This is a genomic window from Janthinobacterium sp. GW821-FHT03C08, assembly GCF_059420905.1.
Genome location: NZ_JBWKUP010000004.1, coordinates 1 through 54,360, shown reverse-complemented (window position 1 = coordinate 54,360; position 54,360 = coordinate 1). Strand labels below are relative to the sequence as shown.

General features: G+C 64.2%; 59 protein-coding genes (1 of these 59 only partly in view). 12 read left to right on the top strand and 47 right to left on the bottom strand.

Features of this window, described 5'->3' with window-relative positions; all coding sequences use genetic code 11:
- The 11 genes from secG to rpsO form a co-directional block, all read right to left on the bottom strand.
- Window positions 1-375: the 5' portion of a preprotein translocase subunit SecG gene (gene secG, locus AC07VL_RS06530; protein WP_035820525.1), read on the bottom strand. Its footprint begins 27 nt before the window's first position; only the first 375 of its 402 coding nucleotides appear in the window; it begins with the start codon at window positions 373-375; the stop codon falls past the left edge of the window.
- 28 nt (window positions 376-403) lie between these two features.
- Entirely contained in the window at window positions 404-1,153 is a 750-nt protein-coding gene (gene tpiA / locus AC07VL_RS06525; RefSeq protein ID WP_494805116.1) for a triose-phosphate isomerase, read from the bottom strand.
- Between the two features lie 72 nt (window positions 1,154-1,225).
- Window positions 1,226-2,206, bottom strand: a complete 981-nt coding sequence (locus tag AC07VL_RS06520; RefSeq protein WP_494805115.1) for an NAD(P)H-quinone oxidoreductase — start codon at window positions 2,204-2,206, stop codon at window positions 1,226-1,228.
- A gap of 70 nt (window positions 2,207-2,276) precedes the next feature.
- On the bottom strand, window positions 2,277-2,885 hold the full coding sequence (locus tag AC07VL_RS06515; protein WP_290605569.1) for a tetratricopeptide repeat protein: 609 nt from the start codon (window positions 2,883-2,885) through the stop codon (window positions 2,277-2,279).
- Between the two features lie 65 nt (window positions 2,886-2,950).
- Window positions 2,951-3,712: a GIN domain-containing protein gene (locus AC07VL_RS06510; RefSeq protein ID WP_494805114.1), complete on the bottom strand. Its 762-nt coding sequence runs from the start codon at window positions 3,710-3,712 to the stop codon at window positions 2,951-2,953.
- 109 nt (window positions 3,713-3,821) lie between these two features.
- Window positions 3,822-4,037 (bottom strand): hypothetical protein, encoded by a 216-nt coding sequence (locus AC07VL_RS06505; RefSeq protein WP_494805113.1) that lies wholly within the window; start codon window positions 4,035-4,037, stop codon window positions 3,822-3,824.
- A 154-nt stretch (window positions 4,038-4,191) separates the two neighbouring features.
- Window positions 4,192-6,138 carry a methyl-accepting chemotaxis protein gene (locus AC07VL_RS06500; RefSeq protein WP_494805112.1) on the bottom strand — a complete coding sequence of 649 codons (1,947 nt, stop codon included), beginning with the start codon at window positions 6,136-6,138 and terminating at the stop codon, window positions 4,192-4,194.
- Between the two features lie 118 nt (window positions 6,139-6,256).
- Window positions 6,257-6,556: a hypothetical protein gene (locus AC07VL_RS06495; protein WP_494805111.1), complete on the bottom strand. Its 300-nt coding sequence runs from the start codon at window positions 6,554-6,556 to the stop codon at window positions 6,257-6,259.
- Window positions 6,557-6,564: 8 nt separating this feature from the next.
- Window positions 6,565-7,260 carry a hypothetical protein gene (locus tag AC07VL_RS06490; protein ID WP_494805110.1) on the bottom strand — a complete coding sequence of 232 codons (696 nt, stop codon included), beginning with the start codon at window positions 7,258-7,260 and terminating at the stop codon, window positions 6,565-6,567.
- 214 nt (window positions 7,261-7,474) lie between these two features.
- A complete protein-coding gene (gene pnp, locus AC07VL_RS06485) occupies window positions 7,475-9,592 on the bottom strand; it encodes a polyribonucleotide nucleotidyltransferase (protein WP_076567059.1) in 2,118 nt (705 codons plus the stop codon).
- A gap of 245 nt (window positions 9,593-9,837) precedes the next feature.
- The gene (gene rpsO / locus AC07VL_RS06480; RefSeq protein WP_010399743.1) at window positions 9,838-10,107 is read right to left on the bottom strand and encodes a 30S ribosomal protein S15; all 270 of its coding nucleotides are present in this window, start codon (window positions 10,105-10,107) and stop codon (window positions 9,838-9,840) included.
- Window positions 10,108-10,291: 184 nt separating this feature from the next.
- Here rpsO and bamE point away from each other — a divergent pair, with 184 nt between their 5' ends.
- Window positions 10,292-10,789, top strand: a complete 498-nt coding sequence (bamE, locus tag AC07VL_RS06475; protein WP_494805109.1) for an outer membrane protein assembly factor BamE domain-containing protein — start codon at window positions 10,292-10,294, stop codon at window positions 10,787-10,789.
- A 142-nt stretch (window positions 10,790-10,931) separates the two neighbouring features.
- On the opposite strand, the gene AC07VL_RS06470 is transcribed toward bamE, so the two are convergent.
- The 9 genes from AC07VL_RS06470 to AC07VL_RS06430 form a co-directional block, all read right to left on the bottom strand.
- On the bottom strand, window positions 10,932-12,476 hold the full coding sequence (locus tag AC07VL_RS06470) for a 2-isopropylmalate synthase (RefSeq protein WP_494805108.1): 1,545 nt from the start codon (window positions 12,474-12,476) through the stop codon (window positions 10,932-10,934).
- A gap of 47 nt (window positions 12,477-12,523) precedes the next feature.
- Window positions 12,524-13,375: a CDP-diacylglycerol--serine O-phosphatidyltransferase gene (gene pssA / locus AC07VL_RS06465; protein ID WP_494805107.1), complete on the bottom strand. Its 852-nt coding sequence runs from the start codon at window positions 13,373-13,375 to the stop codon at window positions 12,524-12,526.
- Window positions 13,376-13,532: 157 nt separating this feature from the next.
- Complete coding sequence (locus AC07VL_RS06460; protein ID WP_494805106.1) at window positions 13,533-14,288, bottom strand: SIMPL domain-containing protein; 756 nt, start codon at window positions 14,286-14,288, stop codon at window positions 13,533-13,535.
- Between the two features lie 160 nt (window positions 14,289-14,448).
- The gene (locus AC07VL_RS06455; RefSeq protein WP_494805105.1) at window positions 14,449-15,204 is read right to left on the bottom strand and encodes an SIMPL domain-containing protein; all 756 of its coding nucleotides are present in this window, start codon (window positions 15,202-15,204) and stop codon (window positions 14,449-14,451) included.
- Between the two features lie 207 nt (window positions 15,205-15,411).
- Window positions 15,412-16,638, bottom strand: a complete 1,227-nt coding sequence (locus tag AC07VL_RS06450; RefSeq protein WP_494805104.1) for an MFS transporter — start codon at window positions 16,636-16,638, stop codon at window positions 15,412-15,414.
- Window positions 16,639-16,815: 177 nt separating this feature from the next.
- Complete coding sequence (locus AC07VL_RS06445) at window positions 16,816-17,226, bottom strand: hypothetical protein (protein ID WP_494805103.1); 411 nt, start codon at window positions 17,224-17,226, stop codon at window positions 16,816-16,818.
- Window positions 17,227-17,375: 149 nt separating this feature from the next.
- Window positions 17,376-18,392, bottom strand: a complete 1,017-nt coding sequence (gene ilvC, locus AC07VL_RS06440; protein WP_086136408.1) for a ketol-acid reductoisomerase — start codon at window positions 18,390-18,392, stop codon at window positions 17,376-17,378.
- A 72-nt stretch (window positions 18,393-18,464) separates the two neighbouring features.
- The gene (gene ilvN, locus AC07VL_RS06435; RefSeq protein WP_010399754.1) at window positions 18,465-18,956 is read right to left on the bottom strand and encodes an acetolactate synthase small subunit; all 492 of its coding nucleotides are present in this window, start codon (window positions 18,954-18,956) and stop codon (window positions 18,465-18,467) included.
- Between the two features lie 2 nt (window positions 18,957-18,958).
- Window positions 18,959-20,710: an acetolactate synthase 3 catalytic subunit gene (locus AC07VL_RS06430; protein ID WP_494805102.1), complete on the bottom strand. Its 1,752-nt coding sequence runs from the start codon at window positions 20,708-20,710 to the stop codon at window positions 18,959-18,961.
- A gap of 496 nt (window positions 20,711-21,206) precedes the next feature.
- On the opposite strand from AC07VL_RS06430, the gene AC07VL_RS06425 reads away from it, so the two are divergent.
- The 5 genes from AC07VL_RS06425 to AC07VL_RS06405 all read left to right on the top strand — a co-directional run bounded on the left by AC07VL_RS06425 (window position 21,207) and on the right by AC07VL_RS06405 (window position 23,971).
- Window positions 21,207-21,776 carry an RNA polymerase sigma factor gene (locus AC07VL_RS06425; protein ID WP_290605561.1) on the top strand — a complete coding sequence of 190 codons (570 nt, stop codon included), beginning with the start codon at window positions 21,207-21,209 and terminating at the stop codon, window positions 21,774-21,776.
- Window positions 21,773-22,177 carry a DUF3619 family protein gene (locus tag AC07VL_RS06420; RefSeq protein ID WP_494805101.1) on the top strand — a complete coding sequence of 135 codons (405 nt, stop codon included), beginning with the start codon at window positions 21,773-21,775 and terminating at the stop codon, window positions 22,175-22,177. The genes AC07VL_RS06425 and AC07VL_RS06420 overlap by 4 nt, the downstream gene beginning before the upstream one ends.
- A gap of 2 nt (window positions 22,178-22,179) precedes the next feature.
- Window positions 22,180-22,959, top strand: coding sequence for a DUF3106 domain-containing protein (locus AC07VL_RS06415; RefSeq protein ID WP_494805100.1), 780 nt, complete (start codon window positions 22,180-22,182; stop codon window positions 22,957-22,959).
- Window positions 22,949-23,485, top strand: coding sequence for an RDD family protein (locus AC07VL_RS06410; RefSeq protein WP_494805099.1), 537 nt, complete (start codon window positions 22,949-22,951; stop codon window positions 23,483-23,485). The genes AC07VL_RS06415 and AC07VL_RS06410 overlap by 11 nt, the downstream gene beginning before the upstream one ends.
- Window positions 23,486-23,548: 63 nt before the next feature.
- A complete protein-coding gene (locus AC07VL_RS06405) occupies window positions 23,549-23,971 on the top strand; it encodes a group III truncated hemoglobin (RefSeq protein WP_494805098.1) in 423 nt (140 codons plus the stop codon).
- Here AC07VL_RS06405 and AC07VL_RS06400 read toward each other — a convergent pair.
- From AC07VL_RS06400 to AC07VL_RS06330, 15 genes are all read right to left on the bottom strand, one after another.
- A complete protein-coding gene (locus AC07VL_RS06400) occupies window positions 23,968-24,726 on the bottom strand; it encodes an rRNA pseudouridine synthase (RefSeq protein WP_494805097.1) in 759 nt (252 codons plus the stop codon). The two genes, AC07VL_RS06405 and AC07VL_RS06400, sit on opposite strands and share 4 nt — an antisense overlap.
- Window positions 24,727-24,808: 82 nt before the next feature.
- Window positions 24,809-25,726, bottom strand: coding sequence for a class I SAM-dependent methyltransferase (locus tag AC07VL_RS06395; protein WP_494805096.1), 918 nt, complete (start codon window positions 25,724-25,726; stop codon window positions 24,809-24,811).
- The gene (iscX, locus tag AC07VL_RS06390; protein WP_071076333.1) at window positions 25,713-25,907 is read right to left on the bottom strand and encodes a Fe-S cluster assembly protein IscX; all 195 of its coding nucleotides are present in this window, start codon (window positions 25,905-25,907) and stop codon (window positions 25,713-25,715) included. The genes AC07VL_RS06395 and iscX overlap by 14 nt, the downstream gene beginning before the upstream one ends.
- Window positions 25,908-25,920: 13 nt before the next feature.
- Window positions 25,921-26,262 (bottom strand): ISC system 2Fe-2S type ferredoxin, encoded by a 342-nt coding sequence (gene fdx, locus AC07VL_RS06385; RefSeq protein WP_034750070.1) that lies wholly within the window; start codon window positions 26,260-26,262, stop codon window positions 25,921-25,923.
- Between the two features lie 71 nt (window positions 26,263-26,333).
- Window positions 26,334-28,214 (bottom strand): Fe-S protein assembly chaperone HscA, encoded by a 1,881-nt coding sequence (gene hscA / locus AC07VL_RS06380; RefSeq protein ID WP_494805095.1) that lies wholly within the window; start codon window positions 28,212-28,214, stop codon window positions 26,334-26,336.
- Between the two features lie 88 nt (window positions 28,215-28,302).
- Complete coding sequence (gene hscB, locus AC07VL_RS06375) at window positions 28,303-28,818, bottom strand: Fe-S protein assembly co-chaperone HscB (RefSeq protein ID WP_494805094.1); 516 nt, start codon at window positions 28,816-28,818, stop codon at window positions 28,303-28,305.
- 66 nt (window positions 28,819-28,884) lie between these two features.
- The gene (gene iscA / locus AC07VL_RS06370) at window positions 28,885-29,205 is read right to left on the bottom strand and encodes an iron-sulfur cluster assembly protein IscA (protein WP_463449746.1); all 321 of its coding nucleotides are present in this window, start codon (window positions 29,203-29,205) and stop codon (window positions 28,885-28,887) included.
- Between the two features lie 52 nt (window positions 29,206-29,257).
- On the bottom strand, window positions 29,258-29,647 hold the full coding sequence (gene iscU, locus AC07VL_RS06365) for a Fe-S cluster assembly scaffold IscU (protein WP_076567031.1): 390 nt from the start codon (window positions 29,645-29,647) through the stop codon (window positions 29,258-29,260).
- A 175-nt stretch (window positions 29,648-29,822) separates the two neighbouring features.
- Entirely contained in the window at window positions 29,823-31,079 is a 1,257-nt protein-coding gene (locus tag AC07VL_RS06360; protein ID WP_076567030.1) for an IscS subfamily cysteine desulfurase, read from the bottom strand.
- A gap of 40 nt (window positions 31,080-31,119) precedes the next feature.
- A complete protein-coding gene (iscR, locus tag AC07VL_RS06355) occupies window positions 31,120-31,596 on the bottom strand; it encodes a Fe-S cluster assembly transcriptional regulator IscR (protein WP_034779566.1) in 477 nt (158 codons plus the stop codon).
- A 226-nt stretch (window positions 31,597-31,822) separates the two neighbouring features.
- Window positions 31,823-32,374, bottom strand: a complete 552-nt coding sequence (gene ybiA / locus AC07VL_RS06350) for a riboflavin biosynthesis intermediates N-glycosidase (protein ID WP_494805093.1) — start codon at window positions 32,372-32,374, stop codon at window positions 31,823-31,825.
- Between the two features lie 38 nt (window positions 32,375-32,412).
- Entirely contained in the window at window positions 32,413-33,192 is a 780-nt protein-coding gene (locus AC07VL_RS06345) for a uracil-DNA glycosylase family protein (RefSeq protein ID WP_494805092.1), read from the bottom strand.
- A gap of 146 nt (window positions 33,193-33,338) precedes the next feature.
- Window positions 33,339-33,989: a maleylacetoacetate isomerase gene (gene maiA, locus AC07VL_RS06340; RefSeq protein WP_494805091.1), complete on the bottom strand. Its 651-nt coding sequence runs from the start codon at window positions 33,987-33,989 to the stop codon at window positions 33,339-33,341.
- Between the two features lie 12 nt (window positions 33,990-34,001).
- Window positions 34,002-35,030, bottom strand: coding sequence for a fumarylacetoacetate hydrolase family protein (locus AC07VL_RS06335; protein WP_494805090.1), 1,029 nt, complete (start codon window positions 35,028-35,030; stop codon window positions 34,002-34,004).
- Window positions 35,031-35,089: 59 nt separating this feature from the next.
- Window positions 35,090-35,623: a VOC family protein gene (locus tag AC07VL_RS06330; protein ID WP_494805089.1), complete on the bottom strand. Its 534-nt coding sequence runs from the start codon at window positions 35,621-35,623 to the stop codon at window positions 35,090-35,092.
- 118 nt (window positions 35,624-35,741) lie between these two features.
- Here AC07VL_RS06330 and AC07VL_RS06325 point away from each other — a divergent pair, with 118 nt between their 5' ends.
- From AC07VL_RS06325 to AC07VL_RS06315, 3 genes are all read left to right on the top strand, one after another.
- Window positions 35,742-36,707, top strand: a complete 966-nt coding sequence (locus AC07VL_RS06325; RefSeq protein ID WP_494805088.1) for a LysR family transcriptional regulator — start codon at window positions 35,742-35,744, stop codon at window positions 36,705-36,707.
- 62 nt (window positions 36,708-36,769) lie between these two features.
- Window positions 36,770-37,372, top strand: a complete 603-nt coding sequence (locus tag AC07VL_RS06320; RefSeq protein ID WP_494805352.1) for a gamma-glutamylcyclotransferase — start codon at window positions 36,770-36,772, stop codon at window positions 37,370-37,372.
- A gap of 203 nt (window positions 37,373-37,575) precedes the next feature.
- On the top strand, window positions 37,576-38,475 hold the full coding sequence (locus tag AC07VL_RS06315; protein WP_494805087.1) for a LysR family transcriptional regulator: 900 nt from the start codon (window positions 37,576-37,578) through the stop codon (window positions 38,473-38,475).
- Here AC07VL_RS06315 and AC07VL_RS06310 read toward each other — a convergent pair.
- The 12 genes from AC07VL_RS06310 to AC07VL_RS06255 all read right to left on the bottom strand — a co-directional run bounded on the left by AC07VL_RS06310 (window position 38,472) and on the right by AC07VL_RS06255 (window position 51,284).
- Window positions 38,472-39,662 carry a PA0069 family radical SAM protein gene (locus AC07VL_RS06310; RefSeq protein WP_494805086.1) on the bottom strand — a complete coding sequence of 397 codons (1,191 nt, stop codon included), beginning with the start codon at window positions 39,660-39,662 and terminating at the stop codon, window positions 38,472-38,474. The genes AC07VL_RS06315 and AC07VL_RS06310 overlap by 4 nt on opposite strands.
- 80 nt (window positions 39,663-39,742) lie before the next feature.
- Entirely contained in the window at window positions 39,743-40,414 is a 672-nt protein-coding gene (locus tag AC07VL_RS06305; RefSeq protein ID WP_494805085.1) for a tRNA-uridine aminocarboxypropyltransferase, read from the bottom strand.
- An 85-nt stretch (window positions 40,415-40,499) separates the two neighbouring features.
- Entirely contained in the window at window positions 40,500-42,254 is a 1,755-nt protein-coding gene (locus AC07VL_RS06300) for a methyl-accepting chemotaxis protein (protein ID WP_494805084.1), read from the bottom strand.
- A 262-nt stretch (window positions 42,255-42,516) separates the two neighbouring features.
- Entirely contained in the window at window positions 42,517-43,032 is a 516-nt protein-coding gene (locus AC07VL_RS06295; protein ID WP_494805083.1) for a lipocalin family protein, read from the bottom strand.
- 19 nt (window positions 43,033-43,051) lie between these two features.
- Window positions 43,052-43,861, bottom strand: a complete 810-nt coding sequence (locus AC07VL_RS06290; protein WP_494805082.1) for a substrate-binding periplasmic protein — start codon at window positions 43,859-43,861, stop codon at window positions 43,052-43,054.
- A 33-nt stretch (window positions 43,862-43,894) separates the two neighbouring features.
- Complete coding sequence (tssA, locus tag AC07VL_RS06285) at window positions 43,895-44,920, bottom strand: type VI secretion system protein TssA (protein ID WP_494805081.1); 1,026 nt, start codon at window positions 44,918-44,920, stop codon at window positions 43,895-43,897.
- A gap of 19 nt (window positions 44,921-44,939) precedes the next feature.
- Window positions 44,940-47,582 (bottom strand): type VI secretion system ATPase TssH, encoded by a 2,643-nt coding sequence (gene tssH, locus AC07VL_RS06280; RefSeq protein ID WP_494805080.1) that lies wholly within the window; start codon window positions 47,580-47,582, stop codon window positions 44,940-44,942.
- Complete coding sequence (gene tssE / locus AC07VL_RS06275; protein WP_494805079.1) at window positions 47,579-48,037, bottom strand: type VI secretion system baseplate subunit TssE; 459 nt, start codon at window positions 48,035-48,037, stop codon at window positions 47,579-47,581. The genes tssH and tssE overlap by 4 nt, the downstream gene beginning before the upstream one ends.
- A 61-nt stretch (window positions 48,038-48,098) precedes the next feature.
- Window positions 48,099-48,590: an Hcp family type VI secretion system effector gene (locus tag AC07VL_RS06270; RefSeq protein WP_034750126.1), complete on the bottom strand. Its 492-nt coding sequence runs from the start codon at window positions 48,588-48,590 to the stop codon at window positions 48,099-48,101.
- A 31-nt stretch (window positions 48,591-48,621) separates the two neighbouring features.
- The gene (gene tssC, locus AC07VL_RS06265; RefSeq protein WP_494805078.1) at window positions 48,622-50,115 is read right to left on the bottom strand and encodes a type VI secretion system contractile sheath large subunit; all 1,494 of its coding nucleotides are present in this window, start codon (window positions 50,113-50,115) and stop codon (window positions 48,622-48,624) included.
- A gap of 1 nt (window position 50,116) precedes the next feature.
- Window positions 50,117-50,626 (bottom strand): type VI secretion system contractile sheath small subunit, encoded by a 510-nt coding sequence (gene tssB / locus AC07VL_RS06260; RefSeq protein WP_290607343.1) that lies wholly within the window; start codon window positions 50,624-50,626, stop codon window positions 50,117-50,119.
- A gap of 61 nt (window positions 50,627-50,687) precedes the next feature.
- Window positions 50,688-51,284, bottom strand: coding sequence for a hypothetical protein (locus tag AC07VL_RS06255; protein ID WP_494805077.1), 597 nt, complete (start codon window positions 51,282-51,284; stop codon window positions 50,688-50,690).
- A 280-nt stretch (window positions 51,285-51,564) separates the two neighbouring features.
- On the opposite strand from AC07VL_RS06255, the gene tssJ reads away from it, so the two are divergent.
- The 3 genes from tssJ to icmH form a co-directional block, all read left to right on the top strand.
- Entirely contained in the window at window positions 51,565-52,167 is a 603-nt protein-coding gene (gene tssJ / locus AC07VL_RS06250) for a type VI secretion system lipoprotein TssJ (protein WP_494805076.1), read from the top strand.
- 34 nt (window positions 52,168-52,201) lie between these two features.
- Complete coding sequence (gene tssK / locus AC07VL_RS06245; protein ID WP_494805075.1) at window positions 52,202-53,584, top strand: type VI secretion system baseplate subunit TssK; 1,383 nt, start codon at window positions 52,202-52,204, stop codon at window positions 53,582-53,584.
- Window positions 53,581-54,360, top strand: a 780-nt coding sequence (icmH, locus tag AC07VL_RS06240; protein WP_494805074.1) for a type IVB secretion system protein IcmH/DotU, incomplete at its 3' end; no start/stop codon positions are given. The genes tssK and icmH, both read left to right, overlap by 4 nt.

Here is a 54,360-nt window from a genome sequence, read left to right as displayed (position 1 = left end):
GCTGGCAACGGGTGCGGCAGCAGCCGGAGCGCTGGCAGCCGGGGCCGCAGGCACCGTCGTCGGGATCGCGCCCGCGCCGGTCACTGGCACCGGCTTGACAACCTTGTCCATCACGCCGCCACCCACCGTGGTGGCGCGCTGGTTCGCCATCAGCGACAGCGCCAGGGTGGCACCGAAGAAGATCGCGGCGGCAACGCCCGTCGACTTGGACATGAAGTTCGACGAACCCGTCGCACCGAACAGGCTGCCCGAGGCGCCCGAACCGAAGGCGGCGCCCATGTCGGCGCCCTTGCCGTGCTGCAGCAACACCAGCGCGATAATCGACAATGCCGAAATAACCTGTACCACCACTACCAGATTGAACATCATGTTCATTGCAATTCCATTCTCAGTTTAAATTAATTCAATCGGCGGCGTGAATAATCGCCAGGAAATCCGCCGCCTTCAATGCTGCCCCACCGATCAGACCGCCATCGATATCCGGCATCGCCATCAATTCTTTTGCGTTCTCCGGCTTCATGCTGCCGCCGTACAGGATCTGCACGCCGGCGGCCGCTACCGCATTCTTTGCCGCCAGCTGGCTGCGCAATACCTGATGCACGTCCTGCGCCATCTGCGGCGTGGCCGTCTTGCCCGTGCCGATGGCCCAGACCGGCTCATAGGCCAGCACCAGTTTCGCCACGTCGTCGGCGGCAATGGCCGCCAGCACGACGCCCAGCTGCTGCGCCACGACGGCGTCGGTCTGGCCCGCTTCGCGCTGCGCCAGCGTCTCGCCGATGCAGACGATAGGCGTGATGCCTGCCGCCAGCGCGGCAACCGTCTTGGCCGCCACTTGCGCATCGCTCTCGCCGTGGTAGGCGCGGCGCTCGGAATGCCCGATCACCACATAGCTGCAGCCGAAATCCTGCAGCATGGCGGTCGAGATTTCTCCCGTGTACGCGCCGCCCGCATGGGCCGACACGTCCTGCGCGCCCCAGGCCAGGGCCGAGCCTGCCAATTGCGCCTGGCACTGCGCCAGGTACGGCGCGGGCACACAGACGGCGCTGGCGGCGCCCGAGGCAGCCAGACCAGCAACTATTTCAGACAATAACACCGCGTTCGAGGTGCGACTGCCGTTCATTTTCCAATTTCCGACGACGAGTTTGCGACGCATAGTAGCCTAAATTCTAATAACCCGTCATTCTAACCCCGGCACCGATGCCGGTCAAACAGGCAGTGCCCCGTTTCAGGCAACTTGCAACATGATCTTGCCCACGTGCGTGCTCGCCTCCATCAGCGCATGCGCCTCGTTGGCTTTTTCCAAGGGGAAAGTTTTGTAGATGACGGGCTTGATCTTGCCCGCTTCGATCAGGGGCCAGACGGTCGCGCGCAACTGCTGCGCGATGGCGGCCTTGAAGGCCACGGAACGGGGACGCAAGGTGGAACCGGTCACCGTCAGGCGGCGGCGCAGCAAGGTACCCAGGTCCAGTTCCGCCTTGGTGCCGCCCTGCACGGCGATGAGGCCGATGCGGCCATCGTCGGCCAGACAGGCAATCTCGCGCGGCAGGTAGTCGCCGCCCACCATGTCGAGGATGACGTCGACGCCCTTGCCATTGGTCAACTCCTTGACGACAGCAACGAAATCTTCCGTGCGGTAATTGATGCCCCGTTCGGCGCCCAGCGCCTCGCAGGCGCGCGCCTTCTCGTCGCTGCCCGCCGTGGCGAAGACGCGGTGGCCGAGGGCCGCCGCCAGCTGGATGGCCGTCACGCCGATGCCCGACGTGCCGCCCTGCACCAGCAGGGTTTCGCCGTCGGCCAGCGCGCAGCGGTCGAAGACATTGCTCCAGACGGTAAAGAAGTTTTCCGGCAGGGACGCGCCTTCCAGCGCCGTCAAGCCCTGGGGCAAGGGCAGGCACTGGCCGGCGGGCGCGGCGCAGTATTCGGCATAGCCGCCGCCCTGCACCAGCGCGCAGACCAGGTCGCCCTTCCTGAATGCGGTGTTGGTAAAGTCGCCATCGACGATTTCGCCCGCCACTTCCAGGCCCGGCAAGTCCGATGCGCCGGCCGGCGGCGCATACTTGCCCAGGCGCTGCAGCACGTCGGGACGGTTGATGCCGGCCGCGTGCACCTTGATCAGCAGTTCACCCGCCTTGAAGGCGGGGACGGGACATTCGGTGACCTGCAGAACGTCGGCGGGACCGGGCTGGCTGATGGCAACTGCACGCATGGCGGGACTCTTTCAAGGGGGAAAACGGCGATTGTACGCCAAGCCGCCTGCCCTTGCAGACCACCGCCCGTCAGCCGCCGCCCGTTTTCGATTGGCGCGGCAAGGGGGTGCCCGGCTTCCACTTGGCGGACAGGGCCTGCCCCTCCTCGACCTGCTCATGCGTCATCTTGCGCACGACGGCGGCGCGCTGGTCGGCCGCATTCGCATTGCCGTTCGCCGCCGCCAGGTTCCACAGCATGTAGGCGATGACGTTATCCTGCTGCACGCCGCCCATGTGGTAGCGGTACATCAGGCCCAGCACCTGCTGCGCTTCCGCATGGTTCTGCTCGGCCGCCTTGCGAAACCAGCCCACGGCCTGCTTGTGGTCCTGCAGCACGGCGTTACCCGTGTAATACATAGCGCCCACCACGTACTGGGCGTCGGCCTTGCCCTGCTCGGCCGCCTTGCGGTGCCAGAACATGGCTTGCTTGTAATCCTGCGGCAAGCCACGTCCCATGTAATACATCAAGCCCAGCAAGTGCTGGGCATCGGCATTGCCGGCCTTGGCCAAGGGCAAGATTTCCTTGTAGGCCAGGGCGTAGTTCTTGTTGTTGTAGGCACTGGCACCTTCGACGAAGCCGGCCCGCGCGGGTAGCTGTATGACACACAGCATGCATAATGTAATGATCAGTTTTTTCATCGGAATGGGATGTAGTCTCACTGCTTTTTCTTATCCAGCCTGAAGATACCCAGGCTTGGCCGCGCTTACTTCCAGCTGACCTTGCCCAGGCCCTCGACGCTGACATCGCGGTTGGCCGGCTTGCCGTACACCACCACCGAACCGAGTCCGCTCAGGTTCAGCTTGGCATTCGTGTGGGCGTTGACCGTGGCATTGCCCAGTCCGCTCAATTCCAGGTTGACGGCATCGGCTTCGAATTGCTTCGCGTTCAGGCTGCCCAGGCCGCCCAGGCTGGCTTTCAGCACGCGCCCGCGGCCACCGAGCACGACGGAGCCGGCGCCCTGCAGGTCCAGGTCCGCCTTCTCATTGTTGCCGACCCAGATCTGCATGCTGCCCACGCCGCCCAGGCTGGCATTGAGCTTGCGGTAGTCGCCGACGACCTTGATGCTGCCTGCCCCTTCCAGCGACAAGGTCAGTTCCTCGCCCGTGAAGCCCGTAATGTCCGTGCTGCCGAAGCCTTCGGAGCTCAGTTCGCGCAGGTTCGGCAAGACCAGTTCCGCGCGGATCGACGCAGGATTGAGCTTGAAGCCGCGCACTTCCGTTTCGATGTGCAGGGTGTCGCCGCTTTGCGCCGTGCTGACGTCGGCGATGTAGCGCTTGTCGGCCGTGATGCTCAGCGAGGGCACATTGCCCTGGCGGATGCGCACTTCCATCACGCCATCGAGCTTGACGCGCACCACGCGGGCATCGATGGTGCGCATTTCCAGCAGGCGGGTCTCGGCGGCCGCGCCGCGCGCCAGGCCCAGTGTCGCCAGCAACAGCAGCGCCAGTTGCAGTGTCTTTTTCATGTAGTGCATCCTCGGTATCTTGTTTTTATGTGTCGCGGCGCCCTCCCGGGGCACCTGCGCATTGCCACTGGCTGCCACTGTAGCAGCGCTGAAAATTGCTGACAATCAATTAAGCGAAACGGGCTTTTTCGGCGGCGCTCAGGCGCTTGGCCTTGACTTGCACCACGTGCATGGACGTGGCGGTCTTGCCGGCCGGGGCAGCCTGAGTGACCGTGGCGCTGGCCACTTGCAGGGCCGGCGCGGCTGGAGCGATGGCGTAGCAGCTGGCGCTGACCAGGATGGCGGCGGCAACGGCAATGATTTCCATGTTTTTAGCGACGTTCATGTTGTTCTCCTCGGGTGTCTGGCGATGGGCTTGCGGTATGGTGTCACTATAGCCATACCGCCCCCGGCGGGCACGCCGATTGCGACGAACTGCGCTTTTGGCAGGCTGGCCTGACAAAAACGCGGATAAACGCGCAGATCGCTACGCTTGCAGCTTAAAACTCTTCCCACTCGTCGGCGCCGGACCTGGCCGCCTTGACGGGCTTGACCGGCGACAGTGCACGGGCCAGCGCGCGTGGCGCCGGCGCGGCCGGCTTCGCCTTGAGGCGCGTCACCGGCGCCGGTGCCGCAGCAGGGCCCGCATCGCCCAGGCGGAACATGCCGACAGCCTGCGCCAGGTCCACGGCCTGCTCCTGCAGGCTCTCCGCGGCGGCTGCCGCTTGCTCGACGAGGGCCGCGTTCTGCTGGGTCATGGTATCCATGTGCGTGACGGCCGTATTGATCTCGCCGATGCCGGCGCTCTGTTCGCGGCTGGCCACCGTGATCTCGCTCATGATGGCGGTCAATTGCTGCACCGACGCCACCACCTGGTCCATGGTCTGGCCCGCCTCGTCGACGAGGCGCCCGCCCGCATCGACCTTCTCCACCGAGTCGCCGATCAGCTCCTTGATTTCCTTCGCCGCACCGGCGGAGCGTTGCGCCAGGTTGCGCACTTCGGACGCGACCACGGCAAAGCCCCTGCCCTGCTCGCCCGCGCGCGCCGCCTCGACGGCCGCGTTCAGGGCCAGGATATTCGTCTGGAAGGCGATGCCATCGATCACGCCGATGATGTCGACGATCTTGCGCGAGCTTTCCTGGATGCCCGCCATGGTGCCCACCACCTGCTGCACCACGCGGCCGCCCTTGGCCGCCACTTGCGAGGCGGACACGGCCAGCTCGTTGGCCGCATGCGCGTTTTCCGCATTCTGCTTCACGGTCGAGGTCAGCTCATCCATCGAACTGGCCGTCTCTTCCAGCGCGCCCGCCTGCGCTTCCGTGCGCGAGGACAGGTCGGCATTGCCGGCGGCAATATCGGCCGATTCGCTGCGCACCAGGGTGCTGATGCTGCGGATCTGCACCAGCACGGTGGCGATCTTTTCCACGAACAAATTAAAGGCCTTGGCGATCTGCGCCAGCTCGTCCGAACCTTGCGCGTCCAGGCGGCTGGTCAGGTCGCCGTCGCCCGTGGCGATGGCTTCCATGGCGTCGCGCACGAGGCCCAGGCGGCGCAGGGCGCGCGCCACCAGCGCGCTCAATACCGTGGCGGCCAGGACCAGCACCAGCAGGGCCGTCAGGGCCGAGGCGCGCAGCATGGAACTCAGGGCCTGCGTCGCTTCCGCGCGGTCGAGCACGGTAGCCAGCAGCCAGTCGCTGCCCGGCACCTTACTCACGTGCAAAATCCCATCGCGCCCGTCCAGGCGGATGGCCGCGCCATCGCCGCTCTTTTCGATATCGGCCAGCGCCTGCGCGCTCAGGCCGGGATCGAGTTCGGCCAGCGGCTTGAGGGTCAGCTTGGCATCCGGGTGGGCGATGATCTTGCCGCCGCCGTCGACGAGAAAGCCGTAGCTGGCGGGCGTCGGCTTGATCGAGGCGACGTTTTGCACCACCGCATCCATCATCACGTCGGCCGCCAGCACGCCCGCCACGCTGCCCTTGCCGCCCAGCGGCTCGGCAAACGTCACCACCAGCTTGCCCGTGCTGGCGCCGATGTACGGCGGCGTGATGACGGGACCGCCCGCCGCGGCCGCCTGCTTGTACCAGGGCCGCGCCGTGGGATCGTAGTCGGCCGCGCGCTGGCGTTCCTGCGAAAACACGGCATGCTTGTCGGCAAAGCCGACATACGCCATGTCGAAGGTGCCCGCCTGCTCGGCCGCCTTCAGGGCAGGCAAGGGGTCGGCCGCCGTGGCGCCCTGCTTGAGCGAGCCCACGACGGCCTGCTTGGAACGCAGCCATTCGGCGATGGCCGTGGCGTGGCTGTGCGACAGCTGCAGCATCTGCGTGTCGAGCGCGGCCAGGGTACTGGAGCGCGTGGTGAAGAAATTGGCGATGGCGACGGCCAGCATGGCCAGCACGACGATGGAAACGGCGATGGCGATCAGCCGCGCCTTAAGGGAGGACAACATGGTGCATCCAATAAAAAAGAGAAAATCGGGAGGGATGCGCCATGGTCGATGAATAAGATTTTGTCGTCAAGCAATACCGACTATCAATTACCCAGAAACAACAATTGATACCATCTATCTATGCATCCTCGCCGCGCAGCTTGCGCAGGGCCGGCGCTGCGCCGCCCGTCGCCTCGATGCGAAAGCGTGCAAATGCCTGCTCGAGGTCGGCGTACCGGCGCAAGCCGCCTTCCGTGAAATAGCGCCCGCCGGGGATGTCGCCCCATGCCAGCGGCGTGGCCAGGGCGCCGCTGCCCGCCAGGGCCAGCAGGGGCTCGAGCGCGCTGCGCAAATCGGCTACGTCCGCGTCGGCGGGCGCCAGGCGCGCCAGCAGTTGCTGCAGTTCGGCAGTACAGGCTTGCAGGCGCGGCTGATCCATATTCCCTCCTAATTCTTGATGGTGCCCACCAGCACGGGCGCCGACCACAGGCTGCGGTTCGGCAGCAAATACTGCTGCGCCCCGCCACGGCGCCGCACCAGGCCGCCCAGCTCTTCCGTCGGCGCCACCTGGCTGACGAACACGGTGACGGTGCCCTTGGGCATGACTTGATACACATCATACAGCGGCGCCTCGCTCTTCAAGGGCAAGCCGAAACAGTCGGCCAGACTGGCGCACTGGCCCGCCACCTGCTGCAGCTGCGCGCTGGTGGTGAAATACGGCGAATACGGCGACACGCTCTGGCCGTGCGGCACGATTTTCACGAGCGCGGCCGACATGGCTTGCAGCTGCGGCAAGGTACTGCCGGAAGCGAGCTGTTCGACGGCCCGCGCATAGATGGTGTCGGCGGGCGCGGCCGGGTCGGCGGCGCGCAGTTCGCGCAGGAACTGCTGGCCCGCCGCGCTGTCGAGATAGGGGTCGATCGCTGCGCGCTGCAAACCCGCCGTCTTGAACGTGCTGAGGTCGTTGATTTCGCGCGCATGCACGGCGCGCAAGGCGTCGAGGTCTTGCGCCGGCATGGCCGTAGACGCGGCGGCGATGGGAATCGGCAGCGGCACCGGCGTGGGCACGTTGTCGGGCTGCGCCCGGGCACCGGGCGCGACGGCAAGCAGAAAGGCGGCGGCCAGCCCGCAGAATGTGCGCATGCTGCATCTCCTTGAAAGACTCGTCGGGGGAAGATCCCCTCCCGAATCTACAGAGCGTGGCAGCGGCCGATGCGAGCTGCATCAAGGCCGGCGCACCGGCCTGCCCGCGCTTCGATGCAGCGCAAACGCGGCGCATAAAAAAACCGCCAGGGCTTGCGCGCTGGCGGTTTTTGAGCATGCGGACCAAGCCGCACTCAGGCTGACTTAGATCAACTTAGGCGGCTGGCGCTTCGTTGCCTTCGGCAGCTTTCATCGACAGTTTCAGGCGGCCGCGGTCGTCCGTTTCCAGCACTTTGACGCGCACCAGCTGGCCTTCTTTCAGGTAGTCGGCCACGGCGTTGACGCGCTCGTTGGCGATCTGCGAGATGTGCAGCAAGCCGTCCTTGCCTGGCATGACTTGCACGATGGCGCCGAAGTCCAGCAGTTTCAGCACGGTGCCTTCGTAGGTCTTGCCCACTTCGACGGAAGCGGTCAGTTCTTCGATGCGGCGCTTGGCTTCCTGGCCGGCGGCAGCGTCGACGGAAGCGATGGTGACCACGCCTTCGTCGCTGATGTCGATCTGGGTGCCGGTCTCTTCGGTCAGCGCGCGGATCACGGCGCCGCCCTTGCCGATCACGTCACGGATTTTTTCCGGGTTGATCTTGATGGTGATCAGACGCGGTGCGAAATCGGACAGTTCGGTTTTGACGTGCGGCATGGCTTTTTGCATTTCGCCCAGGATGTGCTCGCGGCCTTCCTTGGCTTGCGCCAGTGCCACTTGCATGATTTCCTTGGTGATGCCCATGATCTTGATGTCCATCTGCAGCGCCGTGATACCGTTGCGGGTACCGGCTACCTTGAAGTCCATGTCGCCCAGGTGATCTTCGTCGCCCAGGATGTCGGACAGCACGGCAAACTTGCCGCCTTCCTTGATCAGGCCCATGGCGATACCGGCCACGTGCTCTTTCATCGGCACGCCGGCGTCCATCAGTGCCAGGCAGCCGCCGCAGACGGAAGCCATCGACGAGGAACCGTTCGATTCCGTGATTTCCGATACCAGGCGCACCGAGTAGCTGAACTCTTCAGCGGCTGGCAGGGCGGCGATCAGCGCGCGCTTGGCCAGGCGGCCATGGCCGATTTCGCGGCGCTTCGGCGTACCGACGCGGCCCGTTTCGCCCGTGGCGAACGGAGGCATGTTGTAATGCAGCATGAACGAATCGGTGAACTCGCCCATCAGCGCATCGATCTTCTGGCTGTCGCGGGCGGTGCCCAGGGTGGCGACGACCAGCGCCTGCGTTTCGCCGCGCGTGAACAGGGCCGAACCGTGGGTGCGTGGCAGCACGCTGGTGCGGATCGAGATCGGACGCACGGTGCGCGTGTCGCGGCCGTCGATGCGTGGCTCGCCGTCCAGGATCTGCGTACGCACGATCTTCGCTTCGATGTCGAACAGGATGTTGTTCACTTCCGCGCTGTCGATCGACGCGCCGCCGGCAGCTGCCGCTTCCGCCGTCAGGTCGGCGATCACTTCCGACGTTGCCGCCTTCAGCTTGGCCGTACGCTCTTGCTTGTCCTTGGTTTGATATGCATCATTGATCTTGGCGTTGGCGAAATGCGCGACGCGGGCGATCAGTGCTTCGTTCTTCGGCGCAGGCGCCCATTCCACTTCCGGCTTGCCGCCGTCACGCACCAGGTCGTGAATCGCGTCGATGACGACTTTCATCTGGTCGTGGCCGAAGACCACGGCGCCCAGCATGATTTCTTCGGACAGTTGCTGCGCTTCCGATTCGACCATCAGCACGGCCGTTTCCGTACCGGCGACCACCAGGTCCATTTGCGACGTTTTCAGTTGCTGGACGGTCGGGTTCAGGATGTACTGGCCGTTGGCGTAACCGACGCGCGCGGCGCCGATCGGGCCGTTGAAAGGCACGCCCGAAACGCACAGGGCGGCCGAGGCGCCGATCATGGCGGCGATGTCCGGATCGATTTCAGGGTTGACCGACAGCACGTGAATGATGACTTGCACTTCATTCAGGTAGCCTTCCGGGAACAGCGGACGGATAGGACGGTCGATCAGACGCGATGTCAGTGTTTCTTTTTCGGAAGGACGGCCTTCGCGCTTGAAAAAACCGCCCGGGATTTTACCGGCAGCATAGGTTTTCTCGACATAATCAACCGTCAAAGGGAAGAAATCCTGGCCTGGCTTGGCATCTTTGCGTGCCACCACCGTTGCCAGAACGACGGTATCTTCGATCGACACCAGCACTGCGCCGGATGCCTGACGTGCGATTTCGCCGGTTTCCAGGGTCACTTGATGTTGACCGTACTGGAAGGTTTTCGTAACTTTGTTAAACATGGGGTATCCCTTTTCTAATTGCCGACAGATTTTCAGGGGCTGTCGTTCACCTCACCACAGGCGGCGTAAAAATGCTGCCTTTACTTGTTACCACCTTTGCTACATTGCTTCTAAAACATGAAATCAGCAAGAGAATACATCACTTAGTACGTCACTTACCGACATAAATCCGGAATTCAAATGACAAAATGCCCGCGTCAGCGAACTGGCGCAGGCATTTCTGTATAAACCTTGTACGGCAAAAATTACTTGCGCAGACCAAGTTTAGCGATCAGGTCGCGATAACGGGTAGCGTCTTTAGCCTTCAGGTAGGACAACAGGCTCTTACGACGGTTGACCATCATGATCAGGCCGCGGCGGGAGTGGTGGTCTTTCGAGTGGGCTTTGAAGTGGCCGTTCAGTTCGTTGATGCGAGCCGTCAGCAGTGCAACTTGCACTTCAGGGGAGCCGGTGTCGTTTTGACCACGTGCGTTGTCCGCGATGATAGCGGCTTTGTTGATGTTTTCTACTGTCATGATAAACCTTTCACATGCGGTGCACAGAGTCTGAACCCTATCCACCGTGAACTACGATTATTAAAATACTGGCCGTGCTTCCAACCAGACGCGCAAGTATATCGGAAAAAAGCCCGCCTGTATCCTGCCGTGCGGGCTTTTCTCGGCGCATGATAGGATTTTCCTGCATTTCAGGAGGACAAACATGAAAAACATGCTCAAATTAGCAACACCACTGCTGCTGGCCCTGCTGGCCGGCTGCGCCAGCTGGAACGTCCCGCCGCCGCTGCCGGGCGAATCGCGCGCCGCCGTGGAAGCGCGCCTGGGCCGCCCGACGAATGTCTACCAGCTGCCCACGGGAACGGAACTGGAATACGCCACGGGGCCGTATGGCCAAGCCACCTACATGGCCCGCTTCGGCCCCGACGAGAAGTTAATTTCGTACGAGCAAGTGCTCGACGCGCCGGGCTTTGCCCGCATCAAGGTCGGCGTCTCGACGCAGCAGGACGTGCTGCACATCCTGGGCCGCCCGGCGGAAAAGTCCTACCTGTCCATCCCGAAACTATACGTCTGGTCCTACCGCTACAAGGAATCGGGCGTCTGGGATTCCATGATGCACGTGCATTTCGACCAGGACGGCATCGTGCGCATGATGATGAACGGCCCTGATCCGGCCAAGGAAGAGCGGCGCTTTTTCTGGTAAAACATTACCGGCGTAACGACGCCTGATAAAACCGTAGCGAGCGGAAGAGAGAGGTGGCTAAGAAGCGCAACCGTACTCTAGTACGGTGAGCATCGCAGGCCACCTATATCGACGCGCAGTAGGTTTAATCAGGCGTCCTTCACTAAGGTTGCGGGTCAATGCGCTCATCCTTCGCGTGCAGCTTGTTGAGCGCCGACAGATACGCCTTGGCCGAGGCGACGATGATGTCGGGGTCGGCGCCCACGCCGTTGACGATGCGCCCGTCGCGCGACAGGCGCATCGTCACTTCGCCCTGCGACTGCGTGCCCGTGCTGATGGCATTGACGGAGAACAAGACCAGCTCCGCGCCGCTGGCGGCCGCGCTTTCGATGGCGTTGACGGTGGCGTCGACGGGGCCGTCGCCCCGCCCTTCGCAGCTGCGCTGTTCGCCGCCGACGAGAAATTCCACGCGCGCATGGGGCACGGCGCCCGTCGTCGACTGCTGTGTCAGTGAAATGAAACGGTAGTGCTCACTCTCCTGCGCCTGCTGTTCCTCGCTGACGAGGGCCATGATGTCTTCGTCGAAAATCTCGGATTTGCGGTCGGCCAGCTCCTTGAAGCGGATGAAGGCGGCGTTCACTTCCGCCTCCGATTCCAGGGCGATGCCCAGCTCATGCAGGCGCTGCTTGAAGGCGTTGCGGCCCGAGAGTTTTCCCAGCACGATCTTGTTCGCCGTCCAGCCCACGTCTTCGGCGCGCATGATTTCATAGGTTTCCCGCGCTTTTAATATGCCGTCCTGGTGGATGCCGGACGCGTGCGCGAAGGCGTTCGCGCCCACCACCGCCTTGTTCGGCTGCACGGCAAAGCCCGTGATCTGCGACACCATCTTGGATGCCGCCACGATTTGCGTCGTATCGATGCCCACCGTCAGGTTGTAGTAGGCGGCGCGCGTGCGCAGGGCCATCACCACTTCTTCCAGCGCCGTGTTGCCGGCCCGCTCGCCCAGGCCATTGATGGTGCACTCGATCTGCCGCGCGCCGCCGATCATGGCGCCGGCCAGGGAATTGGCCACGGCCAGGCCGAGGTCGTTATGACAATGGACAGACCAGATGGCTTTATCCGCATTCGGGATGCGTTCGCGCAAGCGCTTGATGGTATTGCCGAAGATCTCGGGCACGGCATAGCCCACCGTGTCGGGGAAGTTGATGGTGGTGGCGCCCTCGGCGATCACGGCTTCGAGCACGCGGCAGAGGAAATCCTCGTCGGAGCGGCTGCCGTCTTCGGGGCTGAATTCGATGTCGTCCGTGAACTGGCGCGCGTAGCGCACGGCGTTCTGCGCCTGCAATAACACTTGCTCGGGCGTCATGCGCAGCTTCATCTGCATGTGCAGGGGCGAGGTGGCGATGAAGGTGTGGATGCGCTTGCGTTCGGCCGGCTGCAGGGCTTCGGCGGCGCGGGCGATGTCGCGGTCGTTGGCGCGCGACAGCGAGCAGACGGTCGATTCGCGCACGGCGCCGGCGATCGCCCGGATCGACTCGAAGTCGCCCTGCGAGGCGGCGGCGAAGCCCGCCTCGATCACGTCGACCTTCATGCGCTCGAGCTGCTTGGCGATGCGCAGCTTTTCCTCGCGCGTCATGGAAGCGCCCGGCGATTGCTCGCCGTCGCGCAGGGTGGTGTCAAAGATGATGAGCCGGTTGCTGTTTGTCATGGCTGCTCCTCGCTGGTGGGAAGAAGTGGCTACCGGCCCGGGGGGTGTCAGTGCTCCGGGTCCGTCTGGATGATGCTGACAGGCTTGCCCTTGGCCATGCGCCAGAAGAACACGGCATAGCCGGACAGGCCATAGGTCACAAAGATGGGGAACAGCACTTTCGGCGGGTCGATGGAAATGAGCGCAAAGAACAGTGCCAGCAGGAAGACGACGATGAAGGGCACGGACTTGCGGAAATTGACATCCTTGAAGCTGTAGAACGGCACGTTGGTGACCATGGTCAGGCCCGCGAACAGGGCGATCGTCCACGATACCCAGGCCAGCTGATTGCCGGCGAACTCGAGGTCGTTCATCAGCAGGATGAAGCCGGCCACCATGGCCGCCGCCGCCGGGCTGGGCAAGCCCTGGAAGAAGCGCTTGTCGACGACGGCGATGTTCGTGTTGAAGCGGGCCAGGCGCAGGGCGGCGCCGGCGCAGTAGACGAAGGCGGCCAGCCAGCCCAGTTTACCCATGCCGCGCAGCGACCATTCATAGATCACCAGCGCCGGCGCGGCGCCGAACGACACCATGTCGGACAGGCTGTCGTACTGGGCGCCGAATTCGCTCTGCGTATTCGTCAGGCGCGCGATGCGGCCGTCGAGGCCGTCGAGGATCATGGCGATGAAGATGGCCCAGGCCGCGTGTTCGAATTTCTGGTTCATGGCCATGACGATGGCGTAGAAGCCGCAGAACAGGGCAGCCGTCGTGAAGGCATTCGGCAACAGATAGATGCCGCGGCGGCGCAAGGTTTTCTTGCCAGTGCCATCGGCCACCGGCTGGCGCACGAATTTGCTGAAGCGGGACGCTTTGGATGCTGCGGGGGTGCCGTTCTTGCCTCTACGACGGGGGAAGTTTGCCATGTTGTTCCATATCTTGTGTACTGCGGGGGATTCGGTGCCAGGTGGCGCGCGCATGGCCATTACACCATGCGCGCGCCGATCTTGCCATTATAGAGGAGCCACCGCCAAAGAAAAGTGCGATGGAGCAAGCTTGGCAACGTTGAGGCCATTCACATGGTCACTTGAACTTGATTTTTGCCACCAACCCCATGTTCAGGGTGGTTTCGCCCGGCTCGAAGCTCGGTTCGGCCACCTGGCTGCCACCATAACCCGCCGCATCGGCGCTCATGTTGCGCGCGCCGGTCACGTTGACGCGCTGCGCATAGTTGCCCGACCCTTCGAAATCGATGGTGTCGATCACGGCATCATTGACGCTACGGCCCATGGCGCCGGCGATGGCGGCCACGCGCTCGTTGAGATTTTTGTACGCGGCGGCGATGCGCTGGTCGTCGAGCTTGCGGATGGTGGCGGGCGCCAGGCCGAAGTTCAGGCGGTTCAGGGTCAGCACGCCTTGCGCCGCCGATACCGTTTTCGGCAAGGCGGCCAGGTTGCTCGTCGTCACCTGCAAATACTGCCCTACGCGCCAGCCCGTCGGCACGCGCGGCTTGGCGACGCTGCCTGGCGGCAAGGGTGCCGTTTCCGGGTACACGGCATACGTGTAGTAGCCCTGGGTTTTGAGCACGGCTTGCGGGTCGGCCTTCTTGACGATGGCCACGCCCTGGTTCATCTTCTGGTTCACGCGCGAGGCGGCGGCGGCCTTGTCCTTGTCCTGCTCTTCGATGGCCAGGGTGACGGTCACCTGGTCGTTCGCATGCACCACTTCGCCGTTCGCCGGCACCACCACGAGGGTGCCGGAAGTCGGCAGGCTTTGCGCCTGGGCGGACAGGGCAACGGTCGCGACGGCGGCGGCCAGCATCGATTTCATGACGGTCATTCATTTCTCCTAGGGAATTTATACGCGGCGCATGGCGCAGGACTGCGCCATGGCTTTTTACTAAGATATTCTAGCGCGGAAAAGATTGCCGTGTCGCAAGGATCACGGCTCCGCGCTGCCGCGGCCGCATGGAGCGGCACGCGGGGAGGTCATACGGGCATTACTTGAATTTCACCTTGCCGACGACACGCATGTCGAGCGTCGTTTCGCCCGGTTCGAAGCTCGGTTCGGCGACGGCGCTGTCCTCGGACATCTTGGCGCTGCGCATCATCATGGGGGCGGCGGCAGGACGGCTTTCGTTGGCATAGTTGCCCGAACCTTCGAAGTCCACCGTATCGAGCACGGCGTCCGAAACGTTGCGGCCCATGGCCTTGGCGATGGCGGCCACGCGCTCATTGAGGTTTTTATACGTGGCGGCGATGCGCTCATCGTCGAGCTTGCGGATGGTTTCCGGCTTCAGGCCGAAGTTCAAGCCGTTCAGGGTCAGCACGCCTTGCGCAGCGGACACGGTTTTCGGCAGGGACGCCAGGTTGGCCGTCGTCACTTCCAGGTACTGGCCCACGCGCCAGGCCGTCGGCAGGCGTGGCTTGGCCACGGCGCCGGCCGGCAGCGGACGCTCTTCCGGGTACACGGGATAGGTGTAGTAGCCATACGATTTCAGTGCGGCATTCGGGTCAGCCTGCTTGACGATGGCGATGCCCTTGTTCATCTTCTGGTTGACTCTCGACGCGGCGGCAGCCTTGTCCTTGTCCTGTTCTTCGACGGCCAGGGTAGCGACGACCTGGTCATTGACATGCTTGACTTCGCCAAACGCGGGAACGACCACCAGCGTGCCGGAAGTCGGCAAGGTTTGAGCTTGTGCGCTCAGGGCAACGGTGGCTGCGGCGGCAACAAGGACGGATTTCATCACGGTCATGGGGGTACTCCTAGGTGGTTAATATGGCTGACAGCCCGCGCAAGGGACGCTTTTGCCATCCCTTTCGCTTGAGAAACTTGTCAAACTGTGTAGATTCTAACGCCTCACAAATTCCCGTGGCGCAAATTAACAAATCGTCACAAAATGCGCCAGCCAGTCACATCTGCTCACATTTTCATAACAATGTTATTTTATATAACATTGATATCAATGTCCCGCTACCACGCCGCCACTGCGGCGGCCCGGCTTGAAACTGTGGCGATGGGCGCGCCAGGCGATGCACAAGGCCACCAGCAGCAGGGCCAGCATGGCCCACGGAAACGCGGCCGCACCATAGCCATCGAGCAGCATGCCGCCGGCCAGGCCGCCGCCCGCGATGGCCACATTCCAGATGGTCGCCACCATGGCCTGCGCCACGTCCATGCCGTCGCCGGCCGCGTCCGCCGACGCCGTCTGCAACAAGGTGCCGGCGCCGCCAAAGGTGACGCCCCAGATGGCCATGCTGATGTAAATCACGGCGGGCGATTCCATGGCCAGCCCCAGCGCCACCGCCACGAAGGCAAAGGCGGCGATGCAGCCCAGCACGAGCTTGCGCAGCCAGCGGTCGATCAGCTGGCTGACCAGCCAGATGCCGGCCAGCGAGCCGACGCCATACACGAGCAGCACGAGGTCGACGCGGGGACGCAGGCCGGACGGCGCCAGGAAAGGCGCGATGTACGTATATAAAATATTATGCGCCAGCATCCAGGCCACGATGACCGCCAGGATGGGCCGCACGCCGGGCGTCATGAACACCTGGCGAATCGACAGGCGCTCGCCCTGCTTTTGCCCCGGATAATCGGGCACGGCCAGCAGCACCCACGCGACCAGCACCACGGCCAGGCCGGACAGGATGCCGAAGATGCTGCGCCAGCCCAGCATGCCGCCCATCAGGGTGCCCAGCGGCACGCCCAGCGACAGGGCCAGCGGCGTGCCGATCATGGCAATGGCCATCGCCCTGCCCTGCTGCTCGACGGACACCATGCGGCGCGCATAGCCGGCCATCAGCCCCCAGGCCAGCCCGGCCGCCATGCCCGTCACGAAGCGCGCCACCAGGGCGACGAGGTAGTTGGGTGCCAGCGCCGTCGCCGTATTGAAGATCAGGAAAGCGACGATGGCCAGCAACAGGACATTGCGCCGGCGCCAGGTGCTGGTGAGCGCCGTCAGGGGAATGGCCGTCAGGATCGAGCCGATGGCGTAGACGGTCACCAGCTGGCCCGTCATGACTTCGGAAATATTCAGGTCGCGGGCAATCTGCGGCAGCAAGCCAGCCGGCAAGGTTTCCGACAGGAGGGCAAGAAACGCCGTCATGGCCAGGGCCAGCAAGGCCAGGACGGGAATGGAAGATGCTGCAGCGCCCGGCATGGGCACTGCGGTGGTAGTGCGGTCAGTCATAGGGGTCCTTCAGGTGGCGCAGGCGGCTAAATAACCAGCGCCTGGCGTGCTACGAAAGCGGTGATGCGCGTTGCGGTCGGCAGATACCGAAACAGATGCAGTCCAGAGGAAACTGCAAAGGAAGGGCGGAATTGTAAAGCAAACGCAGCAACAGCGTGCGTACGAAAACAACCGTGCTCAAGCTGGCGTCATGCAGGCATCGTTGGCCGCCTTGCGCGGCGAAAACCAGGCATTCGCTTTCGGGCTGTACAGGAAGGCGCAGAGGACGGCGAACATGAGCGCGCCAGGCAAGACGTCCATCTTCAACGGCAAGGTCGCCAGGCAGAATGCAATGTCGATCACGCCCCACACCAGATACACGGTGCGCGCGCCACGCTGCCTTTGCAGCATGGCCACCGCTGCCACCAGGGAAATACCCATGCTGACGAGCATCATCGCGCATTGCGCCCCGGCGGGAATCGCACCGTGCGCCATCCCGGCCAGCATAGCGGGATCGTCACGGCCGAGGAAGGCCGACACCAGCGCGGACAGTGAACTGAGGATCAGAAACCAGCAGCTGAGGGCAACCGGGACGGGACGCTTGAGCACATGAAGATTGCCGACAAAAACTTTAGAAAAAACAAGTATGGTGCGGACGGTATGGTTGAATGGGCCTGATTGTAACGGATGTCGGCGGCCAAACGCCCGCGCAAAAAAAAGCCGGCTTGCGCCGGCTTCCTATGAAGAACGATAACGGCTTAGTTCTTCGACTGGTCGACCATCTTGTTCTTGGCGATCCAAGGCATCATGGCGCGCAGTTTCGCGCCCACTTCTTCGATCTGGTGCTCGGCCGTCAGGCGGCGGCGCGAGATCAGGGTCGGTGCGCCTGCCTTGTTTTCCAGGATGAAGCTCTTCGCGTATTCGCCCGTCTGGATGTCTTTCAGGCATTGACGCATCGCATCCTTGGTGGCCGAGGTCACGACTTTAGGACCGGTCACGTATTCGCCGTACTCGGCGTTGTTCGAGATCGAGTAGTTCATGTTGGCGATGCCGCCTTCATAGATCAGGTCGACGATCAGCTTCAGTTCGTGCAAGCACTCGAAGTAGGCCATTTCAGGCGCGTAGCCCGCTTCCGTCAGGGTTTCGAAGCCGGCCTTGATCAGTTCCACGGCGCCGCCGCACAGCACGGCTTGTTCGCCGAACAAGTCCGTTTCGGTTTCTTCACGGAAATTCGTTTCGATGATGCCGGCACGGCCGCCGCCGTTGGCCGAGGCGTACGACAGGGCGATATCGCGGGCGATGCCCGATTTGTCCTGGTACACGGCGATCAGGTGGGGCACGCCGCCGCCCTGGGTGTAGGTGGCGCGCACGGTGTGGCCCGGCGCTTTCGGCGCGACCATGATCACGTCCAGGTCGGCGCGCGGCACGACTTGGCCGTAATGCACGTTGAAGCCGTGGGCGAAGGCCAGTACGGCGCCCTGCTTGGCGAACGGCGCGATGTTTTCGTTGTAGACCTGGGCGATGTTTTCATCTGGCAGCAAGATCATGATGACGTCGGCCGCTTTCACGGCGTCGTTCACTTCCGCTACTTTCAGGCCCGCTTGCTCGACCTTGGTCCACGAAGCGCCGCCCTTGCGCAGGCCGACGGTGACGTTGACGCCCGAATCGTTCAGGTTTTGCGCGTGCGCATGGCCTTGCGAACCGTAGCCGATGATGGCGACGTTTTTGCCCTTGATCAAGGAGAGGTCAGCGTCTTTGTCGTAAAAAACTTTCATGGTATTTCCTATCATTTGATGATGCGTTGTATGGGGGTGCGGCCGTGGCCGCGTACTGCTGTTCTTATACTTTTATACTTTGAGGATGCGTTCGCCGCGGCCGATGCCGGAACCGCCCGTGCGGACGGTTTCCAGGATGGCGGCGCGGTCGATCGAATCGATGAACGCGTCGAGCTTGACCTTGTTACCGGTCAGTTCGATCGTGTACGTCTTTTCGGTGACATCGATGATGCGGCCACGGAAGATATCGGCGGTGCGCTTCATTTCCTCGCGCTCCTTGCCCACGGCACGAACCTTGATCAGCATCAACTCGCGTTCGATATGCTGGCCTTCGGTCAGGTCCACCACCTTCACCACCTCGATGAGGCGGTTGAGGTGCTTGGTAATCTGCTCGATGATGTCGTCCGAGCCGCTGGTGACGATGGTCATGCGCGACAGGGTCGAGTCTTCCGTCGGCGCCACGGTCAGTGTTTCAATGTTGTAGCCGCGTGCCGAGAACAGGCCCACCACGCGCGACAGGGCGCCCGCTTCATTTTCCAGCAAGACAGAAATAATATGGCGCATGATCAGAGGTCCTCCGAGCCGAGCATCATTTCGGACAGGCCCTTGCCGGCTTTCACCATTGGCCACACGTTTTCGGACTGGTCGGTAATGAAGTTCATGAATACCAGCCTGTCTTTCATGCCAAACGCCTCTTTCAGGGCGCCGTCGACGTCGCCCGGTTTTTCAATTTTCATACCCACGTGGCCATACGCTTCGGCCAGCTTCTCGAAGTCGGGCAGCGAATCCATGTACGACTCGGAATAGCGCGAACCGTAGTCGATCTCCTGCCACTGGCGCACCATGCCGAGGAAACGGTTGTTGAGCATGATGATCTTCGGCGTCAGGTGATACTGCTTGCACGTGGCGAGTTCCTGGATGCACATCTGGATCGAACCTTCGCCGGTAATACAAGCGACGGTGGCGTCCGGATTAGCCATCTGCACGCCCATGGCGTAGGGCAAGCCGACACCCATGGTGCCCAGGCCACCGGAATTGATCCAGCGGCGAGGCTTGTCGAAACCGTAATATTGCGCGGCCCACATCTGGTGCTGGCCCACGTCGGACGTGATGAAGGCATCGCCCTTGGTGATCTGGAACACTTTTTCCACCACCGCTTGCGGCTTGATGACGAGGTCGGACGTTGGATACTTCAGGCATTCGCGGCCACGCCATTCGGCGATCTGCTTCCACCAGTTGCTCAAGGCATTGACGTTCGGCTTGGCTTCGGCCGCGTCCAGTTGCGCGAGGAACTCGATCAGCACGTCCTTGACGTTGCCGACGATGGGAATATCGACCTTGACGCGCTTGGAAATCGACGAGGGGTCGATGTCCACGTGGATGATCTTGCGCGGATGCGAGGCGAAATGTTTCGGGTTGCCGATCACGCGGTCATCGAAACGGGCGCCGATGGCGATCAGCACGTCGCAATTTTGCATCGCCATGTTCGCTTCATAGGTGCCGTGCATGCCGGGCATGCCGACATACTGCTCGCTCGAGGCGCGGTAGCCGCCCAGGCCCATCAAGGTGTTGGTGCACGGGAAACCCAGGCGGTCGACCAGCTTGTTCAGCTCGGGAGCCGCATGCGCCAGGATGACGCCGCCGCCCGTGTAGATCATCGGGCGTTCGGCTTGCAGCAGCAACTGCACGGCCTTGCGGATCTGGCCCGAGTGGCCCTTGTCGACGGGACGGTAGGAACGCATCTCGACTTCCTTCGGATAGTCGAAATGGCATTTGTGCATGCTGATATCCTTGGGGATATCCACCAGCACGGGTCCCGGACGGCCGGTGCGGGCGATGAAGAAGGCTTTCTTGATCGTCGCTGCCAGGTCCTTGACGTCCTTGACGAGGAAGTTGTGCTTGACGACGGGGCGCGTGATGCCGACCGTGTCGCATTCCTGGAACGCATCCTGCCCGATGGCGTGGCTCGGCACCTGGCCGGAGATCACCACCATGGGAATCGAGTCCATGTAGGCGGTCGACAGGCCCGTGACGGCATTCGTGACGCCCGGACCGGACGTGACGATGGCGACGCCGACCTTGTTCGAGCTGCGCGAATAGGCATCGGCGGCGTGGATCGCGGCCTGCTCGTGGCGTACGAGGATATGCTGGAATTTGTTTTGCTGGAAGATGGCGTCGTAGATGTAGAGTACGGCTCCGCCCGGGTATCCAAAGACGTGCTCGACGCCCTCTTCAGCCAGACAGCGCACGACAATTTCTGCGCCCGTGATCGGTCCTGTTGCGGAACCTGTTGCAGGTCCCCTTGCTTCGGTATTCATGAAACATTCCTTTCAAGGTCCATTGGAGATTGATCGGATGTTCTTTCCTGACGAAGTTCGCTGTGCGCGACAGTGCTCCTGCTTCCCTTTTCATGCGGTCACGGCATTTCTTTGGGCACCCATAGATACCTTACAAAACAACGCTTAACGCAACTCGTTTGGCCGGAGTTTCTGTGGCGCCTGGACGAACCGCTCGCGCTTGTGGCGCGGGTTAGAACAAACTGCCTACAAATGAAAGCGCGTCTTGCCGCGGGATGGCGTTGTGTGCCGGTCGCGACCTGACCATAGGGCTTTGGGGTGTTCAAAGCGTCCCATACGTTATCGCGTCGCACCATTATGGTCAAGGAAAATGTCAATCAAAAGCCTTTTTTGCTCACACGCGGTGCAAAAACCATGCGGAAACGCACATTTTTTGCTAGCATGCTCAGGGTTGCAAAAAGCATACCCGCCCCATTTCGCCCACCGCACCCGCAGCCGCTAGATCACCCCATACCGCATGGCAACAGACAAAGAATTATCCGACTTTCTAGAAAATGTCGAGCGGCGCGCTTTCAAGCAAGCCGCCTACGCGGTCCGCAAGGATGAATCGGCGCTCGACATCGTGCAGGATGCGATGATCAAGCTGGCCGAGAAATACGGCGACAAGCCGGCCGCCGAACTGCCGATGCTGTTCCAGCGCATCTTGCAGAACACCATACTCGACTATTTCCGCCGTGAAAAAGTCCGCAATACCTGGGTCAGCCTGTTTTCCGGCATGAAACCCGCGGGCGACGAGCATGAAGATTTTGAATTACTTGACACTTATGAATCGGAACAGGGCAGCAGCGCCGCAGAATCTTCGGCCGATCAGGTCGAACGCGCGCAAATCCTTGATTTGATTGATGAAGAGGTACAAAAACTGCCGGCGCGTCAACGCGAAGCCTTCCTCATGCGTTATTGGCAGGACATGGATGTGGCTGAAACAGCGGAGGCGATGGGTTGCTCCGAAGGTAGCGTGAAAACACATTGCTCCAGAGCTACCCACACGCTCGCCGAATCGCTGAAAGCCAAGGGAATAAAATTATGAATACCGACGATCTCAATTTCGCTTACAAAGTGCGCCATGCACTGAACGAAAAACTCGACGACCTGCCCGCCTCGGCCACCGAGCGCCTGGCAGCGGCACGCAAGCTGGCCCTGTCGCGCAAGAAGGCCGATGCGCCCGTCGCCGTGGCCGCGCGCGAAAACGTCTTCGCCGGCATGGCCAGCCAGTTCTTCTCCCAGCCGGTGTCGTGGCTGGGCCGCATGAGCGTGATCATCCCGCTGCTGCTGCTGGTCGGCGGCATGGTGGGCATCTATCAGTTTGAGCAGGAACAACATATTGCCGAACTGGCAGAAATCGACGCTGCCGTGCTGTCGGACGAATTGCCGCTGTCAGCCTATATGGACCATGGCTTCAACGCCTACCTGACGAAACGCGAGCAATAAGCATGGCGCGCATCAGCAAACGCACTGGCTGGCTTGCCGCCGGCATCGGCCTGGGCGCCTGCGCCCTGGCCGGCGCCGCCTGGATGGGCGAACATGCCGTTCCCGCCGCCCCGCCCGTGGCGGCGGCGCCCGCAGCCGTGGCAGCACCGGCCCCGGCCGCCAAGCCCGGTTCGCCCCGCACGGCGGGCAAGGGCGGCATGCCGCCCAAGGCCAGCGACAACCCGTCGTGGAACAAACTGTCGCGCGCGCAGCAGGCAGCCCTGCAGCCGCTGGCGGGCGAATGGAACAAGCTCGAACCCCTGCGCAAGCAGAAATGGCTCGATATCGCCAACCGCTTTGCCTCCATGACGCCGGACGAGCAGACCCGCGTGCACGAACGCATGCGCGAGTGGATCAAGCTGACGCCGGAGCAACGCCGCCTCGTGCGCGAAAACTATGCGCGCACGAAGAAGATTGATCCAGGTCAAAAAACATTGCAGTGGGAGCAGTACCAGCAGTTGCCGGAAGATCAAAAGAAAAAACTCGCGACGGAACTGGTGCCGAAAAAACCACTGGAGAAAGTGCCCGCGATCAATTCCAACACGAGCAAGCCGGCCGTGACCATGGCCCCCGCCATGCCCGTCGCCGCCACGCCGCCTGCCGCCGTGGCTGCGCCTGCCCTGGCACCCGCACCGGCAGCGGCGGCGCCTGCCCCGGCCGATGCCGCCGTGGCTGCGCCACCCGCCGCCGTGCCCGTCACGCCGCCCACCACGCCTGCCCCACTGCCCGCCAATGCCAAATAGCACGCCTGCCGCCAGCACCACCTCCCTCCCCACGATCAAGCGCCGCCTGATTTCCATGGTGTACGAGTCACTGCTGGCCCTGGCCGTGCTGTTCCTGCCCTTCCTCGTCTTCGAACTGATCGTGCAGGGCGCGCATACGCCGCTGACGGAGCACCTGCGCCAGTGCCTGGCCTTCCTCGTCATGGGCGCGTATTTCATCCACCAGTGGAACCGCGAAGGACAGACCCTGGCCATGAAGACGTGGCGCCTGAAAGTGGTGCTGCCGGGCCACGCCCACGTGCCCCTGCGCGTGGCCGCCTGCCGCTACATCCTGGCCTGGATGTGGCTGCTGCCGGCCCTGCTGGTGGCCTATGCCTTCGACTTGCAGCACTGGACGGCCCTGGGCGCCATCGGCGCGGGCATCCTGGCCTGGTCGGCCACGGCCCTGTTCACGGGCAACGGCCAGTTCCTGCACGACAAGCTGCTGGGCACGCAGATCGTGCAACTGCCGGCACCGGCGAAGAAAGCAAAGAAAGTCGCCGCCTGAGTTTTCCGGCGGCTTGACCTGCGTCATTGAAGCGCCGCAGGGGGTCTGCGATCATGGCACGCCATGAACACTCCCCCACCCCACATCCATATCGTCAAGTCCCGCGCCGAAGTCTGCAGCGAGGACGAAGTCCGGCAGCTCGTGCATACCTTTTATGCGGCCGCGCGCGAGGACGCCATGCTCGGCCCCGTCTTTGCCGCCGAGGTCGAGAACTGGGACGCCCACCTGGCCACCCTCGTCGATTTCTGGTCAGGCTTGCTGCGCGGCACCATGCGCTACCACGGCAAGCCCCTGGCCCAGCACGCGCAGATGGCAAACCTCACGCCCTGCCTGTTCCGCCGCTGGCTGACCCTGTTCTTCGCCACGACCGAGAGCATGGGCAATGCTGCCCTGCAAGAGAAGGCCGATACCATCGCCTTGAATATTGCCGAACGGCTATGGAAAAGCTTTGCGGAAAGCCACGCCATCACGGCGCCGCAGATTTAGAAGCGCTCGTAGCCCTGCAGGTAACGCCATTGCCCCACGGGCATGGCGCCCATCGGGATGCGGCCGATGCGCAGGCGCTTCATGCTCACCACGTCCAGGCCCACCATCTTGCACATGTGGGCGATCTGGCCCGGCTGCACGTTCTTCAGGGCAAAGCGCAAGCGCGTCTCGTTCTGCCAGCTGACCTTGATCGGCGGCAAAGGCTTGCCGTTGAAGGGCAAGCCGTGATTCAGCAGCGCCAGGCCGTTTTCCACGATGTCGCCCGCCACTTCGACGATGAATTCCTGCTCCACCGTTTTCGCTTCGTCGACCAGCTTGCGGGCGACGCGGAAATCCTGCGTGAACACGAGCAGGCCGGAAGCCATGGTTTCCAGCGGATTGGTGATGGTCAAGCCGATCAGGTGACGTTTCAGGAAGCGCGTGACGGAACTGGGCGCCACGTTCTCCGGCGTGAAGATCTCTTCGGGACGCAAACAGCTCAATGCCGGCTTGCCTTCGCTGCCGATACCGCCATTGATGCCGGCCGGCTTGTGCAGCAAAATCGTCACGGGCGGCATTTCGTCCAGGGTGGCATTCGGCAGCAGCACCACTTCCTGGTTGTCGGCCACGCGCGCGCCCGACTCTTCCACCAGCACGCCATCGACCGTCACCCAGCCGCCCTCGATATACAGCTCGGCCTCGCGGCGCGAACAGGGCACGTCTTCGGACAGGCGCTTGGCCAGGCGGACGGTGGGCATTTCGTGTGGTGTGGTCATGGGGAGGCGCAAAAAGCAAGAGGAGGAGAAAGCCGGTATTGTAACCGACCCGCTCCTCCCCTCGTTTGGCAATGCGGAAGTCTTACGCGCCGGCCTTGGCCAGTTCCTCCGCAAAGAAACGGTGCCCCATCTCTTCCAGGCCCAGGGTCTGCAGCACTTCCTGCAGGCGCTCGGTCGGGCGCTGGCGCGGCAGGTTTTTATAACTGGCGATGATCAGTTCATTCTTCATCGAATGCTCCCAGCCCACCAGTTCCGTCACGCTGACCTGGTAGCCATGCGCTTCCAGCTGCAGACAGCGCAGCACGTTGGTGATCTGGCTGCCGAACTCGCGCGTGTGCAGCGGGTGGCGCCACAATTCCGTCAAGACACTCTTGCCCAGGCTCTTGCCCTTGTTCTTCTTCAATACGGAAGCGACTTCCGCCTGGCAACATGGCACCAGCACCGTGAACTTCGCCTTTTTCTTCAGGGCGAAGTGAATCGCATCGTCGGTGGCCGTGTTGCACGCGTGCAAGGCCGTGACGATGTCGATCTGCTGCGGCAGCAAGTTTGATTCCGTCGATTCGGCCACGGACAGCGGTAAAAACGACATGCCGGGGAACTTGAATTTCTTCGCCAGCTCCTGCGAGCGCTGCACCAGCTCTTCGCGCGTCTCGATGCCGTAGATGTGCGAACCGTCGTTGCCGTTCTTGAAGAACAGGTCGTACAGGATGAAGCCCAGATACGACTTGCCGGCGCCGTGGTCGACCAGCGACACGCCGGGATGGTCCAGCTGCACTTCGCGCAGCAGCGGCTCGATGAACTGCGTGAGGTGGTACACCTGCTTGAGCTTGCGGCGGCTGTCCTGGTTCATCTTGCCGTCGCGCGTCAGGATGTGCAATTCCTGCAGCAAGGCGACCGACTGGCCATCCTTGATCTCGGGCATGTTGCTGGCGGCCGTGATGACGTCTTTCGGCGCAACGGCTGCGGTGGCGGCGGCTGCCGCGCCCTTAGCGCGCTTCATCGATCCACGCCATCTGTATCGCCTCGAGCACTTTTTCGCCGCCGCGCGTGTGGTCATCGTCGAAGCCGTCCAGCTCCACCACCCAGTTATGCAGGTCGGTGAAACGCACGGTCAGGGGATCGATGTCCGGATGCGCGTCATACAGCGCTTCGGCGATCGCGTGTATGTCGGACCATTTCATCTTAGTTGCCATATTAATGACTGCCTTCGCTGACCTGGTTGATCGTGTATTTCGGGATTTCGACGACGAGGTCGGCCTCGGCCACGATGGACTGGCACGACAGGCGCGACACGGCTTCCAGGCCCCAGGCCTTGTCCAGCATGTCTTCTTCCAGTTCCGTCGCTTCGTTCAGCGATTCGATGCCTTCGCGCACCAGCACGTGGCAGGTGGTGCAGGCGCACGATTTTTCGCAGGCGTGCTCGATGTCGATGTCGTTTTCCAGCAGGATGTCGCAGATGGACTTGCCGGCAGGGGCTTCGATGACGGCGCCGTCCGGGCAAAGCTTGGCGTGCGGCAGGATAACGATTTGTGGCATGGTTTCTTCTTTCAGTCTGTCATTCGGAGCGCGGCCGCGGCGAGTGCCTGCGGCGCGCATGTCAATTATCTTTAAACCACTTGATCCAGCGTTTTGCCGGTCAGCGCCGTGCGCACGCTGCGGTCCATGCGGCGCGAGGCGAAATCCTCGGTGCCGTCGGCCAGCAGCTCGATCGCCAGCTTCAATGCCTGGTGGTCGATGGCGCCGCTTTGCGATTGCGCAATAGCGTCGCGCACCTTCTGCATCAAGCCATCCACGGCTGCGCGCTCGGCATCGTCCAGCAGGGCGCCGTCCTCGTCCAGCGCCGACTGCGTGGCCAGCAGGATGCGTTCCGCTTCCACCTGCTCTTCGCGCAGCGCGCGCGCCACCATGTCGGTGTCGGCCGAGGTGTACGAATCCTGCAGCATGCGGGCGATATCGTCGTCGCCCAGGCCATAGGCGGGCTTGACGCTGATCGACGCTTCCACGCCCGAGCGCAATTCGCGCGCCGAGACGGACAGCAAGCCGTCCGCATCGACCTGATAGGTGATGCGGATGCGCGCGGCGCCCGCCACCATCGGCGGAATGCCGCGCAGCTCGAAGCGCGCCAGCGAACGGCAATCGCTGACCAGTTCGCGCTCGCCCTGCAGCACGTGCACGGCCAGGGCCGTCTGGCCATCCTTGAATGTCGTGAATTCCTGCGCGCGGGCGCAAGGGATCGTCGAATTGCGGGGGATGATCTTTTCCACCAGGCCACCCATGGTTTCGATACCGAGGGACAGCGGAATCACGTCCAGCAGCAGCCAGTCGTCGCCGGCGGCGCGATTGCCAGCGAGCAAGTTCGCCTGGATGGCCGCGCCCAGCGCCACGACCTTGTCCGGGTCGATGTTCGCGTGCGGCGTCGTGTGGAAGAATTCGCTCACGGCGCGCTGCACGTGCGGCATGCGCGTGGCACCGCCCACCATCACCACGCCATCGACGTCGTCCGCATCCACGTTCGCGTCGCGCAGGGCTTTCTTGATGGCGTTCATGGTCTTGACCACCAGGTGCTGCGTCATGGCGGTAAAATCGGCCGCCGTGATGCGCAGGTGAATTTCCTCGCCCGAGTTCAGCTTGGCGTCGATCGTCGTTTCCGACTTGGTCGACAGCAATTCCTTGATTTCGCGCGCCTTCACCATCAGGATGGCCGTGTCTTCGTCGGACAGGGGCGCCAGCTTGGCGTGCTCGCTGATCCAGCAGAACAGGCGGCGGTCGAAATCGTCGCCGCCCAGGGCCGAGTCGCCGCCCGTGGACAGCACTTCGAACACGCCCTTGCTCAGCTTCAGGATCGAGATGTCGAAGGTGCCGCCGCCCAGGTCGTACACGGCGTACACGCCTTCGGACGCGTTATCGAGGCCGTAGGCGATGGCGGCGGCCGTCGGCTCGCTCAGCAAACGCAAGACATTGATGCCGGCCAATTGCGCCGCATCTTTCGTCGCCTGGCGCTGGGCATCGTCGAAATACGCTGGTACAGTAATCACGGCGCCCACCAGGTCGTCGCCCAGCGAGTCTTCCGCGCGCTGGCGCAAGGTGGCGAGGATTTGCGCCGACACTTCGACGGGGCTTTTCACGCCGGCCACGGTTTTCAGCTGCACCATGCCGGGCGTGTCCTGGAAGTCGTAGGGCAGGTTTTCCGCGTAGGCGATGTCGGCCAGGCCGCGGCCCATGAAGCGCTTCACGGAAACGATGGTGTTCTTCGGGTCGGTGGTCTGTGCGGCCAGGGCCTTGTAGCCAATGTTCGCATGGCCGTTCGGCAGGTAGCGCACGACGGACGGCAGCAGCGAGCGCCCGTCTTCGTCGTTGAGCACTTCGGGAATGCTGTTGCGGACGGTCGCGACCAGGGAATTGGTGGTGCCAAGGTCGATGCCGACGGCCAGGCGGTGCTGGTGCGGCGCGGTCGACATGCCTGGTTCGGAAATTTGCAGAAGTGCCATTGTATTCGTGCCTCGATTAATTTATTGCGTGATGCAGCTGATGCCTGTCGCGCATTATAAGACGCGCGCCGGACTGGCGCTTGCTCAGTCAGGCTTCCAGGGCCTCGTATGCAAAACGCACTTCCTCGCCGAATTTGTCGAGGAACATCAGGGCGCGCACGCTTTGCGCGGCATTTGCATAGTCGCCTGCGTCGAGCTGGGCCGCCACCTGGGCCAGCAGGGCCTTGCGTTCGCCGCGCAGCTGGCGGTCCAGGGCGTCGAGCGCGTCGGCATCCTTGCCCGCGCGCGCATCGCCCAGCTCCTCGCGCCATTCCATCTGCTGCATCAGGAAGCTGACGGGCATGGCCGTGTTCGACTCCGTCTGCAGGTCGACGCCATTGAGTTCGCACAGGTATTGCGCGCGCTTTTGCGGGCTTTTCAGGGTCTGGTAGGCTTCATTGGCGCGCGTGGCCCATTGCATCGCCACGCGCTTTTCGGCGCTGCTGGCGTTGATGAAGCGGTCGGGATGGACCTTGCCCTGTACGTCGCGGTAGGCCGCGTCGAGCGCGCTCATGTCGAGCGTGAACTGGGCCGGCAACTGGAAGAGTTCGAAGTGGTTTTGCATAATGGTCGGTGGTCGCTGTACCGCAATCGATGGGTACAGCGCACCGACCGGGGTCTTGCCAGCTGTTTAAATCCTGAAGGACTCGCCGCAGCCGCAGGCGTCTTTTTCATTCGGATTGTGGAACTTGAAGCCTTCATTCAAGCCTTCGCGCGCGAAATCGAGTTCCGTGCCGTCGATGTAAGGCAGGCTTTTCGGGTCGACGAAGACCTTCACGCCGTGCGACTCAAAAACGCTGTCTTCGGCCGCCACTTCATCGACATACTCGAGCTTGTAGGCCAGGCCCGAGCAGCCCGTGGTGCGCACGCCGAAGCGCAGGCCCACGCCCTTGCCGCGCCGTTCGATATAACGGTTGATGTGCTTCGCCGCTTTTTCGGTCAGTGTGATCATGTATTTCTCCGCAACTGCCCCGGCCTTGCCGGCCGGGGCGGGCTGCCAACGTTTAAGCTGCTACTGGATGGCGGGTCTGGTAATCCAGAACGGCTGCCTTGATGGCGTCTTCCGCCAGGATGGAGCAGTGGATCTTCACTGGCGGCAGCGCCAGTTCTTCGGCGATCTGCGTGTTCTTGATGGCCAGCGCCTGGTCCAGGGTCTTGCCCTTGACCCATTCCGTCACCAGCGAGCTCGAGGCGATGGCCGAACCGCAGCCATAGGTCTTGAATTTCGCATCTTCGATCAGGCCATCGGCGCCGACCTTGATCTGCAGTTTCATCACGTCGCCGCAGGCGGGCGCGCCCACCATGCCGGTGCCGATGGTTTCATCACCCTTGTCGAAAGCGCCCACGTTGCGCGGGTTTTCGTAGTGATCGAGTACTTTGTCCGAGTAAGCCATTTTGATGCTCCTTAAATATTCTTGCCGGCCCCGTTCACGAGGCAAATTTATCTTCAAGTGCCTGGAAAACCGTAGCGAGCGGCAGTGAGTTGTGGCCGAGAAGCGGAACTGTGCTGTAGCACAGTGAGCATCGCAGGCCGCAAATCGCGACGCGCAGTAGGTTTAACAGGTGCTTTTAGTGGGCTGCCCATTGGATCGAATTAATATCGATACCCTCCTTGAACATGTCCCACAGCGGCGACAGTTCGCGCAATTTGTGTACTTTCGATTTCAGCAGGTTGACGGCGAAGTCGATGTCTTCCTCGGTCGAGAAGCGGCCGATGGTGAAGCGGATCGAGCTGTGCGCCAGTTCGTCGCTGCGGCCCAGGGCGCGCAGCACGTACGATGGCTCCAGGCTGGCCGAGGTGCAGGCCGAACCGGACGACACGGCGATATCCTTGATCGCCATGATCAGCGACTCGCCTTCGACGTAGTTGAAGCTGACGTTCAGGTTGTGCGGCACGCGGTGGTCCATGTCGCCGTTGATGTAGACTTCTTCGATCTCCTGCAGGCCCTTGGCCAGGCGGTCGCGCAAGGCCTGGATGCGGCCGATTTCGCTGTCCATTTCTTCCTTGGCGATGCGGAAGCTCTCGCCCATGCCCACGATCTGGTGCGTCGGCAGGGTGCCCGAGCGCAGGCCGCGCTCGTGGCCGCCACCGTGCATTTGCGCTTCCAGGCGCACGCGCGGCTTGCGGCAGACGTACAGGGCGCCCACGCCTTTCGGACCGTAGGTTTTGTGCGCCGTGAAGGTCATCAGGTCGACCTTGGTCTTTTGCAGGTCGATGACGACCTTGCCCGTCGCCTGTGCCGCGTCGCAATGGAAGATGATGCCTTTCGAGCGGCAGAACGCGCCGATCTCGTCGATTGGCTGGATCACGCCGATTTCGTTGTTCACCAGCATGACCGACACGAGGATGGTGTCCGGGCGCACGGCCGCGGCCAACTGCTCGACGGTGATCAGGCCGTTGTCCTGCGGTTCCAGGTAGGTCGCTTCGAAGCCGATGCGTTCCAGTTCGCGCACCGTGTCGAGCACCGATTTATGCTCGGTCTTGACGGTGATGATGTGCTTGCCCTTGGTCTTGTAGAACTGCGCCGCGCCCTTGATGGCCAGGTTGTTGCTTTCCGTCGCACCGGAAGTCCAGATGATTTCGCGCGGATCGGCGTTCACCAGGGCCGCCACGTGGCCGCGTGCCTCTTCCACGGCTTTTTCCGCCGTCCAGCCATACATGTGGCTGCGCGATGCCGGATTGCCGAACTGCTCGCGCAGGTAGGGAATCATCTTGTCGGCGACGCGGGGATCGATCGGCGTGGTGGCCGAGTAATCCATGTAGATCGGGAAATGCGGTGCGGTTTCAAAGTGCACTTGGCCTACGTTTTTTTCTGGGGCGTTCATCAATAACTCCTGCAATCAGCAACTTGGTATTTTGTTATGTTCAACCGAGGGCGGCGTGGTTACGGTGCATCACCATCACGCTTTGTTCGGCAATCTTTTGTCTCTGCTGGTCGACCAGGTCCTGCAGGGACACAGAATCCAGATAATCGACCATTTTTTCGTTGAGCGTGGACCACAATTCATGCGTCATGCAGCGCGCCCCCGTGGCCGCGTCGGCGCCGTGGCAATGTTCCTTGCCGCCGCACTGCGTCGCGTCCAGCGGCTCGTCGACGGCGATGATGATGTCGGCCACCGTCACCTTGTCGGCGCGGCGCGCCAGGCTGTAGCCGCCGCCCGGGCCGCGGATCGATTCGACGATCTCATGGCGGCGCAGCTTGCCGAACAGCTGCTCCAGGTAGGACAGGGAAATCGACTGGCGCTGGCTGATGCCGGACAAGGTGACCGGTCCCTTGCCCTGGCGCAGGGCAAGATCGATCATCGCAGTCACGGCAAAACGGCCTTTTGTAGTCAGACGCATACATCCTCGGTCAACTGTTCAATAACTGGTTTAAAATATTGCGGCTTTTCAACTTCTCAAACCCCGAGTAGTTGAATGATTTAGTCAAGTATAACAAATTCGGCGGGGTTTGTCAGAGCGCCCCGCGATGACCACAGGGCTGGCAGGGGCATGGCCGGCCGCGCCAGGCGCGGCGGCATCAGGAAAACAACAATCGGGAAAGCGCGGGCATGCGCAGCGTCAATTCTCAGCCCCGTAAAGCGCTTCTTACTTTCATCAATTCAAAGCCCAGCAGGTTCAAGCCATCCCAGCGGGAAGGATCGGCGATGCGCGGGTTGTCCGACGCCAGGCCCACGCCCCAGATGCGGTCGACGGGGCTGGCCTCGACGATGATGCGCTCGCCCGTGCCCAGCAGGAATTTGCGCAGCGCGGCCTTTTGCGAGAACTTGGCAAAGTTGCCATCGAAGACGATGCCGGCGCGCGCCGCTTCCCATGCCTTGGCATCGAAGTTCGCCACCTCGCGCCCCAGTTTCTTCACTTCCGACGGCCGCTCGGCCGCCACGATGCGCGCCTGGACGGCCGTGTCGCCGAACAGGGCCGCCTTTTGCGCCATCATGTAGTGCTCGGCCGTCGCGTACGTCACGCCGGCCAGGCTGAACGGCGACGGAAACCACTGGCTGAAACAGCTCTTGTCGGCCACCTGCGGCTGGGCCGGCGTGTGGCCCCAGAAATACAGATAGTCGGGCACGCCGCCCGCTGCGATCCACGCCTTCAATTCTTCCACGTTACTGATTTGCATATTCCCCGCACTTCCGCCGGACAGGCGATGATTCAAGCTCAAGCACGCAACAGCTGCATCGGGCCAAACAAGGCCAGCATGTCGCTGTTGCCGATAAAGGACAGATTATACGGATGTTCCGCCGTCACCTGCGGCAGCTTTGCCGCCACCGGCAGGCGTTTGACCAGCTCGGCAATCTTGCCCCACAGCACCAGTTGCGGCAAGGCCGCCACGCCCTGCCGCGCCAGCGCTTCCAGCACCACCTGCAGGAAGGGCAGCCAGCCGCGCGCATCCTGCACGGGCGGCACGTGGGCACGGAACACCAGCGCCGCGTTGAGCAGCAGGAAGCCCTGCTCCGTCATCTTGCGCTGCAAGTCGGGCAGGGTCTGGATCACGCCGCTGCCCGCTTGCAGCGCGGCGGCCGCCACGGGCGCCATGGCCGCGCCCGAGGTGTCGCCATCCTGCAACTGCCCATCGGCCACCAGCAGCATCTTCATGAAGTTGCGCAGGGACGTGGCGCGGTTGACGGGCTTCGACAGCCCGGTCGCCGACCACAGCCCCCCGACGGCGCCATCCATGAAGCACACGCCCGTGGCGCTGTCGGCGCGCGGATACGGCCCCTCGCCCACCAGCACGTGGCGCACCTGCGCCAGCGGCAAGGCGAAGGCGGCAAACAGGCGGCCCTGCGTGGGCAGGTAATCATCGGCGGCCAGCGCCGGCAGGTAGGCGGGATCGGCCGCCATCACGGCTTGCAGGCCCCGCAGCAGGATGGGACGCCAGGATGCGTGCGCCAGGGACAGGGCATCGGTGATGCTGGCAGGAACAGTGGTAGCGGTCATGGCGCGTCAGTAAAATATTTGGGCAAACGCAAATTGTAGCGCACCGGCAGGCTGGCATTGACGAAAACACACGATCCAAATCAATCGCGCATAAAAAAGCCCCGCCGGTTGCCGGGCGGGGCTTGCTGCATTGCGCCGTGTCAAAGCTATTCGGCGTCGGGCTGCTGCGACGGATGCGCGGCGGCAAACGCCGGCAAGGCGGCGCAATGCGCATGGATGCGCGCCACGCGCGGATACGGCGCCAGGTCGATGCCGAAGCGCTGCGCATTGAACACCTGCGGCACCAGGCAGCAGTCCGCCATGGTCGGGCTGTCGCCATGGCAGTACAGGGCCGTGCCGCCCGGATCGCCCTGCGCCAGCAACGCCTCGACGGCCGCCAGCCCCTCGGCCATCCAGTGGCGGTACCACTCCTGCTTGGTTTCCTCGGACAGACCCAGCGTGCCTTTCAGGTACTTCAGGACGCGCAGATTCGTCAGCGGATGGGCGTCGCAGGCGATGGCCAGCGCCAGCGCGCGCACGCGGGCACGGCCCGGCGCGTCGGCCGGCAGCAGCGGCGCGGCCGCGTGGGTCTCGTCGAGGTATTCGAGGATGGCCAGCGACTGCGTCAGGATGGTGCCGTCGTCGTCCAACGCCGGCACCAGGGCCGACGGATTGACGGCGCGGTAGGCCGGCAGCAGCTGCTGGCCGCCGTCCTGCAGCAGGTGCACGGGGACGCTGTCGTAGGCGATGCCCTTCAGATGGAGGGCGATGCGCACGCGGTAGGCGGCAGAACTGCGGAAATAGGTGTACAGCTTCATGGGGCGCCCTCCTCAGGCGCGCGTGGCGCCGGCGTACGGGGCTACCGTCTGCTCGATGCTGCCGAAGATGCTGGCGCCGGCCGCATCGCGCATCTCGATGCGCACCGTGTCGCCGAACTTCAGGTAAGCCGTCTTCGGCGCGCCGTGTTCGATGGTTTCATACATGCGCACTTCGGCCAGGCAGCAATAGCCCACGCCGCCGTTGCCGATGCTGGAACCGAACAGGTTGCCCTGCTTGTTCGACACGGTGCCCGAGCCGATGATGCTGCCGGCGCCCAGTTCGCGCGTCTTCGCCGCATGGGCGACGAGCTGGGCAAAGTTGAAGGTCATGTCTTCGCCCGCATTCGGCTTGCCGAACGGCTGGTCGTTCAAGTCCACCAGCAGCGGCAGGTGCAGCTTGCTGTCCGCCCAGTGGCTTTCAAGTTCATCGGGCGTGACGGCGACGGGGGAAAACGCGCTGGCCGCCTTCGACTGGAAGAAGCCGAAGCCCTTCGCCAGTTCGCCCGGGATCAGGTTGCGCAGCGAGACGTCGTTGACGAGCATGACCAGGCGGATGGATGCCGCCGCGTCGGCCACGCCGGCGCCCATGGCCACGTCGCCCGTAATCACCGCCACTTCCGCCTCCAGGTCGATGCCCCACTCTTCGGACAGGGCGAAGATGGGGTCGCGCGGGCCGATGAAGCTGTCCGAGCCGCCCTGGTACATCAGCGGGTCCGTGTAGAACGAGGCCGGCACTTCCGCGTTGCGCGCCTTGCGCACCAGTTCCACGTGGTTGATGTAGGCCGAACCGTCGGCCCACTGGTAGGCGCGCGGCAGCGGCGAGTGGCACAGATTGGCATCAAACGGCTGCGCGTCCGGCGCCTGGCCCCCGTTCAGGGCCGCGTAGGCCTGCTCCAGCTTGGGCGCGACGGCGTCCCAGTTGTCGAGCGCCGCCTGCAAGGTGGGGGCGATGGCGGCCACGCGCTGGTACTGGCGCAGGTCGCGGCTGACGAGGATCAGGGCGCCGTCGCGGCTGCCGTTTTTCAGGGTTGCGAGTTTCATGGGGTGTGTTCCTTGTTAAGCGTGTTGTTCAGATGTCAGATGGCGTCGGTGTGCGGCGTTCAGGCGTCGGCCGGCGCGTGCATCCAGGCGGCGTGCTTGGGCGCGCGGCGCGTCTGCGACCATTCTTCCAGCATTTCCCATTTGACGGCGTCCAGTTTGGCCATCATCTCGGGCGTGCCCACGTTGGCCGCCAGCTCCAGGCGGTGGCCGTTGGGGTCGAAGAAATAGATCGACTGGAAGATGGCATGGTTGACGGGACCGAGCACCTCGATGCCGCCGGCCACCAGGCGCTCCTTGGCGGCCAGCAGTTCCTCCATGCTGGCCACTTCCAGCGCCAGGTGCTGTACCCAGGCGGGGGTGTTGCGGTCGCGGTCCATGGGCGGCTGCGTCGGCAGCTCGAAGAAGGCCAGCACATTGCCCTGGCCCGCGTCGAGGAAGACGTGCATGTACGGGTCCGGCGCCTTGGTCGACGGCACCAGGTCTTCGGCGATGGCGAGGACGAAATTCATGTTCAAATGCTTGACGTACCACTCGACGGTCTGCTTCGCGTCGATGCAGCGGTAGGCAACGTGGTGGATCTGCTTGATTTTCATGCGGTCTGTCTCCGATGGATGGCGCCCTGGGCGCGATGTTTTTCAACTTTTCACCATTAGAATCCAGTTGCAGCTATCATACAAACAATATTTAACCATCGATTTATCGGATTATCTTATGAGTCCCAGCCTGCGCCAGATGCGCGCCTTCGTGGCGCTGGCCAAGACCGGCAGCTTTACCCTGGCCGCCGAATACCTGCACGTGACGCAATCGGCCTTGAGCGGCTTGATCAAGGAGCTGGAAAGCGTGCTGGGGGTGCGCGTGGTCGAGCGCAGCACGCGCAAGACGCAGCTGTCGGAAATCGGCCGCGAACTGTATCCGCTGTTCGAGAAGATGATCGAGGACCTGGACGGCGCCATGGCCGGCATCGCCCAGCGCAAGGCCCTGAAAACGGGCATGGTGCGCATCGCCGCGCCGCAGATGATGGCCTGCACCCTGCTGCCGGAAGTGATCGCCGCCTACCGCCAGGCGCACCCGGACGTGCAGCTGCGCCTCGTCGACTGCCCCGTGGAGAATGTCTCGGTGCGCGTGTTCAGCGGCGAAGTCGATTTCGGCATCGGCCCCGAGCGCGACCCGACGGCGGAAATCGCCGCGCAAGTGCTGTTCGAGATGCCCTTCGTGCTGGTCTTCCCCGAGCAGCACCCGCTGCGGCAGAAAGAGCGCGTCACCTGGGCCGACGTGGGCGACTACCCGTTCATCTCGCTGCAGGGCCAGTTCACGGAACGCCTGCTGCGCGACATGCACGGCGCGTTCCGCGACCTGTCGCTCAACCCCTACAATGAAGTGACGTTCATGACGACGGCGCTGGCCATGGTCAGCGCCAACCTGGGCATCACGGTCTGCCTGCCGTACGCGGAACCGATGGTCAAGCTGTACCAGTTGCAGATGCGCGCCCTGCACGAGCCGGAACTGACGCGGCGCTTTTTCGTCTACACGAAGACGGGCCGTTCGCTGTCGCCGGCCGCCGAAAGCTTCATGGCCTTCCTGTTCCGCTTTGTCGAGACGCACGAGTGGAACGTGGGGACGAACGCCGGCGCGCGCGAGGCGCTGCCGGCCGGCGGCCCGGCCGGCGCCCCTTTATAATGGCGCATCGCCCCTTATCCGCTTGCACCATGATCCAGCCTGACCAGAATGACCTGTCCGCCATCGACGCCGCCACCATCGCCATCAACCAGCGCATGAACAAATTCGACAGCCATGCTCAGGTGTGGCTGTTCGGCTACGGTTCGCTGATCTACAAGGCGGACTTTCCCTATATCGAACGGCGCCCCGCCAGCATCGCAGGCTGGACGCGGCGCTTCTGGCAAGGTTCGCACGACCACCGTGGCACGCCCATGGCGCCGGGCCGGGTCGCCACCCTCGTGCCGCAGGCGGGCGCCGTGTGCGACGGCATGGCGTATCTGATCACGCCCGAAGTCTTCGCCCACCTCGATCACCGCGAAAAGAACGGCTACCTGCGCCTGGCCACCGAGATCACCTTCGAGGACGGCAGCAAGACCGAAGGCCTGGTGTACATCGCCAATGAAGAAAACGCCGCCTTCCTCGGCGCCGCATCGGAACTCGACATCGCGCGCCAGATCGCCCGCTCAAACGGCCCCAGCGGCCCGAACAGCGACTACCTGCTGCACCTGGCCAGCGCCCTGCGCGAACTGGGCAAGAGCGACCCGCACGTCTTTGCCATCGAACAACATTTGGCGCAGATCAAGGAAACCACGGCGGGAGGCGCCGACGAGCGCGCCCACGGCTAGCGGCCACGGCGGCACTGGGGCGGGCCACGGCAGCCGGGGCAGCTTCCGCCAAGCCCGCCCTGCCCGGCCGCGCGCGGGGGAGCCGTCACCGGCACGCGGACGCACCACGACGCCAGCTTGCCCGCCTGATTGCTCGACCGCCTGAACGACTGCATGACCGACCGCTGGAACGACAGTTGCGGCGCCACGAAGGGAATTGACACTTGGACCTGAACAACCTGCCCGCCTTCATCGCCGTGATGCGCGAGCGCAGCTTTACGCGCGCGGCCGCGCAGCTGGGCGTGTCGCAGTCTACCCTCAGCCATACCATCCGCAAGATGGAGGAAAGCCTGGGCATGCGCCTGCTGACACGCACCACGCGCGGCGTGTCACCCACCGAGGCGGGCGAGCGCCTGCTGGCCACCATCGGTCCCCACTACGCAGCCATCCAGGCCGAACTGTCGGGCCTGCAGGAGCTGCGCGGCCAGCCCGCCGGCACCTTCCGCATCAGCGCGCACGACCATGCGGCCAGCACCATCCTGTGGCCCAGGCTGTCGCCGCTGCTGCCCCGGTATCCGGACCTGAAGCTGGAAATCAGCATCAGCTACGGCATGATCGACATCGTTGCCGAGCGCTACGACGCAGGCGTGCGCATCGGCGAGCGGGTGGCGAAAGACATGATCGCCGTGCGCATCGGCCCCGAGCTGCGCATGGTCGTCGCGGCCAGCCCCGCCTATTTCGCCGGACGCGGCAAACCGCTCGCGCCCGCCGATTTGCCGGCCCACAACTGCATCAATCTGCGCCTGCCCACCCATGGCGGCCTGTACGCCTGGGAATTTGCCAGGGATGGCCAGGCGCAGCAGGTCCAGGTGCACGGCCAGCTGGTCTTCAACACCACGCCGCAAATGCTCACGGCCGCGCTGGCAGGCCACGGCCTGGCCTACGTACCGGAAGACGCCATCGCGCGGCACGTGACCGCAGGCGAGCTCGTCACGGTGCTGGAAGACTGGTGCCCCGCCATTCCCGGCTACCACCTGTACTATCCCAGCCGCAGGCAATCCTCGCCCGCGTTCCAGCTGGTGGTCGATACCTTGCGCTATCCCCACGACGGTGGCGTGCCTTAAAACAGGTCGAGCTGCCCCGCATTGCCTCCTCTTGCCTTGTTTCCCAGCGGCGGCACGACGAGCGGCCGGCGGAACTGCGTGCAATCGAGCTGCTTGAAGCGGCCGCCCTTGCCGTGCAGGCCCAGCCGGTGCACGGCCTTCTCGAAGCGCTGGCGGATCAGGTCGGCCCACACGCCTTCGCCCTGCATGCGCGTGCCGAAGGCGCTGTCGTAATCCTTGCCGCCGCGCATTTCGCGCACGCGGTTCATCACGCGCTGGGCCCGTTCAGGAAAGTGCGCTTCCAGCCATTGCTGGAACAGGGGACTCACTTCCCACGGCAGGCGCAGCACGACGTAATGGGCGTGGATGGCACCCGCGTCGCGCACGGCTTCGAGCAACTGCTCGATTTCCGGCTCCGTCACGAAGGGGATGATGGGGGCAATGCTCACGCCGACGGGAATGCCCGCCTCCGTCAGGGTGCGGATGGTGCGCAATCGCCGCGCCGGGGCGGCCGCGCGCGGCTCCAGGGTGCGCGCGATGGCGGGGTCCAGGGTGGTGACGGTGACGGCCACGGCGGCCAGGCGCCTGGCCGCCATGGGCGCCAGAATGTCGATGTCGCGCTCGATCAGCGACGATTTCGTGATCAGCGCCACGGGATGGTCGCACTCCTGCAGTACTTCCAGCACGCGCCGCGTCAGCTGCCGCTCGCGCTCGCACGGCTGGTAGGCATCCGTATTCACACCCAGGGCGATGGGTTCGGGCACGTACGAGGATTTTGCCAATTCGCGCCGCAACAGTTCGGGCGCGTTCACCTTGGCATAGATGCGGCTCTCGAAGTCGAGGCCGGGCGACAGGCCCAGGTAGCTGTGGGTGGGGCGGGCAAAGCAGTAAATGCAGCCGTGCTCGCAGCCCCGGTACGGGTTCAGGGACACGTTGAACGGCAAATCGGGCGAGGCATTGCGCGTGAGGATGGTGCGCGCCTGCTCGTCGCTGACCTGCGTCTTCCAGGCTGGCGCATCCCCTTCCCCGGCCGCCTCGTCCAGGCCGCCCACGCTCCAGCCATCGTCGAAACCGGCGCGCGCCTGCACCTCGTGGCGCCCTTGCAAATTCGACACGGCACCGCGCCCCTTGCGGGCTTTCAACGACTGCGGCGGCAGCATGGCTTGCCCGGCAAAGCTGTCATCGTGCTCTGGAATGATTGCTTTCATGAACGGCCCCATCAACTGTATATACGTACAGTATACTATGCCGCTGCGGGAGCAAGATCAAGGGCTGCCGTGCGCTCAATTCAAGCTTTTTCACCTGGCGGCATGACATAACTCAACTGCTGCGCGACAAAACCGTCAAAGGCCGTGATGAGGGGAACGAAACGCGGCACGTCCTGCTCCAACTGCATGAGGGCATAGCAGGTCGCTTCCAGGGTCGACAACTGATCGGGCGCGTGTGCCTTGCGGATCAGGTAATGGGAAGCGGGCATGTCGCGCAGTGGCAGGCGCGGCAATTGCTGCAGCAGGGCATTTTGATACAGCATCTTGCGGCTCTTGCGCCAGGTGCCATCGAGCACCACGAGCCGCAGTTGCGCGGGATCGAGCAAGATGGCCGGGTCCAGCGCCGGCGGCGGCGCGATGCCCAGCGAGCGGTCGCCCGGCGTATCGGGATACAGCAGCACATTGTGTTTATCGGCCAGCAGTGCGGCAAGGGTGGCGGGCGCGAACTGCTCGCCCGTCAGCAGGCGGCTGTTGGGCAGGTTCAGGTGCAGCAAGCGGGCGCTGCCTTTGGCGTTGTGTACTTCCAGCGGGTGCTGCAGGATCAGCACCTCTACCGCATGGGCAACGGGGGCGATCCAGCGGCAGATGCAACTGGTGGCGGCACGCAGGCAGACGGGGCAGCGCGCCCGTTTGGCGGGTTCGGCGTGGGAAGGCGATGCGCAGGTGTGGCGGGAGATACGGCGGGTGGTCATGGCGGAGCGTGTTCGCGGCTGTCTTCAAGCTGCGATTGTAGCGCCCGCGCCATGCCAGGGGAATTGCGTTTAAAAAACTCGCCGTTTAAAACTCTTCCCACTCGTCGGCACCGGACGCCACGGGCGCCTTCGGCGTGCGGGTACGCGCCGCTTCCGCCGTGGCCGTCCTGGCGGGGACGGCCACGGCAGGCGTCGGTGCGCGCCGGGAGGCCGACTTTACTGCCGCAGGCGCGGCAACCGGCCTGGCGACGCCGGAGCCCCTGGCGGCGCTGGCGGCGCTGGCGGCAGCATATTGCTGCGTTGCATCGAGCTTGAAGACGCCCACTACCTCGGCCAGCCTGGCTGCCTGCTCCTGCATCGATTCCGCTGCCGCGGCCGCCTCTTCCACGAGGGCCGCGTTTTGCTGCGTCACCTGGTCCATCTGGCCGATGGCCTGGTTGACCTGCTCGATGCCGGCGCGCTGTTCCTCGCTGGCGTCGGTGATCTGGTTCATGATCTGCGTCACATGGCTGATGCTTTGCACGATTTCATCCATGGTGCGGCCCGCCTTGTCCACCAGTTGCGAGCCGGCTTCCACCTTTTCCACGGAATCGTCGATCAAGCCCTTGATTTCCTTGGCCGCCGCGGCCGAGCGCTGCGCCAGGCTGCGCACCTCGGAAGCGACGACGGCAAAGCCCCTGCCCTGCTCGCCTGCCCTGGCCGCCTCGACGGCGGCATTCAGGGCCAGGATATTCGTCTGGAAGGCGATGGCGTCGATGACGCTGATGATGTCGACGATCTTGCGCGAGGAATCATTGATCGAGCCCATGGTGCTGACCACTTCCGAGACCACCACGCCGCCCTTGCTGGCGATCTGCGAGGCATCGATGGCCAGCTGGTTGGCGCTGCGCGCATTGTCCGCATTGAGTTTCACGGTGGACGTCAGCTCTTCCATGGAAGAGGCCGTCTCTTCCAGCGAACTGGCCTGCTCTTCCGTGCGCGAGGACAAGTCCAGGTTGCCGGCGGCGATCTCGCTCGATGCGGTGCCGATGGCCTCGGTGCCGGCGCGCACCTGGCCGACAATGCTGATCAGCTTGTCATTCATGTTTTTCAGCGCATGCATCAATTGTCCCGTCTCGTCGCGGCTGTCCACCACGATATGGCTCGTCAGGTCGCCGGCGGAGACCGCTTCAGCCACTTCCACGGCGCGCGTGATGGGACGGGTGATGGAGCGCGTGATCCAGTAGGCGCAGGCAATGCCCAGCAGGATGGCGGCCGCGCCCAGCGAGACCAGCAGCAAACGGCCGTTTTCATAGCGCGAACGGATCTGCGCCGCCGTTTCATCGAGCAACCTGGCTTCCAGCAGCTCCAGCTTTTTCAGCGATGCCAGGTAGATGTCGCGCTTGACGGCCATGTCCCCTTCGTACAGGTGCTTGCCCCGCTCCAGGTCGCCTGCGTTCTTGGCCTTGAACACCTCCTTGCGCACGTCGGTATAGGCTTTGCGCGTGCTCAGCACTTGCTGGTACAGGGCCTGCTCCTGCGCATCCAGCTCGCTCTTGCCGATGTCGTTCTGGATTTCCGTGGCGCGTGCGGACGAGGCCGCCATTTCCGTCTCGAATTGTTTTTGATGGGCGGGGTCGCTGACTTTCCAGGCGGCCGCCGTGCGCGCCGCATTGACTTCGATGACCTTGGTCCATTCGCCGATCAGGCGCTCATTGCGCACCTTCACGTTGACGAGGGCATCGGTTTCCTTGCTGGCACTTTGCATCTGCACGATGCCCACCACGGTCAAGGACAGCAGCAACAGCAAGACTGCGGCAAAACCACCGCCGAGACGCACGCCGATCTTGAGGTTTTTCATAGCAAGATTCCTATCTGAAAGAGCATTGCGCGGTGGCCACCGGCACGACGCCGCTAGCATTCACTATAGCAAGCATTTGTCAGCTGGCAATCACCACGGCGGGACCGCTGGAAGCAGCCGTGTCCGGCCACAGAGGCGCCGCACATGCACTGCTTTGGTGCTGATTGTGAGTGAATCAGGGTGGCATTGCAAGAAATAACATGTGGAAAAGCAACAACCAGAAGGCGCGATGCCGCCACGGACGGGCGGCAGGCAAAAAGAATCAGTTTTGCTTCACATAGATCAATTTGGAAGTATCAAAACCCAGCGCCCTGGCTTTCTCGATCAGGCGCTGCTGCAGCGCCGGCTCCATGGTGGACGTGCGCGAGAGCAACCACAAGTAGGATTTGTCGGGACCGCTGATCAGAGAATAACTGTAGTTCTGCTGATCGAGGTCGAAGATGATGTAGGAACCATAGAAGGGACCGAAAAACGACACTTTCAGGTAGCCCACGTCCTTCTTGTCGACAAAATACGCCTTGCCTTCGGCATCCTTCCATTTCGCGTCCGCATCCTTGTAGCCGCGGTTAAGCACTTTCAGGCCGCCGTCCTGGCGCAGGCTGTAGTCGGCCGTCACGTGGCTCAGGCCCCGTTCGAAGGAATGGTCGAGGCGCGCGATCTCGTACCATTTGCCCAGGTATTTGCTGGTGTCAAAATTACTGACAGGCACGATATTGTCGGGGCGCCCCACGCAGCCGGCCAGCAGCAGCATCGTCAGGAACAGCAGTTTTTTCATCATTTTCTCCAGTGATAAGGTATCAGGGTCGCAGCGCGCGGTCGACGATGCGGCCGATCTCGCCGCTGTGCTGCATGCGCGCGATGGCGGCATTGAAGCGGGCGATAAAATCGTCGCGGTAGGGATAGCGGGCCGGCTGCAGCAAGGTGAAGCCCAGGTGGCCCTGCTGGCTGGCCAGCTGCGCCGTTTCGTGCAGCGCCTGCGCCGGCGTGCCGGCCTGCCCGGCGCGGCAGATGCGCTGCCATTCCCACTGCGCCGACAGGCGATCGCTGACATAGCAATCGATACGCCCGCGCATCAGCTTGAGCAGATTCGCGCGCGTGCCCTTGGCCGGGTCGAGCACGATTCTTTCGGCTTGCAGGGACGCCATCAGCGCCGCATCGCCCAGCAAAAAACCCGCGTTCACGCCGATGTGCAGGCCGGCGTAATCGGCCGGCCAGCGCTGCAGCTTGCGCTGCGCCAGCACCTCCTGATTGCAGAACACCACCAGTTGCTCCATCAGCAGCGGCGCGGAATAGCCCACGTACGGCCGTTCGCTGCGCCAGGAATACGGCGGATACAGGGCAAACGCCGCCCCCGTCTGCAGCATCAGCACGCCCCGCTTCCACGGCACGGGACGCAGCTGCACCTGGTACTGCGGCATGTCCTGCACGGCGGCGCGCACGATGTCCGTGTAAATGCCTTTCAGCTGGCCATGCTCGACATAGGAATACGGCGGGTAGTCGTCGTCGCCATACAGCAGCACGGGCTGTGGCGCGGCGGCGCGCGCCGCGGTGCCGGCGGCGGCGACGGACAGGCAGAACGCGGCAGATAAAAGGAGCTTGCTGGACATGCTGGCAGGGTAGCATGGAAGGCGCCGGAAGCATCATCCGTTCGTGCCGCCCATGCCCAGCATCTCGTCGAGCTGCGCCAGGGTGCCCTGGTCCTTGACGACGGCGCGCAGCCACAGGTGCAGGGGCAGCTCGCCCCAGCTGGCCGCCCGGTCGGCCAGGTAGGCGACGGGGCTGTGCGGCTCCGTGCGGCGGAAGAAATCGGCCACCTGGCGCAGCTGCTCCAGTGCCTGCTGGCGCTGCACGATGGCGCCGCTGCCGCCCGCCGAGCCGGCGGCGGCCGGCACGCCGGCAAGGTCCGCCTCGAGCGCCAGCGGGGCGATGAAGTGGATGGCGTTTTCCAGCGCGTCGCGGGCGGCGCGAAAGCTCGGGCCGTCCGTGCCAAAGCGGGCATCGGCGCTGCGCTCGAGCGCCAGCAGCGACTGCATGCAGTACTGCGCATCGGCCAGCAGGGCATCGGAAAATTCGCGCGTGTTTTTCTGCCGCGCCGCCTCCATCTGCGCCAGCGGCACTGCCTCGTCATGGCGCGACGCGCTCCAGCCCTGCTCCGTGCCGTCCTGCGCCTGGCTGGCCGCCGCGCGCTGGCGCGCCGCATCGAAATCCTGCAGCGCGAACTGGCCGTCGGCGCCCGCCGTCAGGGGCATCTCGCGCACCAGTTGCGGCGTGCGCGACAGCAGCCAGTACAGGTTGCCGATGCGCTGTTCATGGTCGCCCTCGTCGGCCGGCGGAAACAGGCCGTCCCAATAGCGGTCGCACAGGCCGGCCAGCAGCGCATAGCCGTCGCCCAGGCCACGGAAGTAGCGCGTCTTCGCATGCGCCTCGGCCAGCCAGACAGCCACGCGCAGGTCCTTGCTGTGCGACGCAATCAGCTGTTCGCAGCGCGTCGCCACGAAGGGCCAGTCGGCCTCCTTCAGCGCCGTCACCCACTCGCCCTGGTCCAGGCTGGGATCGTCATGCTGGCGCGCCCGCGCGATGGCGTCGAGCTCCTGGCTGAAGGTGATGTCGCCGCCGCAGGGGCTGACGGCGCTGACGGGGTGCAGCAACTGCTCCAGATTGAACATGGCAGGCTCCGACGGTGATTTACTTGATCGTGTACTTGAACTGCCCCTGCTTGCTGGCGCCGACGCGGATGGAGGCGATCGGTTCACCGTCGGCCATGCGCGCCAGCACGGCCTCGGCGATGGCCGGCAGCACGCTGCCATTGAGGATCTGGTCGACGTTGCGCGCGCCCGAATCGACTTCCGTGCAGCGCGCCAGCACCGCATCGACCAGCGCCGCGTCGTGGCTGAACTGCGCCTGGTGGTTGCGCGCGATGCGCGCGCCGATGCGCGCCAGTTTCAGGGCGATGATCTCGGCCAGCACCGCGTCGTTCAGGGGGTAGAACGGCAGCACCTTCAAGCGGCCCAGCAAGGCCGGCTTGAAGTGCGCCACCAGCTGCGGGCGCACCAGTTCCTCCAGCGCAGCCGGCGCGGGCAGCTCCTCCGCGGTCCGGTTCAGGCAGGCCGCCATCATCGCGGCCGAGCCCAGGTTCGAGGTGGCGATGATGACGGTATTGCGGAAATCGACTTCGCGCCCTTCCGCGTCATCGAGCACGCCCTTGTCGAACACCTGGAAGAACAGCTCGAGCACGTCGGGATGGGCTTTTTCCGCCTCGTCGAGCAGCACCACGCTGTAGGGCTGGCGCCGCACGGCTTCCGTCAGCACGCCGCCCTCGCCGTAGCCGACATAGCCGGGCGGCGAGCCTTTCAGGCCCGCCACGCTGTGCGCTTCCTGGTATTCGCTCATGTTGATCGTGATGAGCTTGCGTTCGCCGCCATACAGCAGGTCGGCCAGCGCCAGCGCCGTTTCCGTCTTGCCCGTGCCGGACGGCCCCGTGAACAGGAACACGGCCTGCGGCTTGTCCGGGTCGTCCAGGCCGGCGCGCGCCGTGCGCACGCGCTGCGCCACCGCCGCGATGACGTGCTCCTGTCCCAGCACCCGTTCGCGCAGGGCCGCATCGAGGGTCAGCACCGTGCGGATCTCGTCCTTGAGCATTTTCCCCAGCGGGATGCCGGTCCAGCCGGCGACGATGCCGGCCACCACCTGCGCATCGACTTCCAGCGGCGCCAATGGCGCTTCCCCCTGCAGCGCCGCCAGCTCTTCCTTCAGCGCCAGCAGCCGCGCCGCGCCGCTCTCGCCCGGGCGCTCCTCGCGCAGCTGGCCGCGCAAGGCGCCGATCTGCGCCACCAGCGCCTTTTCGCGCTCCCAGCGCTGCGCCAGCGCCGCGACCGCCGCCTGCCCTTCATCGTGCGCGCGGCGCAGCTGCGCCAGCCGGGCAAGCCCTGCCTGATCGGCCGCTTCGCCGTCGGCCGCCTCGCGTTCCAGGGCGGCGATTTCCGCCCCCGTGCGCTCCTGCTGGCGGTTGGCGTTTTCCAGCAGCGCCGGCGTGGCGCTCTGCCCCAGCGCCACCTTGGCGCAGGCCGTATCGAGCACGCTGACGGCCTTGTCGGGCAGCTGGCGCCCGCTGATGTAGCGGTGCGACAGGCGCACGGCCTCGACGATGGCGGCGTCGCGCACGCGGATGCCGAAATGGCGCTCCATCAGCGGCGCCATGGCGCGCAGCATGGCGCAGGCGATGTCTTCGCTCGGTTCTTCCACCTTGACCACCTGGAAGCGCCGCGCCAGGGCCGCATCCTTTTCAAAATACTTTTTGTACTCGCTCCAGGTGGTGGCGGCGATGGTACGCAGGGCGCCGCGCGCCAGCGCCGGTTTCAGCAGATTGGCCGCGTCGTTCTGCCCCGCCTGGCCGCCGGCGCCGATCATGGTGTGCGCCTCGTCGATGAACAGAATGATGGGATGGGGGCTTTGCGCCACCTCGTCGATGACGTTCTTCAGGCGGCTTTCGAATTCGCCCTTCACGCTGGCGCCCGCCTGCAGCAAACCCATGTCGAGCGCGTGGATGTGCGCACCCTGCAGCACGGCCGGCACGTCGCCCGTGGCGATGCGCAGGGCCAGGCCTTCCACCACGGCCGTCTTGCCCACGCCCGCCTCGCCCGTCAGGATGGGATTATTCTGGCGCCGGCGCAGCAGGATGTCGACGGCCTGGCGGATTTCCGCTTCGCGGCCGATCACGGGATCGAGCTTGCCGTCGCGCGCCAGCTGCGTCAGGTCGGTGGTGAACTGGTCCAGCGCCGGGGTCTTGCCGGCCAGGACAGCAACAGGGTCGTCGCCGGTATCGGAAAGCTGCGGCACTGCCGCGCTTTCCTCTTCGGCGGAACCAGCCGTCAGCTTGTCCGGGTGGTGCTTCAGCTGCTCGACGCTGAAGCGGGCGAACAGCTTCGAGCCACGGTAGGCCAGCTGCGCCAGTTCCGGCTCCGTCAGCAGCGCCAGCAGCAGATGGCGGCTGCGGATAGGCCCTGGCTGCGCCGTATCGAGCGAGGCAATCAGCCACGCATGCTCGAACAGCAGCGGCAGATGGGGCGAGAACACGGGCGTGCGCGCGCTGCCCGTCCTGAAGCCGCCGATCTCGCGGCGCAGGTCCGCCTCCAGCGCCGTCAGGCTGATTTCGCTGCGCCGCGCGATGGTGACGAAGTCGCTGCGCTCCTGCTCCAGCAGGGCCAGGAACAGGTGTTCGATGTCGACTTCATACTGGCCCAGTCCCACGCAGATGCCGGCCGCGCGCGTGGCGGCCGTGCGCACCGTGTCATTCAGTTTGGCGATCAGGGTTTTCAGATTGTTGCTCATGCGGCGGCTCCCTTGCGGTTGATCGAATAGCGCAGCGACGAGGGCTGCAGCACGGCGTCGAAATTGACCGTCTCGCCGCCGGCCGTCACGGCCAGGGTGCCGCTGATGACGAAGCCGACGCGGTTGATGGCGCCCGTCTCGCGCTCCAGGCGCGCGCGCACGTTGCGCAGGCGCGGCTCATGGCGCTCGATGGCGGCCTTCAGCGCGGCGCAGATGCGCGCGCGGTCCTCGCTGCTGGACAGGCACATGCCGGCAAAGTCGATCAGGCCATAGTTGACGATGGAGGCCGCGCATTCCGGATAGGCGTCGAGCGCGCCGGGCGGCAGGGCCACGCGCGTGTTGAGCAATTCCTCCAGGTCGCGCGCCACCGCATCCTTCAACTGCTCGAGCGACAGGCGCGCTGGCGCGCCGTCGCCCATCAGGCGGTCGAACAAGCCGGGTACATAACTGTCCATGCCCACTCCTGGAAAATCGGCGGCACGCGGCGGCTGACCGCAGCGTGCCGCGCACGAGGGATCAGGCCACGCGGTTGGCGGCCAGGTCCCAGCCGCCCGAGGTATTGCCGCCGGCGCCGCCCGTGACTTTTTGCTGCGTGTACTTCCACTTCACTTTCGAGAACTTGAAGCCGACGTGTTCACCCAGGATGTCGCCCTCTTCCACGTTCGGCGTGACGGCGCCGATCAGCACATTTTCGATCTCGATTTCAAAGTACTTGACGCGCTCGCCCTGGCCGTCGGCGCGCATGAACTCGAAGCGCGCCTTGGGGATGGTCTTGCCGGCCGAGCAGGTCTGCAGCAGCACCGGCGAGGCCAGGTCGGCCAGCTTGGAGATGACGATGTCCTTGTGCTCGCAGCGTTCGGCCGTGTGGCCGCCGCCCGTCGAGGCGGTGGCGGACTTCGGCTGCTCAACGCTCCAGCTCACTGATTTGCACTCGATCCAGTCCTTGTGCTTGTCATCGGTGGACTCGCCCTTGATGCCGTCTATCTGCAGATATACATCGATTGCCATGGTGTGCTCCTCGGGTTGAAAGATGGGTGGATCAGGAATTGGTCGACTTCGGCAACTCCGCGACCAGTCGGAGCGAAACGGACAGCTCATCGAGCTGGAAGTGCGGCCGCAGGAAGGACACGGCGCGGTACACGCCGGCGCGGCCCGGCACTTCATGCACCTGCACGGACGCCTCGCGCAGGGGGAATTGCGCCTTCTGCTCCTGGCTGGCGTTATCGTCGAGCAGCACGTACTGCATCAGCCAGCGGTTCAAAAAATCTTCCACGTTAGAGGCGGCGGCAAAGCTGCCGATCTTGTCGCGCATCATGGCCTTCATGTAGTGGGCGATGCGCGAGACGGCAAAGATGTACTGCAGTTGCGACGACAGCACCGCATTCGCATTGGCCGCATCGTTGTGGTACTTGCGGCTCTTCTGCGCCGACTGGGCGCCGAAAAATGCCGCATACGCCGTGTTCTTGCAATGCACCAGCGAGATGAAACCGAGGTCGCTCAGCTCCTTTTCGCGGCGGTCGGTGATCGCCACTTCGGCCGGGCATTTCAGGGCCACATCGCCCTCGTCCGTCTTGAAGGTGTGCGTGGGCAGGTCGTCCACCAGGCCGCCGCCTTCCACGCCGCGGATGGCGGCGCACCAGCCGTAATCGGCAAAGGCGCGCGTGAGCTTGCTGCCGAACGCATACGCGGCATTGCACCACAGGTATTTATGGTGGTCGCTGCCGTCGACCTCCTCGACGAAATTGAAGCCTTCGACGGTGGTGCCGTCGACGGGGTTGAACGGCAGCCGGCCCAGGAAGCGGGGCAAGGTCAGGCCCACGTAGCGCGCGTCCTCGGATTCGCGGAAGGCCTTCCATTTCGCGTACTCGATGGTGTCGAAGACTTTCGCCAGGTCGCGCGGCTTGCCCAGGTCGCCGTAGCTTTCCAGGCCAAACAATTCCGGCGCGGCCGAGGCGATGAAGGGCGCGTGCGCGGCAGCGGCAATGTGCGACATCTGCTCGACGAAATACATGTCTTCCGGCTGGCGCGAGATGGCGAAATCACCCAGCAGCGCGGCGAACGGCGCGCCGCCGAAGGTGCCGAATTCCTCTTCATAGACCTTCTTGAACATGCTGCTCTGGTCGAATTCCAGCGCCGCCTGGAAATCCTTCACCAGTTCGCGCTTGGTGGCGTTGAACATGCGGATCTGCAGGCGCGCGCCCGTGTCGGAATTGCCGACCAGGTAGCGCAACCCCGTCCAGCTCTGCTCGAGCTGCTGGAACGGTGCCGCGTGCATGATCTCGCTGAGCTGGGCGGAGATCAGACGGTCGATTTCCGCCACGCGCGCGTCCAGGGTGGCCGACAGGCTGCTCGACATCAGCACCGTGCCGTCGAGCACCTGCGCCACCAGTTCCGCGATCAGGTCGCGCGCGCGCGCATGTTCGGCGCCGGACTTGGCGACGCGGCTTTGTTCGACGATCTGGTCCAGCAAGTCCGTCACCGGAAGCGGCGCGCTGGCCGCCGTCACTGCATTGACTTCTGCCTGGGCATTCATCTCAATCCTCCTGCGCCGGGAACTGCGGTTTCAGGGTGGCCATGCTGTCGGTGTTGTTCAGCACTTCCGTCAACAGGTCTTCCAGCTTGTCGTTGCCGGCCAGCTTGTTGCGCAGGTCGGCCAGCTTGGTGCGCGCCTCGAGCAGCTTGCGCAGGGGTTCGACCTGGCGCACCACCGACTCCGGGCGGAAGTCGTCCATCGAGCGGAAATGCAGGTCGACGGCGAAGGTGCCGCCCGCCTCGCTGACGCGGTTCGGCACGCTGAAGCGGGCCACCGGCTCCACGCCGGCCAGCACCTCGTCGAAATTGGCGCTGTCGACGGCGACGAACTTGCGGTCCTTCAGGCGCTTTTTCTCGCTGTCCGGATTGCCGCCGAAGTCGCCCAGCACGCCCACCACGAAGGGCAGTTCCTTGTTTTCGATCGCGTCGCCGATTTCGACGTCGTAGGTCATCTGCACGCGCGGGGCGCGTACCTTCTGCAAGCGTTTCTGCACGCTGTCGGACTTGGACATGTGGTTTCCTTTGCAAAGTAGTTGGATGGCGCCGGCCGCGCGCCGGGCAGATGGACGCGCCTTATTTCAGGCCGCTGAAGGGATCGGCCGCGCTGCCCTGCGACGCCGCGCCCTTGACCGCCGCGGCCGGCGCGCCGGAACCGGCAGCGCGCTTGCCGGCCGCCACCGGGCGCCTGGCCGGCGGCACCAGTACTTCCTCGCCGATGCTCGCGCGCAGCAGCTTGGCCAGTTCCTGCGCTTCCGAACGCAGCGAGCCATTCAGATTGTTTTGCCGCGACAGTTCGGCCAGAGCCTTGCCGGACAGGCGCAGGCCGCTGACGGCGACGATGCTGTTGGCCACCTTGTCGTCCGGGTCGCGTTCCAGCGCTTCGAGCGCATGGCCGATGGCGTCGCCGTACTGGCCACGGTCGAACGTCATCTGCGCCATCTGCAGCCACGGCGCCTTGTCGGCCGGATAGCTGGTGCCGCCGCCCTTGAGCAAGGTCATGGCGCGCTCGTACTGGCCGGCCCGCGCGGCCGCATCGGCATCGCTCATGACTTGCGCCAGGGTCGGTGCGGCAGGCTTCGGCGGCGCCGGCGGTGCCGGCGTGGCGCAGGCGGCCAGCAGCAGGGCGCTGGCGAGGCAGACAATTCGGGGCAAGGTGATGGCTGGCTTCATCTGGACATTCCTTCACGTGGAGGACGCTACCGCCGGGAACGATGGGCAGCGCCTTGGTGGAGGCCATTATTGATCGCCAGAATTTTTGCCAAATTGAGATTAATCAGGAAAGAAGAAGTTCCACGTCACCGGGAAGAGCAAGCGCAGTAATGCTGATCTGGCGCAGTAATTCCACCGATCGCAGAAGGACTTTGCGCCAACGCAAGCAGGCCGCTGCCGCATGCGATTAAATGACTGCAGCACTTTCTTTCCATGCGTTATTTTCTGCAAAGGCAGGCCCATGCCGCTTCCCGCTCCGCCGCGCCAGCTGTCCCGCACCGCCCTGCTGCCGCTGCTGCTGCCATGGCTGCTGGCCGGCTGCGCGGGCGGCGCCATCGGCAACCTGGCCGGCGCGGCGCTGCAGATGACGGGCGTGGCCAGGCCGCCGCCCGCCCTGCCCGACGCGCAACAGCCGCCGCGCCTTGTCAGCATCCGCCTGCACGCGGCGCAGCGCCTGAACACGGATGCCGCGGGACGGCCGCTGGCGCTGGTGGCGCGCATCTACAAGCTGCGCCAGAGCGCCGCCTTCGAGCAGGCCCGCTACGACAGCTTCCTCGACGCGCGCCGGGAGCAGGCCGCGCTGGGCGCCGACCTGGTGGAAGTGAAGGAAGTGCTGCTGGTGCCGGGCCAGCGCTACGAAGTGCAGGAGAAGGTCAGCAAGGAAGCGTATTTCATCGGCGTCGTGGCCCTGTTCCGCGCGCCCGCGGCGCAGCACTGGCGCGCCACCTTCGCCGCCGCCGACGCCGAGCGCGCCGGCATTACCGTCGGCCTGCACGCCTGCGCCCTGAGCGTGGGCGGCGCGCAGGGCGCCATGGCGCCGCTGTCGGCGCTGCGCTGCCAGTAAGGCATTCCACCATCTACCGAAAAGGAGCATCGACATGGGCATGGCAGCGAAAGTCTTGTGGGGAGAAGGCCTGTTCCTGCGGCCGCAGCACTTCCAGCGCCAGGACCAGTATCACGAAACGCGGCTGCACCGCACGGCCAGCGCGCTGCACCCGTATCCGTGGGGCGTGGCGCACGTGGAATGGGACCTGGCGGCGCTGAAGACGGGCAGCTTGCGCCTGCTGGCGCTGTCGGCCATCTTCCGCGACGGCGAGGTCTTCGAGGCGGCGGGCGACGGTGCGGCGGGCAGCGATGCCCTGCCCCCGCCCGTCGACCTGCAGGCGCTGCCGCCCGCCGTGCAGGAAGTGACGTACTACGCCGCCCTGCCGGTGCTGAACGGCGACGGCATGAACTGCACGGCGCAGGCGTCGCCGGCAGGCGCGCGCACCGGCACGCCGCCGCATACCCGCTTCGTGCATGCCTTGCGCGCCACGCCCGACCTGTTTACGGCGTCCGCCGCGGCCGACGTCGCCTACCTGAAAAAAAGCCTGCGCCTGATCCCCGACAGCGAGGCGCGCGGCTCCTACGACTGCCTGCCGCTGATCGCCCTGCGCCGCACGGTATCGGGCGGCTTCGAGCCGCTGCCCTCCTTCATGGCGCCCAGCCTGGCGATAGCCGGCGCGCCGCGCCTGCAAGGCTTGCTGGAACACCTGCTCGACGCGCTGCAGGCCAAGGTGGGCGCGCTGCACGGCCACCACCGCGAACCGAGCCGCAACGTGATCGAATTTCGCTCCGGCGACGTGTCCTCGTTCTGGCTGCTGCACACGGTCAGCACGGCCGCCGCCGCCCTGATGCACTACGTGCGCCATCCGGGCCTGCATCCCGAACGCCTGTACGAAGCGCTGCTGGGCCTCGCCGGCGGCCTGCTCAGCTACTCCAGGCACTACACGCTGGCCAGCCTGCCCGCCTACGACCATGCGCAGCCGGGCGCCTGCTTCGACGCCCTCGACGCCATCATCCGCGAGCTGCTCGACACGGTCATCTCGTCGAAGTATTTTTCCATCGCCCTGCTGGAAGACAAGCCGTCGTATTACCTGGGCAAGCTCGATTCGGGCAAGATCGACCAGCACACCACCTTGTACCTGGCCATCCGCGCCGCCATGCCCGCCCTCGAACTGGTGGACGTGGTGCCGCTGCGCGTGAAAGTGGGCGCGCCCGACGACGTGGAAAAATGCGTGCTGTCGGCCATGCCGGGCGTGAAACTGTCGCACGCGCCGCAGGTGCCGGCCGCCATCCCCGTGCGGCCCGATACCTATTATTTTGCGATCGACAACCGCGGCGCGCTGTACGAGCAGATGCTCAAGGCGCAGTCGATTGCCGTCTACGTGCCGGCCGGCATACGCGACCTGCAGCTGGAACTGATCGCGGTGACGGCATGAGCCAGCTCATCGAACGGCGCGCGGCGCCCTCCCTGCTGGGACCACGCGGCCCCGCCCCAGCCGCAACAAGCGGCCGGCATGCGGGCAGCGCCCTGCTGGACCTGATGCATGAAGGCTTTTACATGCTGTTCATGCTGAAGAACGGCTCGGCGCCCGGCGACGAGCACAGCTTCATGGACCGCATCACGGCCTTCCTCGACGACTTCGAACGCGAAGCGAAAAAGATCCGCGCCGACGGCGACGATATCGAGGCGGCCAAGTATGCGTTCTGCGCGGCCGTCGATGAAATCCTCCTGGCCTCGCCGTTCACCCTGCGCAAGCAGTGGGAGCGGCGCCCGCTGCAGCTGCTGATCTTTGGCGACCAGCTGGCCGGCGAACATTTCTTCGACCGTCTCGACGCGCTGCGCGGCAAGGGCGCCATGCGCGTGCAGGCGCTGCAGGTCTTCCACATGTGTTTGCTGCTCGGCTTCCAGGGCAAATATGCGATCGACGGCGGCGAAAAGCTCAGCTACCTGACGGCGCGCCTGGGCGACGAGATCGCCCACATCAAGGGCAGGAGCCGGGGCTTCGCGCCGCGCGCCGAGCGTCCCGACCAGGTGGTCAACAAGCGCCGCAGCGACGTGCCGCTGTGGGCCCTGTCCAGCGTTTTCGCCCTGCTGGCCATCTGCGCCTACCTGGCCCTGAAGACGCACCTGACGCATGGCACGCAAACGACGCTGGCCGCGTATGCGGACCTGGTCAAGCTGGCGCCGCAGCCGGCGCACCTGACCATCACC

What these genes read in the sequence shown, in the direction of transcription:
- tpiA (WP_494805116.1), bottom strand. Translation starts at nt 1,153, where the DNA reads ATGCGTCGCAAACTCGTCGTCGGAAATTGGAAAATGAACGGCAGTCGC.
- AC07VL_RS06520 (WP_494805115.1), bottom strand. Translation starts at nt 2,206, where the DNA reads ATGCGTGCAGTTGCCATCAGCCAGCCCGGTCCCGCCGACGTTCTGCAG.
- AC07VL_RS06515 (WP_290605569.1), bottom strand. Translation starts at nt 2,885, where the DNA reads ATGAAAAAACTGATCATTACATTATGCATGCTGTGTGTCATACAGCTA.
- AC07VL_RS06510 (WP_494805114.1), bottom strand. Translation starts at nt 3,712, where the DNA reads ATGAAAAAGACACTGCAACTGGCGCTGCTGTTGCTGGCGACACTGGGC.
- AC07VL_RS06505 (WP_494805113.1), bottom strand. Translation starts at nt 4,037, where the DNA reads ATGAACGTCGCTAAAAACATGGAAATCATTGCCGTTGCCGCCGCCATC.
- AC07VL_RS06500 (WP_494805112.1), bottom strand. Translation starts at nt 6,138, where the DNA reads ATGTTGTCCTCCCTTAAGGCGCGGCTGATCGCCATCGCCGTTTCCATC.
- AC07VL_RS06495 (WP_494805111.1), bottom strand. Translation starts at nt 6,556, where the DNA reads ATGGATCAGCCGCGCCTGCAAGCCTGTACTGCCGAACTGCAGCAACTG.
- AC07VL_RS06490 (WP_494805110.1), bottom strand. Translation starts at nt 7,260, where the DNA reads ATGCGCACATTCTGCGGGCTGGCCGCCGCCTTTCTGCTTGCCGTCGCG.
- pnp (WP_076567059.1), bottom strand. Translation starts at nt 9,592, where the DNA reads ATGTTTAACAAAGTTACGAAAACCTTCCAGTACGGTCAACATCAAGTG.
- rpsO (WP_010399743.1), bottom strand. Translation starts at nt 10,107, where the DNA reads ATGACAGTAGAAAACATCAACAAAGCCGCTATCATCGCGGACAACGCA.
- bamE (WP_494805109.1), top strand. Translation starts at nt 10,292, where the DNA reads ATGAAAAACATGCTCAAATTAGCAACACCACTGCTGCTGGCCCTGCTG.
- AC07VL_RS06470 (WP_494805108.1), bottom strand. Translation starts at nt 12,476, where the DNA reads ATGACAAACAGCAACCGGCTCATCATCTTTGACACCACCCTGCGCGAC.
- pssA (WP_494805107.1), bottom strand. Translation starts at nt 13,375, where the DNA reads ATGGCAAACTTCCCCCGTCGTAGAGGCAAGAACGGCACCCCCGCAGCA.
- AC07VL_RS06460 (WP_494805106.1), bottom strand. Translation starts at nt 14,288, where the DNA reads ATGACCGTCATGAAATCGATGCTGGCCGCCGCCGTCGCGACCGTTGCC.
- AC07VL_RS06455 (WP_494805105.1), bottom strand. Translation starts at nt 15,204, where the DNA reads ATGACCGTGATGAAATCCGTCCTTGTTGCCGCCGCAGCCACCGTTGCC.
- AC07VL_RS06450 (WP_494805104.1), bottom strand. Translation starts at nt 16,638, where the DNA reads ATGACTGACCGCACTACCACCGCAGTGCCCATGCCGGGCGCTGCAGCA.
- ilvC (WP_086136408.1), bottom strand. Translation starts at nt 18,392, where the DNA reads ATGAAAGTTTTTTACGACAAAGACGCTGACCTCTCCTTGATCAAGGGC.
- ilvN (WP_010399754.1), bottom strand. Translation starts at nt 18,956, where the DNA reads ATGCGCCATATTATTTCTGTCTTGCTGGAAAATGAAGCGGGCGCCCTG.
- AC07VL_RS06430 (WP_494805102.1), bottom strand. Translation starts at nt 20,710, where the DNA reads ATGAATACCGAAGCAAGGGGACCTGCAACAGGTTCCGCAACAGGACCG.
- AC07VL_RS06425 (WP_290605561.1), top strand. Translation starts at nt 21,207, where the DNA reads ATGGCAACAGACAAAGAATTATCCGACTTTCTAGAAAATGTCGAGCGG.
- AC07VL_RS06420 (WP_494805101.1), top strand. Translation starts at nt 21,773, where the DNA reads ATGAATACCGACGATCTCAATTTCGCTTACAAAGTGCGCCATGCACTG.
- AC07VL_RS06415 (WP_494805100.1), top strand. Translation starts at nt 22,180, where the DNA reads ATGGCGCGCATCAGCAAACGCACTGGCTGGCTTGCCGCCGGCATCGGC.
- AC07VL_RS06410 (WP_494805099.1), top strand. Translation starts at nt 22,949, where the DNA reads ATGCCAAATAGCACGCCTGCCGCCAGCACCACCTCCCTCCCCACGATC.
- AC07VL_RS06405 (WP_494805098.1), top strand. Translation starts at nt 23,549, where the DNA reads ATGAACACTCCCCCACCCCACATCCATATCGTCAAGTCCCGCGCCGAA.
- AC07VL_RS06400 (WP_494805097.1), bottom strand. Translation starts at nt 24,726, where the DNA reads ATGACCACACCACACGAAATGCCCACCGTCCGCCTGGCCAAGCGCCTG.
- AC07VL_RS06395 (WP_494805096.1), bottom strand. Translation starts at nt 25,726, where the DNA reads ATGAAGCGCGCTAAGGGCGCGGCAGCCGCCGCCACCGCAGCCGTTGCG.
- iscX (WP_071076333.1), bottom strand. Translation starts at nt 25,907, where the DNA reads ATGAAATGGTCCGACATACACGCGATCGCCGAAGCGCTGTATGACGCG.
- fdx (WP_034750070.1), bottom strand. Translation starts at nt 26,262, where the DNA reads ATGCCACAAATCGTTATCCTGCCGCACGCCAAGCTTTGCCCGGACGGC.
- hscA (WP_494805095.1), bottom strand. Translation starts at nt 28,214, where the DNA reads ATGGCACTTCTGCAAATTTCCGAACCAGGCATGTCGACCGCGCCGCAC.
- hscB (WP_494805094.1), bottom strand. Translation starts at nt 28,818, where the DNA reads ATGCAAAACCACTTCGAACTCTTCCAGTTGCCGGCCCAGTTCACGCTC.
- iscA (WP_463449746.1), bottom strand. Translation starts at nt 29,205, where the DNA reads ATGATCACACTGACCGAAAAAGCGGCGAAGCACATCAACCGTTATATC.
- iscU (WP_076567031.1), bottom strand. Translation starts at nt 29,647, where the DNA reads ATGGCTTACTCGGACAAAGTACTCGATCACTACGAAAACCCGCGCAAC.
- AC07VL_RS06360 (WP_076567030.1), bottom strand. Translation starts at nt 31,079, where the DNA reads ATGAACGCCCCAGAAAAAAACGTAGGCCAAGTGCACTTTGAAACCGCA.
- iscR (WP_034779566.1), bottom strand. Translation starts at nt 31,596, where the DNA reads ATGCGTCTGACTACAAAAGGCCGTTTTGCCGTGACTGCGATGATCGAT.
- ybiA (WP_494805093.1), bottom strand. Translation starts at nt 32,374, where the DNA reads ATGCAAATCAGTAACGTGGAAGAATTGAAGGCGTGGATCGCAGCGGGC.
- AC07VL_RS06345 (WP_494805092.1), bottom strand. Translation starts at nt 33,192, where the DNA reads ATGACCGCTACCACTGTTCCTGCCAGCATCACCGATGCCCTGTCCCTG.
- maiA (WP_494805091.1), bottom strand. Translation starts at nt 33,989, where the DNA reads ATGAAGCTGTACACCTATTTCCGCAGTTCTGCCGCCTACCGCGTGCGC.
- AC07VL_RS06335 (WP_494805090.1), bottom strand. Translation starts at nt 35,030, where the DNA reads ATGAAACTCGCAACCCTGAAAAACGGCAGCCGCGACGGCGCCCTGATC.
- AC07VL_RS06330 (WP_494805089.1), bottom strand. Translation starts at nt 35,623, where the DNA reads ATGAAAATCAAGCAGATCCACCACGTTGCCTACCGCTGCATCGACGCG.
- AC07VL_RS06325 (WP_494805088.1), top strand. Translation starts at nt 35,742, where the DNA reads ATGAGTCCCAGCCTGCGCCAGATGCGCGCCTTCGTGGCGCTGGCCAAG.
- AC07VL_RS06310 (WP_494805086.1), bottom strand. Translation starts at nt 39,662, where the DNA reads ATGAAAGCAATCATTCCAGAGCACGATGACAGCTTTGCCGGGCAAGCC.
- AC07VL_RS06305 (WP_494805085.1), bottom strand. Translation starts at nt 40,414, where the DNA reads ATGACCACCCGCCGTATCTCCCGCCACACCTGCGCATCGCCTTCCCAC.
- AC07VL_RS06300 (WP_494805084.1), bottom strand. Translation starts at nt 42,254, where the DNA reads ATGAAAAACCTCAAGATCGGCGTGCGTCTCGGCGGTGGTTTTGCCGCA.
- AC07VL_RS06295 (WP_494805083.1), bottom strand. Translation starts at nt 43,032, where the DNA reads ATGATGAAAAAACTGCTGTTCCTGACGATGCTGCTGCTGGCCGGCTGC.
- AC07VL_RS06290 (WP_494805082.1), bottom strand. Translation starts at nt 43,861, where the DNA reads ATGTCCAGCAAGCTCCTTTTATCTGCCGCGTTCTGCCTGTCCGTCGCC.
- tssA (WP_494805081.1), bottom strand. Translation starts at nt 44,920, where the DNA reads ATGTTCAATCTGGAGCAGTTGCTGCACCCCGTCAGCGCCGTCAGCCCC.
- tssH (WP_494805080.1), bottom strand. Translation starts at nt 47,582, where the DNA reads ATGAGCAACAATCTGAAAACCCTGATCGCCAAACTGAATGACACGGTG.
- tssE (WP_494805079.1), bottom strand. Translation starts at nt 48,037, where the DNA reads ATGGACAGTTATGTACCCGGCTTGTTCGACCGCCTGATGGGCGACGGC.
- AC07VL_RS06270 (WP_034750126.1), bottom strand. Translation starts at nt 48,590, where the DNA reads ATGGCAATCGATGTATATCTGCAGATAGACGGCATCAAGGGCGAGTCC.
- tssC (WP_494805078.1), bottom strand. Translation starts at nt 50,115, where the DNA reads ATGAATGCCCAGGCAGAAGTCAATGCAGTGACGGCGGCCAGCGCGCCG.
- tssB (WP_290607343.1), bottom strand. Translation starts at nt 50,626, where the DNA reads ATGTCCAAGTCCGACAGCGTGCAGAAACGCTTGCAGAAGGTACGCGCC.
- AC07VL_RS06255 (WP_494805077.1), bottom strand. Translation starts at nt 51,284, where the DNA reads ATGAAGCCAGCCATCACCTTGCCCCGAATTGTCTGCCTCGCCAGCGCC.
- tssJ (WP_494805076.1), top strand. Translation starts at nt 51,565, where the DNA reads ATGCCGCTTCCCGCTCCGCCGCGCCAGCTGTCCCGCACCGCCCTGCTG.
- tssK (WP_494805075.1), top strand. Translation starts at nt 52,202, where the DNA reads ATGGGCATGGCAGCGAAAGTCTTGTGGGGAGAAGGCCTGTTCCTGCGG.